Annotated in this window: 47 protein-coding genes and 1 tRNA gene (2 of these 48 running past the window's edge); 30 read left to right on the top strand and 18 right to left on the bottom strand. The window is 65.5% G+C overall.

The genetic code is table 11. The annotated features are described in order from the left end of the window. The 5 genes from ACZLZQ_RS14785 to ACZLZQ_RS14805 form a co-directional block, all read left to right on the top strand. Positions 1-156 carry the 3' portion of a PopZ family protein gene (locus ACZLZQ_RS14785; RefSeq protein WP_472950033.1) on the top strand. 972 nt of this gene lie to the left of the window's left edge, so only the last 156 of its 1128 coding nucleotides appear in the window; its start codon lies beyond the left edge, outside the window; its stop codon occupies positions 154-156. Positions 157-242: 86 nt separating this feature from the next. Beyond that, a complete protein-coding gene (locus ACZLZQ_RS14790) occupies positions 243-3029 on the top strand; it encodes a valine--tRNA ligase (protein ID WP_472950034.1) in 2787 nt (928 codons plus the stop codon). A 305-nt stretch (positions 3030-3334) separates the two neighbouring features. Then, positions 3335-4699: a long-chain fatty acid transporter gene (locus ACZLZQ_RS14795; RefSeq protein ID WP_472950035.1), complete on the top strand. Its 1365-nt coding sequence runs from the start codon at positions 3335-3337 to the stop codon at positions 4697-4699. 386 nt (positions 4700-5085) lie between these two features. Beyond that, on the top strand, positions 5086-6807 hold the full coding sequence (gene ilvD, locus ACZLZQ_RS14800) for a dihydroxy-acid dehydratase (protein WP_472950036.1): 1722 nt from the start codon (positions 5086-5088) through the stop codon (positions 6805-6807). After that, positions 6794-7666, top strand: coding sequence for a tetratricopeptide repeat protein (locus tag ACZLZQ_RS14805; RefSeq protein WP_472950037.1), 873 nt, complete (start codon positions 6794-6796; stop codon positions 7664-7666). The genes ilvD and ACZLZQ_RS14805 overlap by 14 nt, the downstream gene beginning before the upstream one ends. 249 nt (positions 7667-7915) lie before the next feature. Here ACZLZQ_RS14805 and xth read toward each other — a convergent pair whose 3' ends face one another. Then, entirely contained in the window at positions 7916-8698 is a 783-nt protein-coding gene (gene xth / locus ACZLZQ_RS14810) for an exodeoxyribonuclease III (protein ID WP_472950038.1), read from the bottom strand. A 10-nt stretch (positions 8699-8708) separates the two neighbouring features. Further along, the gene (locus ACZLZQ_RS14815) at positions 8709-9044 is read right to left on the bottom strand and encodes a HesB/IscA family protein (protein WP_472931859.1); all 336 of its coding nucleotides are present in this window, start codon (positions 9042-9044) and stop codon (positions 8709-8711) included. Positions 9045-9206: 162 nt separating this feature from the next. On the opposite strand from ACZLZQ_RS14815, the gene ACZLZQ_RS14820 reads away from it, so the two are divergent. The 14 genes from ACZLZQ_RS14820 to ACZLZQ_RS14885 all read left to right on the top strand — a co-directional run bounded on the left by ACZLZQ_RS14820 (position 9207) and on the right by ACZLZQ_RS14885 (position 24216). Next, a complete protein-coding gene (locus ACZLZQ_RS14820; protein ID WP_472950039.1) occupies positions 9207-10418 on the top strand; it encodes a deoxyguanosinetriphosphate triphosphohydrolase in 1212 nt (403 codons plus the stop codon). A gap of 102 nt (positions 10419-10520) precedes the next feature. Beyond that, a complete protein-coding gene (gene argS / locus ACZLZQ_RS14825; RefSeq protein ID WP_472950040.1) occupies positions 10521-12281 on the top strand; it encodes an arginine--tRNA ligase in 1761 nt (586 codons plus the stop codon). Between the two features lie 98 nt (positions 12282-12379). Beyond that, entirely contained in the window at positions 12380-14170 is a 1791-nt protein-coding gene (locus tag ACZLZQ_RS14830; RefSeq protein WP_472950041.1) for an SPOR domain-containing protein, read from the top strand. Between the two features lie 103 nt (positions 14171-14273). After that, positions 14274-15296, top strand: coding sequence for a beta-N-acetylhexosaminidase (gene nagZ / locus ACZLZQ_RS14835; RefSeq protein WP_472950042.1), 1023 nt, complete (start codon positions 14274-14276; stop codon positions 15294-15296). A 417-nt stretch (positions 15297-15713) separates the two neighbouring features. Then, complete coding sequence (locus ACZLZQ_RS14840) at positions 15714-15947, top strand: twin-arginine translocase TatA/TatE family subunit (protein WP_472931864.1); 234 nt, start codon at positions 15714-15716, stop codon at positions 15945-15947. Positions 15948-16100: 153 nt separating this feature from the next. Further along, on the top strand, positions 16101-16769 hold the full coding sequence (tatB, locus tag ACZLZQ_RS14845; RefSeq protein ID WP_472950043.1) for a Sec-independent protein translocase protein TatB: 669 nt from the start codon (positions 16101-16103) through the stop codon (positions 16767-16769). Continuing rightward, the gene (tatC, locus tag ACZLZQ_RS14850) at positions 16766-17587 is read left to right on the top strand and encodes a twin-arginine translocase subunit TatC (protein ID WP_472931866.1); all 822 of its coding nucleotides are present in this window, start codon (positions 16766-16768) and stop codon (positions 17585-17587) included. The genes tatB and tatC overlap by 4 nt, the downstream gene beginning before the upstream one ends. A 44-nt stretch (positions 17588-17631) precedes the next feature. Then, the gene (gene serS / locus ACZLZQ_RS14855; RefSeq protein WP_472950044.1) at positions 17632-18915 is read left to right on the top strand and encodes a serine--tRNA ligase; all 1284 of its coding nucleotides are present in this window, start codon (positions 17632-17634) and stop codon (positions 18913-18915) included. Next, the gene (gene surE, locus ACZLZQ_RS14860) at positions 18915-19664 is read left to right on the top strand and encodes a 5'/3'-nucleotidase SurE (protein ID WP_472950045.1); all 750 of its coding nucleotides are present in this window, start codon (positions 18915-18917) and stop codon (positions 19662-19664) included. The genes serS and surE overlap by 1 nt, the downstream gene beginning before the upstream one ends. Positions 19665-19707: 43 nt before the next feature. Then, positions 19708-20364, top strand: coding sequence for a protein-L-isoaspartate(D-aspartate) O-methyltransferase (locus ACZLZQ_RS14865; protein WP_472950046.1), 657 nt, complete (start codon positions 19708-19710; stop codon positions 20362-20364). 155 nt (positions 20365-20519) lie between these two features. After that, positions 20520-21329, top strand: a complete 810-nt coding sequence (gene blaOXA, locus ACZLZQ_RS14870) for a class D beta-lactamase (RefSeq protein WP_472950047.1) — start codon at positions 20520-20522, stop codon at positions 21327-21329. A gap of 146 nt (positions 21330-21475) precedes the next feature. After that, positions 21476-23038 carry a peptidoglycan DD-metalloendopeptidase family protein gene (locus ACZLZQ_RS14875; RefSeq protein WP_472950048.1) on the top strand — a complete coding sequence of 521 codons (1563 nt, stop codon included), beginning with the start codon at positions 21476-21478 and terminating at the stop codon, positions 23036-23038. Between the two features lie 377 nt (positions 23039-23415). Continuing rightward, positions 23416-23733: a hypothetical protein gene (locus ACZLZQ_RS14880; protein ID WP_472931872.1), complete on the top strand. Its 318-nt coding sequence runs from the start codon at positions 23416-23418 to the stop codon at positions 23731-23733. Positions 23734-23790: 57 nt separating this feature from the next. After that, on the top strand, positions 23791-24216 hold the full coding sequence (locus ACZLZQ_RS14885) for a hypothetical protein (RefSeq protein WP_472950049.1): 426 nt from the start codon (positions 23791-23793) through the stop codon (positions 24214-24216). A gap of 3 nt (positions 24217-24219) precedes the next feature. Here ACZLZQ_RS14885 and ACZLZQ_RS14890 read toward each other — a convergent pair whose 3' ends face one another. Both ACZLZQ_RS14890 and ACZLZQ_RS14895 read right to left on the bottom strand, forming a co-directional pair. Further along, positions 24220-24432 carry a hypothetical protein gene (locus tag ACZLZQ_RS14890; protein WP_472931874.1) on the bottom strand — a complete coding sequence of 71 codons (213 nt, stop codon included), beginning with the start codon at positions 24430-24432 and terminating at the stop codon, positions 24220-24222. Between the two features lie 296 nt (positions 24433-24728). Beyond that, entirely contained in the window at positions 24729-25601 is an 873-nt protein-coding gene (locus ACZLZQ_RS14895) for an ATP-binding protein (RefSeq protein ID WP_472950050.1), read from the bottom strand. 144 nt (positions 25602-25745) lie between these two features. Between ACZLZQ_RS14895 and yajC the strand changes: the two genes are divergently transcribed. The 4 genes from yajC to ACZLZQ_RS14915 all read left to right on the top strand — a co-directional run bounded on the left by yajC (position 25746) and on the right by ACZLZQ_RS14915 (position 29464). Continuing rightward, positions 25746-26093, top strand: coding sequence for a preprotein translocase subunit YajC (gene yajC, locus ACZLZQ_RS14900; protein WP_472931876.1), 348 nt, complete (start codon positions 25746-25748; stop codon positions 26091-26093). A gap of 88 nt (positions 26094-26181) precedes the next feature. Beyond that, on the top strand, positions 26182-26571 hold the full coding sequence (locus tag ACZLZQ_RS14905; protein WP_472931877.1) for an Mth938-like domain-containing protein: 390 nt from the start codon (positions 26182-26184) through the stop codon (positions 26569-26571). Between the two features lie 27 nt (positions 26572-26598). Further along, on the top strand, positions 26599-27450 hold the full coding sequence (locus ACZLZQ_RS14910) for a phytoene/squalene synthase family protein (RefSeq protein WP_472950051.1): 852 nt from the start codon (positions 26599-26601) through the stop codon (positions 27448-27450). A gap of 220 nt (positions 27451-27670) precedes the next feature. Further along, positions 27671-29464: a DUF4153 domain-containing protein gene (locus ACZLZQ_RS14915; protein ID WP_472950053.1), complete on the top strand. Its 1794-nt coding sequence runs from the start codon at positions 27671-27673 to the stop codon at positions 29462-29464. On the opposite strand, the gene trmFO is transcribed toward ACZLZQ_RS14915, so the two are convergent. Both trmFO and ACZLZQ_RS14925 read right to left on the bottom strand, forming a co-directional pair. Beyond that, positions 29447-30907, bottom strand: coding sequence for a methylenetetrahydrofolate--tRNA-(uracil(54)-C(5))-methyltransferase (FADH(2)-oxidizing) TrmFO (gene trmFO, locus ACZLZQ_RS14920; protein WP_472950054.1), 1461 nt, complete (start codon positions 30905-30907; stop codon positions 29447-29449). The genes ACZLZQ_RS14915 and trmFO overlap by 18 nt on opposite strands. 196 nt (positions 30908-31103) lie before the next feature. Continuing rightward, positions 31104-31250: a DUF1127 domain-containing protein gene (locus ACZLZQ_RS14925; RefSeq protein WP_472931881.1), complete on the bottom strand. Its 147-nt coding sequence runs from the start codon at positions 31248-31250 to the stop codon at positions 31104-31106. A 480-nt stretch (positions 31251-31730) separates the two neighbouring features. Between ACZLZQ_RS14925 and ACZLZQ_RS14930 the strand changes: the two genes are divergently transcribed. Continuing rightward, positions 31731-31814: transfer RNA gene (locus tag ACZLZQ_RS14930), tRNA-Leu, on the top strand. A gap of 209 nt (positions 31815-32023) precedes the next feature. On the opposite strand, the gene ACZLZQ_RS14935 is transcribed toward ACZLZQ_RS14930, so the two are convergent. From ACZLZQ_RS14935 to ACZLZQ_RS14945, 3 genes are all read right to left on the bottom strand, one after another. Beyond that, positions 32024-33523, bottom strand: a complete 1500-nt coding sequence (locus tag ACZLZQ_RS14935; RefSeq protein WP_472950398.1) for a lipopolysaccharide biosynthesis protein — start codon at positions 33521-33523, stop codon at positions 32024-32026. Positions 33524-34279: 756 nt separating this feature from the next. Beyond that, complete coding sequence (locus tag ACZLZQ_RS14940; RefSeq protein ID WP_472950056.1) at positions 34280-34420, bottom strand: lasso RiPP family leader peptide-containing protein; 141 nt, start codon at positions 34418-34420, stop codon at positions 34280-34282. A 957-nt stretch (positions 34421-35377) separates the two neighbouring features. Next, on the bottom strand, positions 35378-35845 hold the full coding sequence (locus tag ACZLZQ_RS14945; RefSeq protein WP_472950057.1) for a hypothetical protein: 468 nt from the start codon (positions 35843-35845) through the stop codon (positions 35378-35380). Positions 35846-36329: 484 nt separating this feature from the next. On the opposite strand from ACZLZQ_RS14945, the gene tig reads away from it, so the two are divergent. The 6 genes from tig to hbs all read left to right on the top strand — a co-directional run bounded on the left by tig (position 36330) and on the right by hbs (position 45853). Then, positions 36330-37688 (top strand): trigger factor, encoded by a 1359-nt coding sequence (gene tig, locus ACZLZQ_RS14950; protein WP_472950058.1) that lies wholly within the window; start codon positions 36330-36332, stop codon positions 37686-37688. 265 nt (positions 37689-37953) lie between these two features. Continuing rightward, entirely contained in the window at positions 37954-40260 is a 2307-nt protein-coding gene (locus ACZLZQ_RS14955; RefSeq protein WP_472950059.1) for a mechanosensitive ion channel domain-containing protein, read from the top strand. Between the two features lie 220 nt (positions 40261-40480). Beyond that, the gene (locus tag ACZLZQ_RS14960) at positions 40481-41113 is read left to right on the top strand and encodes an ATP-dependent Clp protease proteolytic subunit (protein ID WP_472931886.1); all 633 of its coding nucleotides are present in this window, start codon (positions 40481-40483) and stop codon (positions 41111-41113) included. A 341-nt stretch (positions 41114-41454) separates the two neighbouring features. After that, positions 41455-42723, top strand: a complete 1269-nt coding sequence (clpX, locus tag ACZLZQ_RS14965; protein WP_472931887.1) for an ATP-dependent Clp protease ATP-binding subunit ClpX — start codon at positions 41455-41457, stop codon at positions 42721-42723. Between the two features lie 269 nt (positions 42724-42992). Beyond that, positions 42993-45407, top strand: coding sequence for an endopeptidase La (gene lon / locus ACZLZQ_RS14970; protein ID WP_472950060.1), 2415 nt, complete (start codon positions 42993-42995; stop codon positions 45405-45407). 170 nt (positions 45408-45577) lie between these two features. Next, the gene (gene hbs / locus ACZLZQ_RS14975; protein ID WP_472931889.1) at positions 45578-45853 is read left to right on the top strand and encodes a non-specific DNA-binding protein Hbs; all 276 of its coding nucleotides are present in this window, start codon (positions 45578-45580) and stop codon (positions 45851-45853) included. Between the two features lie 200 nt (positions 45854-46053). On the opposite strand, the gene ACZLZQ_RS14980 is transcribed toward hbs, so the two are convergent. The 9 genes from ACZLZQ_RS14980 to ACZLZQ_RS15020 form a co-directional block, all read right to left on the bottom strand. Next, positions 46054-48753, bottom strand: a complete 2700-nt coding sequence (locus ACZLZQ_RS14980) for a carbohydrate-binding protein (protein WP_472950061.1) — start codon at positions 48751-48753, stop codon at positions 46054-46056. Beyond that, positions 48750-50981 carry an MGH1-like glycoside hydrolase domain-containing protein gene (locus ACZLZQ_RS14985; protein ID WP_472950062.1) on the bottom strand — a complete coding sequence of 744 codons (2232 nt, stop codon included), beginning with the start codon at positions 50979-50981 and terminating at the stop codon, positions 48750-48752. Before ACZLZQ_RS14985 ends, ACZLZQ_RS14980 begins: the two co-directional genes overlap by 4 nt. A gap of 242 nt (positions 50982-51223) precedes the next feature. Next, on the bottom strand, positions 51224-52657 hold the full coding sequence (locus ACZLZQ_RS14990; protein WP_472950063.1) for a M20 family metallopeptidase: 1434 nt from the start codon (positions 52655-52657) through the stop codon (positions 51224-51226). A 212-nt stretch (positions 52658-52869) separates the two neighbouring features. Further along, positions 52870-53253, bottom strand: a complete 384-nt coding sequence (gene mnhG / locus ACZLZQ_RS14995; RefSeq protein WP_472950064.1) for a monovalent cation/H(+) antiporter subunit G — start codon at positions 53251-53253, stop codon at positions 52870-52872. Beyond that, the gene (locus tag ACZLZQ_RS15000) at positions 53250-53531 is read right to left on the bottom strand and encodes a K+/H+ antiporter subunit F (RefSeq protein ID WP_472950065.1); all 282 of its coding nucleotides are present in this window, start codon (positions 53529-53531) and stop codon (positions 53250-53252) included. The genes mnhG and ACZLZQ_RS15000 overlap by 4 nt, the downstream gene beginning before the upstream one ends. Then, positions 53528-54013 (bottom strand): Na+/H+ antiporter subunit E, encoded by a 486-nt coding sequence (locus ACZLZQ_RS15005; RefSeq protein ID WP_472931894.1) that lies wholly within the window; start codon positions 54011-54013, stop codon positions 53528-53530. Before ACZLZQ_RS15005 ends, ACZLZQ_RS15000 begins: the two co-directional genes overlap by 4 nt. Then, positions 54010-55647, bottom strand: coding sequence for a monovalent cation/H+ antiporter subunit D (locus ACZLZQ_RS15010; protein WP_472950066.1), 1638 nt, complete (start codon positions 55645-55647; stop codon positions 54010-54012). The genes ACZLZQ_RS15005 and ACZLZQ_RS15010 overlap by 4 nt, the downstream gene beginning before the upstream one ends. Then, entirely contained in the window at positions 55644-55985 is a 342-nt protein-coding gene (locus ACZLZQ_RS15015; RefSeq protein WP_472931896.1) for a Na+/H+ antiporter subunit C, read from the bottom strand. The genes ACZLZQ_RS15010 and ACZLZQ_RS15015 overlap by 4 nt, the downstream gene beginning before the upstream one ends. Further along, a protein-coding gene (locus ACZLZQ_RS15020; protein WP_472950067.1) for a monovalent cation/H+ antiporter subunit A crosses the window boundary here: on the bottom strand, positions 55985-57671 show its 3' portion. It continues 1226 nt past the right edge of the window; 1687 of the gene's 2913 nt are visible here — the last part of the coding sequence; the start codon falls outside the window, past its right edge — the gene reads right to left on this strand; its stop codon occupies positions 55985-55987. The genes ACZLZQ_RS15015 and ACZLZQ_RS15020 overlap by 1 nt, the downstream gene beginning before the upstream one ends.

The following is a 57671-nucleotide window of genomic DNA, read 5'->3' on the forward strand; positions in this document are numbered from 1 at the left end:
GCCATCCGCGACGGGCAGATGAAGTCGATGGAGGAAATGGCGCGCGAAATGCTCCGGCCGATGCTGCAAGAATGGCTGGACGACAACCTGCCGCGCATCGTCGAGCGCATGGTGCGCGAAGAGATCGAACGCGTATCGCGCGGACCCCGCCGCTGAGGCTCGGCGCCGGGATTCGTTGACACGGCGGAAAGCTTAGGCGTAACCGGGGCGATACGCCTTCCTGCTTTCCATCGGACGCCATCATGATCGAGAAGACCTACGACGCCGCCAGCCTCGAGCCCCGCATCGCCGAGCGTTGGGAGGAGGCGGACGCCTTCCGCGCCGGCGCGGGCGCCAAGCCCGGTGCCGAGCCCTATTCGATCGTCATCCCGCCGCCGAACGTCACTGGCTCGCTGCACATCGGCCACGCGCTGAACAACACGCTGCAGGACGTGCTGGTCCGTTTCGAGCGCATGCGCGGCAAGAACGTCCTCTGGCAGCCGGGCATGGACCATGCTGGCATCGCGACTCAGATGGTCGTCGAGCGCCAGCTGCGCGAGCGCAAGGAGCCGGGCCGCCGCGACATGGGCCGTGAGGCTTTCGTCGAGCGGATCTGGCAGTGGAAGCAGGAGTCCGGCGGCACCATCCTCGGCCAGCTGCGCCGGCTTGGCGCCTCCTGCGACTGGTCGCGCGAGCGCTTCACCATGGACGAAGGCCTGTCCGAGGCCGTCCGCACCGTGTTCGTCGATCTCTACGACAAGGGGCTGATCTACAAGGACAAGCGGCTCGTCAACTGGGACCCCAAGCTGCTGACGGCGATCTCCGACCTCGAGGTCGAGCAGCAGGACGTGAAGGGCCATCTCTGGCACTTCCGCTATCCCATTGAAGGCGAAGTCTTCGATCCGGAGAACCCGGCCAGCTTCATCACTGTTGCCACCACGCGTCCCGAGACCATGCTCGGCGATACCGGCGTCGCGGTGAATGGAGCGGACGAGCGCTACCAGGCGCTGGTCGGCAAGCACGTGCGCCTGCCGCTGGTCGGCCGCCTGATCCCGATCGTCGCCGACGACTATGCCGATCCCGAGGCCGGCTCGGGCGCGGTGAAGATCACCCCGGCGCACGACTTCAACGATTTCGAGGTCGGCAAGCGGCACGATCTGGCCAAGATCAACCTGATGACGATCGAGGCGGCGATCACGCTCGCCGAGAACGAGGACTTCCTCGCCGGCCTCGAGCACACGGCCGAGCTCGACGCGACCATCGCCGCGATCCACGGCCTCGACCGCTTTGCCGCGCGGGCGAAGATCGTCGAGATGATGGAGGCGGGCGGATATCTCGCGGAGATCGAGGATCACCCGCACACCGTCCCGCACGGTGATCGCAGCGGCGTGCCGATCGAGCCCTACCTCACCGACCAGTGGTACGTGGATGCGGCGACCATGGCGAAACCCGCCATCGCCAGCGTGCGCGAGGGCCGCACCAACTTCGTCCCGAAGAACTGGGACAAGACCTATTTCGAGTGGATGGAGAACATCCAGCCCTGGTGCATCTCGCGCCAGCTCTGGTGGGGACATCAGATCCCCGCCTGGTATGGCCAGGACGGCAAGATTTTCGTCGCCAAGACTGAGGAGGAGGCGGTCGCCGCCGCCCTCGCGCACTACGTGACCAATGGCACGATCTCCGATGAGGAGGCCCGCGCCATGGCCGAGGACCCGGCGCTGCGCGCCAACCTCATCACCCGCGACGAGGATGTGCTCGATACCTGGTTCTCCTCCGCCCTCTGGCCGTTTTCGACCATGGGCTGGCCGGAGAAGACGCCGGAGCTCGCCACCTACTACCCGACCTCGGCGCTGGTCACCGGCTTCGACATCATCTTCTTCTGGGTCGCCCGGATGATGATGATGGGCCTGCACGTGATGGGCGAGGAGCCGTTCCAGACCGTCTACGTGCATGCGCTCGTCCGCGACAAGAACGGCGCCAAGATGTCGAAGTCGAAAGGCAACGTCATCGACCCGATCGAGCTGTTCGACGAGTTCGGTGCCGACGCGGTGCGGTTCACGCTCGCGATCATGGCGGCGCAGGGCCGCGACGTGAAGCTCGATACCCAGCGCATCGCCGGCTACCGCAACTTCGGCACCAAGCTCTGGAATGCCACGCGCTTTGCCGGGATGAACGGCGCAGAGCATGGCGTTGCGGTCGACGGGTCGACGCTGACGCTGCAGCTGAACCGCTGGCTGATGACGGAGTTGTCGCGGACGGTCGCCGAGACCGAGAAGGCGATAGAGGCCTATCGCTTCAACGAGGCCGCGGGCGCGCTCTACCGCTTCGTCTGGAATAATTTCTGCGACTGGTATCTCGAGCTGTCGAAGCCGATCTTCCTCGGCGAGGACGAGGCGGCGAAAGAGGAGACGCGGCGCGTCACCGGCTATGTGCTCGATCGCGTCTTTGCGCTGCTGCATCCATTCATGCCCTTCCTGACGGAGGAGCTTTGGACGCTGACGGCGCCGGAGGCCGCGCCGCGCGCGACGCTGCTCTGCCATGCCGACTGGCCGTCGGTGGATTTCGTCGATGCCGATGCGGCGGGCGACATCAACTGGCTGATCGAGATGGTCAACGAGATCAGGTCGGTGCGCAGCGAGATGAATGTCCCGCCGGGCGCCGAAGCGGCCTTCGTCGCGGTTCAGCCGGATGACCTGCTGGCCGGACGGCTGGCGCGCCACGATGCCTCGCTGAAGCGGCTGGCCCGGCTGTCCTCGATCGCCACGGCGGACGTCGCGCCGCGGCAGTCGGCGCAGATCCTCGTCGGGGGCGCCACCTTCGCGCTGCCGCTGGAGGGAATGATCGACATCTCGGCGGAGAGGACACGCCTCACGAAGGCACACGGCAAGGCGCTCGACGAAATGGGGCGGATCGATAAGAAGCTCGGCAACGAGCGTTTCGTCGCCAACGCGCCCGACGACATCGTCGAGGAGGAGCGCCGCAAGCGCGAGGCCTATCGTCTGGAGGCCGAGAAGCTCTCGCAGGCGCTCCTGCTGCTTCAGGACGACTGAAGGCGCCGCTCACTACTGTCGCATTTTCGCCACGCTTCGTTGGCGATTGGACGGCCCTTCGGCGGAGAACCCCGCCGGAGGGCCGTCGGCATTTCTAGCCGAACGAATTTTCACAGCATCGCCAGCCGCTTAACAGTGCTTTCGGACTCAATGCCGGAAGCGGCGAGACTGTGGCGAAACTGTCGTCGGCAACCGTCGGACCCATTTCGTTCCGTTGCAAACCCGATCTTTTCATTTACGTTTGCGTCAACGGGATGTGAAAGCCCGGCTCCTCGGGGGAGGACGAACATGGATGGGGGCAGGCGATGCGGACTCTGAAGCTGATCACGGCAGGAAGCGCCCTGGCGTTGGTGTTTTCCGCGTCGATGGCCATGGCGGGCGGCTTCCAGCGGGGCGCTGCCGATACCGACATCCTGTATGAGCAAGGCGCGGTGTCGTCGCGTTTCGGCTTCACCTACGTCAACCCCAACCGCGGTTTTGATTCGATCAACGGCCAGAGGGGCGAATTCGGCGACTATACCGGGACGTACAAGATCCCGTCGCTCGCCGTCGCTTTCGGCAATGAAGGCTTCGCCTGCGCCGGAACCTACACCATCCCGTTCGCGGCCGAGGCCGATTACAGCGGTGCGCCGAACGGCGCCCTTCCGCGGCAGGTATCCTCTGCCACTTCCACCTCGCAGACGATCAGCACGGACTTCACCACGAACGAATTCGGCGCGACGTGCCGTGTCAGCTATTCCACCGAGGCCGCGCGGTTCAGCTTCATCGGCGGCCTGTTCGTCGAGGATTTCAGCTTCGACGGCAGCAGCATCGGCGAGCGCAATCTGAACCCGCTGTTCCGGTCGACCGGCGCCCAAGGGGCAGGGCTCGTCGCAGCCCTGCGCGGCGCGCAGATCACCCTGCCGACGCTCGTCGACGTCGACAGCGACGGCGATTTTGAACTCGGGTACCGCATCGGTGCGGCCTACGAGCGCCCGGAGATCGCGCTTCGCGCACAAATTCTCTACCGCTCCGAGGTTCGGCACGACGATATCCGCGGCTCCGGCACGGTCGAAATTTCCGACACCGCCTTCCTGACCTTGCCGAACGGCCAGCAGGCGAGCATTCCGACCGCCTTCGGCGGCGCCGTCTCGGCAGCGCTGGCGCAGCGCGGCCTCGGCGTCGGCAGCGTCCTCAACGTCGACTCGGTCCTCAGCGATGCTGTCAGCCCGCAGACGCTGACCATCAACGCCCAGACCGGCATTGCGCCGGGCACGCTGCTGCTGGGTTCCTTCCGCTGGACGGACTGGAGCACCAATAACGAGGTCGTCAGCACGATCTCGAGCCCGACCCTTGGTTCCTCCTCCAGCTTCTCGCCCTATCACTGGAAGGACGGCTACACCGGCAGCATCGGCATCGGCCGCGCCTTCAACGACGAGATTTCCGGCGTCCTGACGCTCGGCTACGACAAGGGCGTTTCGACCGGCGCGGAGACGACCTACACCGATCTATACACCGTTTCCGGCGGTGTCTCGTTCAAGCAGAACAAGTGGAGCGAGCTTCGCTTCGGCGGTCTCGTCGGCTACTGGACGTCCGGCGAGCAGAAGATTTCCGAGGGCGCCTTCTTCAACGGCAGCGTGGACGGGACCTTCGTCTACGCCGGCAACGCCTCGTTGAAGCTCAGCTTCTGAGAGTACGCTGCGGCGGCGCAGCAGCACCGGATGAAGGGGTCAAGCCTTTCAATCGGCAGCGAGCTGCGGAGCCAACGCGGAGGGCGCGATTCCCGTCGTTTGATGCGGCGTTGAGTGTTCACTGCACAAAATTAATGGGCGCGCCGGGAGGTGCGCCTTTTTTGGTTTCAGTTCAGCGCCTTACCGCGTGTTCCTGCCATACGATCCCATAGCCTTGTGGGCTTCTGGCAACACTATTGCAATCTTGCATCGGCTATACACGCCCAACGGGACATTGCCGCCTTGCCGCCATAAACGACGCTCACCTCAGGGTCGTCATTCGGGGGGAATGGCTGCAGGCATGGCGCGGGGGCGCTGGTCCTGATGGGTATGTGAGGGATGTGGCGTTGGTAACAACATTCGACAAGTCGAGACTGCCGAGCCGTCATGTGACGGAAGGCCCGTCCCGCGCGCCGCATCGCTCCTATCTCTACGCCATGGGCCTTACCACCGAAGAGATCCACCAGCCGCTGGTGGGGGTCGCCAGCTGCTGGAACGAGGCGGCGCCGTGCAACATCTCGCTGATGCACCAGGCGCAGTTCGTGAAGAAGGGTGTCGCTGCCGCCAAGGGCACGCCGCGCGAGTTCGTCACCATCACCGTCACCGACGGCATCGCCATGGGCCACCAGGGCATGAAGGCCTCGCTGGTCTCGCGCGAGGTGATCGCCGACTCGGTCGAGCTGACCATGCGCGGCCACGGCTATGACGCGATCGTTGGCCTCGCCGGCTGCGACAAGTCGCTTCCGGGCATGATGATGGCGATGGTCCGGCTGAACGTGCCCTCTGTCTTCATCTATGGCGGCTCGATCCTGCCGGGCACTTTCCGCGGGCGGGAAGTGACGGTTCAGGACGTGTTCGAGGCAGTGGGGCAGTACTCGGTCGGCGCGATCGACGATGCCGGCCTCTCGGAGATCGAGCAGGCCGCCTGTCCGGGCGCCGGCTCCTGCGGCGCGCAGTTCACCGCCAACACCATGGCGACCGTCGCCGAAGCGATCGGCCTGGCGCTGCCCTATTCCTGCGGTGCGCCAGCCCCCTATTCGATCCGCGAGCAGCTGAACTACACCGCCGGCGAAAAGGTGATGGAGCTCCTCGCCAAGAACATCCGGCCGCGCGACATCGTCACGCGGAAGTCGCTTGAAAATGCCGCTGCCGTCGTCGCTGCTTCGGGCGGCTCGACCAATGCCGCGCTGCACCTGCCGGCCATCGCACACGAGGCCGGCATCGCGTTCGACCTCTTCGACGTCGCCGAGATCTTCAAGCGCACGCCCTATATCGCCGACCTGAAGCCGGGTGGCCGCTACGTCGCCAAGGACATGTTCGAGGCCGGCGGCATTCCGCTGTTGATGAAGACGCTGTTCGACAACGGCTATTTGCATGGCGACTGCATGACGGTCACCGGGATGACGCTCGCCGAGAACATGGCGAAGATCGCCTGGAACGAAGAGCAGGACGTCGTGCGCCCGGCCGACAAGCCGATCACCGTCACCGGTGGCGTCGTCGGCCTCAGCGGCAACCTCGCGCCGGACGGCGCGATCGTGAAGGTCGCCGGCATGGGCAACCTGATCTTCTCCGGCCCCGCGCGCTGCTTCGACTCGGAAGAAGAGTGCTTCGCGGCGGTCTCGAGCAAGGCCTATGCCGAAGGCGACGTGCTGGTCATCCGCTACGAGGGCCCGCGCGGCGGACCGGGCATGCGCGAGATGCTGTCCACCACCGCCGCGCTCTACGGGCAAGGCATGGGCGACAAGGTGGCGCTGATCACCGACGGGCGCTTCTCCGGCGCCACCCGCGGCTTCTGCGTCGGCCATGTCGGGCCGGAGGCGGCGACCGGCGGCCCGATCGCGCATGTGCGGGACGGCGACATCATCGATCTCGACGCCATCGCCGGCACGCTGTCCGTGCGCGTCAGCGTCGAAGAGCTGGCCGCGCGCGCCGCCACCTGGCGCCCGCGGGAGACCAACTACGCCTCGGGCTCGATCTGGAAATACGCACAGCAGGTCGGCTCCGCCCGCCAGGGCGCCGTCACCCATCCCGGCGGCGCTGCCGAGAAGCACACCTATGCAGACCTCTAGGGCAGCCCTCGTCTCCCTGACGACTTGTTCCCGCGCCGGCCGCAGCCTGCCGCGCGCGCTAATCCTTGCGGCGTTGTCGCTTGCCGCGGTCGTCGGCGTCGGCGTCCGGCCTAGCCTTGCGCTCGACCCGAACACCCTCGTCACCCCCGATGCCGGCCCGATGGAGCTCTTCTCCTTCGGCTTCAAAGCCTACAAGCGCGGCGAGAAGACCGAGGCGGTGGAAGCCCTGCGCTATGCCGCCGACAAGGGCCATCCCGGCGCGCGCTGGAAGCTCGGGCAGATGTATGCCGAGGGCGACGGCGTGCCGAAGAACGACTTCGAGGCGTTCAAGATCTTCGAGGAGATCATCAATGCCGAGCAGGACGACACGTCATCCTCGCCGAACGCCGCCTATGTCGCGAGCTCGGTAACGGCGCTTGCCGACTACATGCGCAAGGGCATTCCGGACTCGCCGGTCTCGGTCGACCTGTCGCAGGCCCGGCAGCTCTACTTCCACGCCGCCTCGGTGTTCGGCGATCCGCGCGCACAGTACCAGCTCGGCCGCATGCTGTTGAACGGCGAGGGTGGTCGCCCGAACCCGCGCCAGGCCGCCCGCTGGCTGAAGCTCGCCTCCGAAAAAGGCAATGTCAGCGCCCAGGCCTTGCTCGGCTATCTCCTGTTCGACGGCGAGAAGATCAAGCTGCGCGCCGAACCGGTCCGCGGTCTTGCCATGCTCACCGCGGCGCTGAAGCAAGCCGAGCCGACCGACCAGGCCTGGATCCGCCCCTTGCAGGAAGAGGCCTTCTCGCTCGCCACCGAAGCCGACCGCCGCACGGCGCTCGCCTACGCCGAGGGCGGCAGAGGGTTTGCAGGGAATTGAGGGTCGCAGGGTTGGCCGTCGTGCGGGCGTCCTGCACTGGTTCGGCCAAAAGACGGTCAGGGGCGGTCACAAGAGGTCAGGGGCCTCGCAAATAGCATGAGGACGGCTGTCGCTGGCCTATGGTTGCTGATCGCGCCGGAGAGACGGCCAGCATCTTTGCATGCGCAAGACGTCCTGCCCCTTTTCACGCGACGCTCGTCATCCCGGATCAAGTCCGGGATGACGAGCGCTTGAGGGTTCGCCCCCGTCTCACACCGCCAGTTCAATCACCACCGGCACGTGGTCCGACGGCTTTTCCCAACCGCGGACATGGCTGTCGATACCGACGGAGGCGAGGCGGGTGGCGGCTTCCGGGGAGAGCAGCAGGTGGTCAATGCGGATGCCGTTGTTCTTTTGCCAGGCGCCGGCCTGGTAGTCCCAGAACGTGTAGATGCCGGCCTCGGACGTCGTCGCCCGCAGTGCGTCGACGAGGCCGAGGTTCTGCAGACGGCGCCAGGCAGCGCGGCTTTCCGGCTGGTAGAGGGCGTCTCCGAGCCAGGCTTGCGGGAACTTGACGTCCTCGGGCTGAGGAATGACGTTGTAGTCGCCGGCCAGCACGAGGTCGCTCTCCTCCTGCAGCCGCAACCGCGCATGGGTCTCCAGTCGCGCCATCCAGCGCAGCTTGTAGTCGAACTTATCCGTGCCCATCGGATTGCCGTTGGGCAGGTAGATCGAGGCGACGCGAATCGTGCGCTCTCCCACCCGCCAGACGCCCTCGATGAACCGTGACTGCTCGTCGCTGTCGTCGCCCGGCAATCCACGTGAGACATCCTTTGGCGGCACCTTCGACAACAGGCCGACGCCGTTGAAGCCCTTCTGGCCGTGCGTCTCGACGTGATAGCCGAGCGCCTCGATCGCCTCCCGCGGAAAGCCCTCGTCGACGCTCTTGATCTCCTGCAGGCAGACGATGTCAGGCGAGCGCTCGGTCAGCCAGGCCAGCAGCGTGTCGATGCGGGCCTTGATGCCGTTGATGTTCCAGGTGGCGATGAGCATAAGCGGGGAATCAGACCGAGAAGCTGGTGCCGCAGCCGCAGGACGCGACGGCGTTGGGATTGCGGATCTGGAAGGACTGGCCCATCAGGTCATCGACGAAATCGACGACCGAGCCGTCGAGATAGGGCAGCGAGACCTGGTCGATCAAGACTGTGGCGCCGTCCTTGGTGAGAACGAGGTCGTCGGCCGTTGCATCGTCGGCAAGGTCATACTTGTACGAGAAGCCGGAGCAGCCGCCCCCCTCGACCGAGATGCGCAGCGCGCGGCCTGCATCGCTCTTGGCGACGATCGCGGCGATCCGCTTGAAGGCGGCGTCGGAGACGGTGACGGGGATCGTTTCGCTCATGATCTCATCCGGCATCCGCCATGGCGGGCATCCGGCCTCTGCTTGTTGAAACGCTGCGCCTTAAGTATGCACGCCGGAGGGGACGGTCAATCCGCGTCCCCGTTTCCCATCGCCGCCCGCGGGCTTTGCCGCCGCGCCCAGCCAGAGTGGACCGATCCGGACATGACCGATGCTGAGATGCCCGCCATCGGCATGGGACAGAACGGCCGTGCGCCCTTCGCCGTCGATCCCGCGACAAGCCGCGGCCGTTACGTCGCGGAGGCGGCGAGCCTGACCCGCACGCCCTACCAGCGCGACCGCGACCGCATCGTCCACTCCACCGCCTTCCGCCGGCTGAAGCACAAGACGCAGGTTTTTGTCGCCTATGAAGGCGATCATTTTCGCACGCGGCTGACCCACACGATCGAGGTCTCGCAGATCGCCCGCGCCTTCGCCCGCGCCTTCCGGCTCGACGAGGACCTGACCGAGGCGGTGGCGCTGGTGCACGATTTCGGCCACACGCCTTTCGGACATGCCGGCGAGCGGGTGCTGGCGGCGAAGATGGCCGCTTTCGGCGGCTTCGACCACAATGCCCAGTCGCTGCGCATCGTCACCGCGCTGGAGCGGCGCTATGCCGAGTTCGACGGGCTGAACCTCGCCTGGGAGACGCTGGAGGGGCTGGTCAAGCACAACGGGCCGCTGACAGGACCCGCCGCGACCGGCGAGCCGGTACCGCAGCCGATCCTCGACGTCGACGCGCTCTATCCGCTCGACCTCTCCCGCCATGCCAGCCTCGAGGCGCAGGCGGCGGCTATCTCCGACGACATCGCCTACGACACGCACGACCTCGACGACGGCCTGCGGGCGGGCCTCATCGACATCGAGGATCTCGCCGAACTCGAACTCGCCGGCAGCATCCTTCGCGAGGTCCGCGCCGCCTATCCCGGCCTCGAGCGGCCGCGGCTGATCAACGAGATCATGCGCCGGCACATCACCCGCATGGTCGAGGACGTGATCCGCACGACCTTCGCGGCGCTCTCAGCGCTCCAGCCGGTGGATGCCGACGGCGTGCGCGATGCCGGTCGCACGCTGGTGACCTTCTCGCCGGCGATGCAGGCGGCGGAGGCCGAGACCAAGCGCTTCCTGTTCAGCCGCGTCTACCGCAACCCGGCGATCATGCGGGTGATGGACCAGGCCGAGACCGTCGTCGCCGATCTGTTCGACCGCTACCTCGCCGATCCCGCCGAAATGCACGGCGATGGCGGGACGATGCCGGCGGCGTCCGATCCGGCGCGCCAGGCCCGCCGCGTCGCCGACTACCTCGCCGGCATGACCGACAGCTATGCCCTGGCCGAGCACCGCCGGCTGTTTGACGCCACCCCGGATTTGCGTTAGGCGCGCCGATCCTCGCCTGATGGCGGGCCTTCCTCTATGGTCCGTCCACCGCCCGCCCTTTCGACGGGGCAGGCCGCCTGCGATCCCTTCTGGAACCTCTACATGAACATTTTCGCCGACTTCGAGACTCGCATCAAAGCCGCGGTGCAAGCGACTCTGGCCGCTCAGGGAATCGCCGAGGCCGACCTGTCGCGGATCACCGTCGAGCCGCCGCGCGACGCCAGCCATGGCGACCTCGCCAGCAATGCCGCGATGGTGCTGGCCAAGCCCCTGCAGTTGAAGCCGCGCGATCTTGCGGAGGCGATCGCCGTGCGGCTGCGGGAGGACGGCGACGTCGCCGCGGTCGAGATCGCCGGCCCCGGCTTTATTAACCTGCGGCTCCAGCCCGCCTTCTGGACCAAGCACCTCGCCGTCCTCCTGACGGATGCCGCGCACTACGGCTGCGGGACGGCGACCGGCCGCAAGATCAACGTCGAATACGTCTCGGCCAATCCGACCGGGCCGATGCATGTCGGCCATTGCCGCGGCGCAGTGGTCGGCGACGCGATCGCCAACCTCCTCGCCTTCGCCGGCAATACGGTGGTGAAGGAGTATTACGTCAACGATGCCGGCGAACAGGTGAACGTCCTCGCCCGCTCGGCCTACCTGCGCTACCGCGAAGCGATGGGCGAGACGATCGGGGAGATCCCGGCCGGGCTCTATCCCGGCGACTACCTGAAGCCGGTCGGTCACGCGCTGGCGATCCGCTATGGCGACCGGTTCCTTGGCCAGGACGAGGCCGAATGGCTGCCGGTCATCCGCGACTACGCCATCGACGCGATGATGATGATGATCCGCGACGACCTGAAGCTCCTCGGCATCACGCACGAGGTGTTCTTCTCCGAGCGGACGCTGCATGCCGTGCCGGAAGGCGCCAATGCCAGTCGCATCGCGATGGCGATCGACGATCTCCGGGACAAGGGCTTCGTCTACCAGGGCGCGCTGCCGCCGCCGAAGGGCCAGCTGCCGGAGGACTACGAGGACCGCGAGCAGACGCTGCTGCGCTCGACCGATGTCGGCGACGACATGGACCGTCCGCTGGTCAAGTCGAACGGCAGCTACACCTACTTCGCCGCCGACGTCGCCTACTTTCAGGACAAGTTCGCCCGTGGTTTCCAGGAGATGGTCTTCGTCCTCGGCGCCGACCACGGCGGCTACGTCAAGCGGCTGGAAGCGGTGGCGAAGGCGGTGTCCGGCTGCACCGCCGAGGTCGACGTCGTCCTCTGCCAGCTGGTCAAGCTCTACCGCAACGGCGAGCCGGTGAAGATGTCGAAGCGCTCGGGCGACTTCGTGACTCTCGCCGACGTCGTCGAGGAGGTCGGGCGCGATCCCGTCCGCTTCATGATGTTGTTCCGCAAAAGCGACGCGCCGCTCGACTTCGACTTCCAGAAGGTCACCGAGCAGTCGAAGGATAACCCGGTCTTCTACGTCCAGTACGCCCATGCGCGCGCCAAGGCGGTCGAGCGACAGGCGGCGGGCGAGGGGATCGCCGTCACCGACGCCGAGAGCGATTCTGCACTTCTGGCGCTGCTGGCGGACGAGGGCGAAATCGGGCTGATCCGCAAGCTCGCCGAATATCCGCGCCTGGTACAGTCGGCCGCCGAGGCGAAGGAACCGCACCGGATCGCCTTCTACCTCTATGATCTCGCCCAGACTTTCCACGCCCAGTATAATCGCGGCCGGGACGTGCCCGGCTTACGCTTTGTTAACCCTGAAGAGCGAAGGTTGACCTTGGCGAGACTGGCCCTGGTTCGCGCGGTTGCGGCCGTCATTGCCTCAGGTCTGGCGCTGATCGGCGTCCATGCACCGGAGGAAATGCGGTGATGGATCACGCTTTGGTCAATATCGTCTCATAGCGGTGAAGTCCTTCCGGCGAGCCTTTTCGAGGCCGGCCTGGGACGGAAAAAGTGGAGTTTGGCGGCATGGGAGACATGAAGAATCCGGGTCGCGGCGTCCCCCTCTCGAGGGCTGAGGACAGCGATCCCTTCGCCGAGCTCGCCGACATGTTCGAGGCCGAACTGGCGATGGACACCCATGCCAGCCGCGCTCCCGCCGTCCGCCCCGTTTCAGATCATGAGCGCTACGTCCAGGCTTCCGCCAGTACGCGCAGCCGGGTCGATTCGGCCGGACGCCATGCGCCGCTGGCGCCCCATGATCGCGATTTCGATGCCGCGTTCGAAGCCGCCCTCGGCGACGAGTTTCCGGCGGCGACCTCGACCCGCCGGCCCGAGCGTCAGGCTGCCGCGCCGTCGAAGGCCGATTCTGCCGATGCCTATCAGAGCTGGATCGTCCCGCGGGGCAGCCGCCCGGCGGCCGCGGATCCGATGCGCCCGGCCACAGCGACGACTGCCACCGTCACGCATGGCCGCTCTGGCTATACCGGCGGCCGCTCGCTCGGCGCCGATCTCGAGACCGCGATCCACGGCCTCAGCGCGCCCGCCAATCCGCGCGACGTCATCGTCGTGGAAACCCAGTCCTTTGCTCCCGAGCGGGTGGTAGACGACTACCGGCATGAGCCCGCCCAGCCGGAGCTCGACGAGTTCGACGAGCTGATCGCCAGCGAGCTGGCCGTGATGAAAGAGCCGGTGCATGGCGGTGCACAGGCGTATCCCGGCTATTACCAGCAGGATGATGCGGCAGCGCACGGCCAGGGTGCTGGCGATGCGGCTCAGTATGAAGACGACGGATACTATGCCGACGATGCCGTGCCGGCGCCGATCGCCCGCTCTTCCCGTCGCCGGACGGCGGTGACGGTTGGCGGCGGCGTGCTGTCGCTCGCCTTGATTGGCGCCGTTGGCCTGTTCGTCTGGAATGGGAAGTCCGCCGATGCGGGCCTTCAGGCCTCGAACGAGCCCTTGCTGATTAAGGCCGACAACGAGCCCTTCAAGATGGTGCCGAAGGATCCGGGCGGTCGCACCGTCCCGAACCAGAACAAGGCGGTCTACAACCGCGTCAACGGCGAAGCCGGTGCCTCGACCACGCAGCAGGCGCTGCTGACCGATGCCGAAGAGCCGATCGATCTTCCTGTGGAGGAAGAGCCCGCCGCCTATCAGGATCTGCCGGGCGTCGACCCCATCGGGGCGCAGTCGGCGGAAGCGGATCCGAGCCAGGAGCGGATCGAGGTCGCCGCCGCCGATGGCGCCGCCGAGTCTCCGGTTCCCGTCCTGCAGCCGCGCAAGGTGCGGACCATGGTTGTGCGGCCGGATGGCACGATCGCGCCCGCCGAAGCTGCCCCGGCGGAGCCAGCGCCGGCCGTCGCCGCCATCCCTGCTGCCCCGCCGCCGCCGGTGCGGACGGTTGAGGCTGCCCCTGCGCCGGAGGCCGCTGCGCCGGTCGAGCCGGCCGCCGGTTCCGTGCAGCAGGTCGCTGATGTCACGCCCGCGCCGCGTCAGCCGGACGAGGCCGCCGACCCGATGCAGGTCGCGGCCATCGCGCCGAAGCCGGCCCCGGTCGCCGCCACGTCGGCCGCAGGTGGTTACTACGTGCAGATCTCGTCGCAGCCCTCCGAGGCCGCCGCGCAGCAGTCGATGCGCAGCCTCGGGGCGAAGTTCTCCGGCGTGATCTCGGGCCGCGCCGTCGGCATCCAGCCCGCCGAGATCCCCGGCAAGGGCACGTTCTACCGCGTCCGCGTCGCGGCAGCCTCGAAGGACGATGCCTCCGACATCTGCGGCCAGCTGAAGGCCGCCGGCGGCAACTGCTTCGTCGCCCGCTAACATGATCACGGCCGGGCTCGGTCTCGGCCGCGTGCCCATCATCTGATTCTTGGGGCGGCCGCCGACGTGAAGGCCGCCCCTTTCTGTTTGCGAGGGAGATTTCATGACCGGATCGAAAGCCTGGATCGCTGGTGTCGCGGGGCTAAGCCTGTCGGCCGACGAGCGCGCCTTCTTCGCCGACGAGCACCCTTGGGGTTTCATCCTGTTCGGGCGCAACATCGAATCGGCGACCCAGGTCAGCGACCTCGTCGCCAGCCTGAAAGAGGCCGGGGGCCGGATCTCGACACCGGTCTTCGTCGACCAGGAGGGCGGGCGGGTGCAGCGGCTGCGTCCGCCGCTGGCCCCGCGCTACCCGCCGGCGGCGACGCTCGGGGCGATCTTCGATGCCGACCCGGCCGCTGGCGAGCGCGCCGCTTGGCTGCACGGCCGCCTCATCGCCTGGGACCTCGCCGGTTTCGGCTTCAACGCCGATTGCCTGCCTTGCCTCGACATGCCCGTCGAGGGCGCGAACTCGGTGATCGGCGACCGCGCCTTCTCGATGGACGCTGCGACCATCGCGACGCTCGGCCGTGCGGCCGCCGACGGCCTGACCGCTGGCGGGGTGATGCCGGTGATGAAGCATCTGCCGGGGCACGGCCGGGGCAATGCGGACAGCCATCTGTCGCTGCCGGTGGTCCCGACCCACCGCGCCGAACTGTCGCGCACTGACTTCCTGCCGTTCAAGGCGATGCGCCATTTGCCGGCGGCGATGACCGCCCATCTGCTTTACACCGACATCGACCCGACCTTCCCGGCGACCCTGTCGCCGATCGTCATCGAACAGGTGATCCGCAACGAGATCGGATTCGACGGCCTGCTGATGACCGACGATATGTCGATGAAGGCGCTGCAGGGCGACATCGGCGAGCTCAGCGCCAAGGCGATCACCGCGGGCTGCGATGTCGTTCTCCACTGCAACGGCGACATGGGCGAGATGCGCAAGGTCTCGAGCGCCGTGCAGCCGCTGCGCGGGGAGGCGGAGCGCCGGGCGAAGGCGGCCGAGGCGGTGATCTCGGCCGTTCCGCATCCAGCCGACGAGGCGGAGCTGCGCGCGGAATACGCTGCTTTGGTCGAACGGGTGGCCTGATCGGACGGCGGCGCGTTCCAGCGCCATTCCTGCGGCGGCGCGCCGACCCGTGCCTGCGCCGGTAGCAGAACTTTCATGCCAGTCCCTGCCGCTTCCTGCATCGTTTCCTCTACTTGGTCACAACCGTATCGTCTCCGTTGATCTTGCCGCGGTTATCGTGCTTGAAAGAGCCGGGCTGACGCCCGATCTCCTGTGAAGGGGGTGCCGGTGCGTCACAGAAACGACAAGTCGCGCCTGCACCGTCGACGCCTGCCGCCTCGCAATGAGAGGTTGGAAGGTCGAAACGACGGAATTTCGCGGGGCCAAGCGCCTTGCGGCATACTTCGCGGGGCATGTGCCTTGCGGCACAACTCGCGGGGCACGTGCCTTGCGGCACAACTCGCGGGGCACGTGCCTTGCGGCACAAGGAGAATGACAGTGGGTAGCTTCAGCATCTGGCATTGGCTGATCGTTCTGGCAGTCGTGCTGCTGCTCTTCGGGCGCGGCAAGATCCCCGAACTGATGGGCGATGTCGCCAAGGGCATCAAGAACTTCAAGAAGGGCATGAGCGACGACGAGACGACGACCACCACGACCACGCAGGAGCGCCGCACCATCGACAACAATGACGGTGAGATCGTGACCCGCGAGACCGAGAAGTCGCGCCTCTAGCATCGATCATCCGGCAGGGACGGCGCTCCGCGTTCTTTCCTGTCGGATTGTCTCAGGGCGAGATCACCGCTGCAGGGCGCGGTGACCGTCGCTTGGTGATCTGCCGGTGCGTCCGGCTAGCCTTGCTCCAGCGCCCATCGGAATGTCACCGAAATGTTCGAAATTGGTTGGTCCGAGCTTCTGGTCATCGGCGTCGTGCTGATTGTCGTCGTCGGTCCAAAAGACCTGCCGCGCATGCTGCGCACTTTCGGCAAGACCACGACCCAGCTGAAGCGAATGGCGGGCGACTTTCGCAAGCAGTTCGACGAGGCTCTGCGCGAGGCCGAGCTCGACGAAGTCCGCGACAACATCAAGTCGATGAACCCGACCGCGGACATCCGCAAGGCGATGAACCCGATCCGCGCGGTCGGCGACGAGATTCGCTCCAGCCTGATGACGGCGACGAAGGCGCCCGAGCCGAAAGTGCCCTCGGCCGACGCGCCCGCGAGACCTGCCGAACCGAGCGTAATCGGCAATGCCGACATGCAGCCGCTTGCAAGCCCCGCATCGCCGTCGACCAACCCGCTGCCGTCGTCGGCGAGCGTCCAGCCCACGGCGTCCCCTTTGCAGGAAGTCGTCGCGTCCCAGAAGCCGGTCGCAGAACTTCCGAAGTCGGTACCGGGGCCGCTGGCCGCCGATCTCGCCAACCCCGAAGCACCCGACAGCCTGCCGGTGCCGCCGGCCGACATCACCCGCCCGGCCGTTCCGCTAGACCGTGCAGCCGCGAGACCCAATGGCGGCGCCCCCCTGAATGGCAAGGATGCCAGCGGAGACAGTCATTGAGCCGCGATACCGCTGAAATCGAAGCCTCCTCGGCCCCGTTGATCGAGCATCTGGTCGAGCTTCGCACCCGTCTGATCTGGGCGCTCGCCGGGTTCTTCGTCGCTTTCCTCATCTGTTTCTTCTTCGCGCGCGAGTTGTTCAACCTTCTGGTTATCCCGTACCAGACGGCCGTCCACTGGGCGGGCATTAATGACGACAAGGTCGAGCTGATCTACACCGCGCCGCAGGAGTTCTTCTTCACCCAGGTGAAGATCGCGGCTTTCGGCGGCTTCTTCCTCGCCTTCCCGATCATCGCCATCCAGATCTACAAGTTCGTGGCGCCCGGCCTTTATAAGAAGGAGCGCGCCGCTTTCGTGCCGTTCCTCGTCGCCACGCCGCTGCTCTTCCTGCTCGGCGCCTCGCTCGTCTACTTCTTCTTCACCCCGATGGTGATGTGGTTCTTCCTCTCGATGCAGCAGTCTGGCGACGTGCCGGGGCAGGCGGCGATTCAGCTGTTGCCGCGCGTCTCGGAGTATCTGTCGCTGATCATGGGGCTGATCTTCGCCTTCGGCATGGTGTTCCAGCTGCCGGTGGTGACCTCGCTCCTGGTGCGGGCCGGCATGGTCACCGCCGAGGGCCTGATCTCCAAGCGCAAATGGGCGATCGTGCTCGCCTTCATCGCGGCTGCGATCCTTACGCCGCCGGACCCGATGTCGCAGATCGGCCTTGCGATCCCTACCATCCTTCTCTACGAGATTTCGATCATCGCGGCGCGGATGATCGAACGCAAACGGGCCGAAGAGGTCAGCGAGAGCGACGCGACGAGCGACCCGGTCTAGGCCGGTCCGGCCCCGTCTTCCGCTGATTGGAGACGAGGGGAAAAATGCTCGATATCAAATGGATACGCGAGAATCCGGAATCGCTTGACGAGGCCCTGAAGGCGCGTTCGGCGTCCCCGGTCGCCGCCGAGATCCTGCGCCTCGACGAGGAGCGGCGGGGTCATGTGACCCGGCTGCAGGAGCTGCAGACCCGCCGCAACGACGCCTCGAAGGAAATCGGCAAGGCGAAGGGTTCCGGCGACCATGCCCGGGCCGAGGCTGTCATCGCCGAAGTCGCCGAGATCAAGGCCGCGATCCAGGAGGGCGAGGAGACCGAGCGCCGGATCGACGCGACGCTCGGCGACATGCTCGCCCGCTTGCCGAACATTCCCCATGCCGACGTGCCCTTCGGCACCGACGAAAGCGGCAATGTCGAGGTGCGCCGCCATGGCACGCCGCCGGAACTCGGCTTCGCACCGAGGGAGCATTTCGAGCTCGGCGAGGCGTTGGGCCTGATGGACTTCGACCAGGCGGCGAAGATCTCCGGCTCGCGTTTTACCATCCTCAAGGGCGGTCTCGCCCGGCTGGAGCGGGCCCTCGGCCAGTTCATGCTCGACCTCCACACTTCCGAGCATGGCTATCAGGAGGTCGTGGCGCCGATCCTCGTGAAGGCCGACGCCCTGTTCGGGACGAACCAGTTGCCGAAGTTCGAGGAAGACCTCTTCAAGACCACCGGCGACCACTACCTCATTCCGACGTCCGAGGTGCCGCTCACCAACCTCGTGCGCGAGATGATCGTCGACGCCGCCGTCCTGCCGCTGCGCTATACCGCGCTGACGCCTTGCTTCCGCTCGGAAGCGGGATCGGCCGGGCGCGACACGCGCGGCATGCTGCGCCAGCACCAGTTCTACAAAGTTGAGATGGTGTCGATCACCGCCGAAGAGACCTCGCTCGACGAGCATGAGCGGATGACCGCCTGCGCCGAGGAGGTGCTGACGCGTCTTGGTCTGCCGTTCCGGACCGTGGTGCTCTGCACCGGCGACATGGGCTTTGGTGCCCGCAAGACCTACGACATTGAGGTCTGGCTGCCCGGCCAGAACGCCTACCGCGAGATCTCATCCTGCTCGGTTTGCGGCGACTTCCAGGGGCGGCGCATGAACGCGCGTTACAAGGCCGCCGGCGAGAAGCAGACGCGCTTCGTCCATACGCTGAACGGCTCGGGTGTTGCCGTCGGCCGCTGCCTGATCGCCATTCTTGAAAACTACCAGAACGCCGATGGCAGCATCACCGTGCCCGAGGCGCTGAAGCCGTATATGGGCGGGCTGGAGAAAATCGAGAAGGCCGCCTGATGCGCATCCTCATCACCAATGACGACGGCATCCATGCCGAGGGCCTGGTCGTGCTCGAGCGGATCGCCGCGACGATCTCGGACGACGTCTGGGTGGTGGCGCCCGAGACCGACCAGAGCGGCCTCGCGCACTCGCTGACGCTTTCTTCGCCGCTGCGGCTGCGCAAGATTGCCGAGAAACGCTTCGCGCTGTCGGGAACGCCCACCGATTGCGTCATCATGGGCGTCAAGCACGTGCTGCCGGGGCCGCCGGACCTCGTGCTCTCCGGCGTCAATGCAGGGCAGAACGTCTGCGACGACGTCACCTATTCCGGCACGGTCGCCGGCGCCATCGAGGGCACTATGCTCGGCTTCCGGTCGATCGCGCTCAGCCAGGCGCATGGCCCCGACCGGGCGACGCCCTGGGAGACAGCCGAGACGCATGCCCCGGCCGTGCTCGCCAAGCTTGCTGGCATCGATTTCCCGAAAGGCGTCCTGTTCAACATCAACTTCCCTGCCGTTGCGGCCGACGCGGTGACGGGCACCGAGATGACCCGTCAGGGCAAGCTCGACTACAATCTCGGCTTCGAGGAGCGCCGCGATGGCCGCGGTTTTCCCTATTTCTGGCTAAAGTTCGGGCGACAGGCCGGTGCGGAAATGGCGCAGTCCGATATAGCTGCGCTTTCGGCTGGCCGGATTTCGGTGACGCCGCTGATGCTCGACCTCACCGATCACGCTCTTCGCGAGAAGCTGCAATCGCTGTTCGCATGACGCGGGACCGCCAAGCGCCCCAGACCCGAACGGATTTTCTCCCATGAGCATGAGCGTGACCGGCCCAGACCGCGAGGAACTCGCGGCCTTCCTGTTGAAGCTGCGCTCGGCGCACATGGCGGGCACGCGCCTGACCGAGGCGGTGGAGGCGGTGCCGCGGCGGCTGTTCCTGCGCAACGGCATCGCGGAGGCCTATGGCGATTCGGCGCTGCCAATCGACTGCGGCGAGACGATGCCCGGCGCCTCGTCGGCGGTGGCGCTGGTGCATGCGCTGGGCGTCGAGCCGAGCAACCGCGTCCTCGAGATCGGTACCGGCAGCGGTTACGTCACGGCGCTGCTCGCCCGGCTCGGGGCCCGCGTCGTCTCGCTCGACCGCTACCGCTCCCTTTTGAAGACGGCGGACGAGCGGCTGAAAGCCTGCGGCATCACCAATGTCTCGCTGATCCACGAGGACGGGCGCGAGGGCTACCCCGATGCCGCGCCCTACGACCGAATCATCGTCCACGCCGCCTTCGAGACGCTGCCGCGCACCTTCCTCGAGCAGTTGGCCCAGCACGGCCAGATCGTCTGTGCCATCGGTCCTGGGCTCGGCGCGCAGACCCTTGTCCGCCTGCAGAAGGTCGGCAGCCGGCTGGAGCGCGAGGACCTGCGCCAGGTATACTACCAGCCGCTCGCCGCCGGCACGGCGAAGATGCTGTAGCGAGCGCCGGCGCGCCGTCCATTTTGCCGACGGCGACGGCTGCGTTGCCGCCTGGAGAGACGTGAGCCTCGGAAGGGGGCGACCGGCCATCTTTATGAGCTGTTAACGCTTGGGGGTCCTATCGAGGGCGTATCGTCCACCCAGGAGCCGCCGACATGATCCCGATTCGCTTTGCCGCGACGTGTCTCTTCCTCGCCGCGCCGATGGCCGCCGAGGCCCGCACGATCTGCACGATTCTTGCCGATACTGCCGACGACAAGGTCCTGTCGGAGGAGGGCGACTGCAAGACGCAGGTCACGCCCGCCTCGACCTTCAAGATTCCGCTGGCGCTGATGGGATCGGACGCCGGGTTCCTGAAAGATGCCCATGCGCCGAGCCTGCCTTTCAAGAAGGGCTATCCCGACTGGGGCGGTGCCAACTGGACTGCGGACACCGACCCGGCCCGCTGGATGAAATACTCCGTGGTCTGGTATTCCCAGCAGATCACCAAGGCGCTGGGCGCGGAAACGCTGACCCGCTACGCCAAGGATTTCGGCTACGGCAATGCCGACTTCTCCGGCGATCCCGGCAAGGACAATGGCCTGGAGCGGGCTTGGATCATCTCCTCGCTGAAGATCTCGCCGCGGGAGCAAGTGGCGTTTCTCTCGAAGCTCATGCGGCGGCAGCTGAAGGTCGCACCCGCGGCCTTCGATCTCGTCGACGCCGTGGTCGAGCAGCGCCCCATCGGCGATGGCTGGCAGGCGCATGGCAAGACCGGAATGGCCTACCCCCGCAATGCCGATGGCAGCTTCAACGAGGCGCGCGCCTATGGCTGGTTCGTCGGCTGGGCGGTGAAGGGAGAGCGGACCCTGGTCTTCGCCCGTCTGATCCAGGACGACAGGAAGGAAGAGGGTCCCGCGGGCAACCGGGCGCGAGAGGCATTCCTCGCTGAACTTCCCGGGCTGATCGAAGCGACGGCAAAGTGACAGCGTCTTGCGCCGTCCTCTCCGGACTGTGAAAATCCGCAGATATGAATAACAAGAAATGTCGACGATACCCCGCTGTTTAACGGGGCAGTAAGATTAACAGTGTTGAATGATCCCAATGAGATTGCGTGGGCATGGGGTCATCGATGCGTGTTGGTGTGCTGAATTTTGATCGACTGCGGCTTGCCGGCTCCGTCGCGGTGTTGGCTTTGGCGACGCTGGTGGCGGGGTGCAGTTCCGATGTCGCCCGCTTCGACGACGGCTTCTACACCGGCGCCGTGCCGCAGAAGCCGGTACCGCGCGGCAATGTCGGCGGCCAAGCCTATCCCGGCGACCTCGATGGGGTGAACACCGGATCGGTCCGGCAGGGCGGGTACGCCAGCAATGCCGGCGGCAACCGCCAGCAGGTCGCGCCGCTCTACTCCGCCCAGACACCCGGCAGCGGGCAGTACGGCGCAACCACCCGGACCGCTGCCGTCGAGCGCAGCACCCTCGCGCCGCCCTCCGGCTCGCCCGCCATGAACGACGCGCCACGCTACGACCCGCCGGCGTCCGAGCCCATGCGCCAGCAGCCGACCTACCAGCCCGCCGCAGCTCCTGCACCGGCACGCGCCGCAGCAACCGGCAAGGCAGGCTGGCAGAACACCGGCAACACCGTGACCGTCGGCAGCACCGACACCGTCGATACGCTGTCCAACCGCTACGGCGTGCCCGCCAAGGCGATCATGGCGGCCAATGGCCTGAAAAGCGCCAGCGACGTGCGTCCGGGCCAGCAGATCGCCATCCCGACCTATTCTTACGGCCAGACCGGCATGCGCACCGCCGCGGCCTCGTCGAACCCGGAGAGGCCGGCGCTCGGCTCGGCGCCGCAGCCGCTGCGCGTTCCCGAAAAGAGCGCGTCTCGCGGGTCCGGCATCGTCGTTGAGTCCGGCGACTCGCTGATGGGCATCTCGCGCCGCACCGGCGTCCCTGTGGCCGAACTGCGTGCCGCCAACGGCCTGTCCGACGACAATATCCGCATCGGCCAGACCTTAAAGCTGCCCGCTGGAACGACTGTCCCGAAGCGTGTCGCCAGTGCCGAGCTGAAGACTGCCCCGGCCTTGGCGCCGGTGCAGCCGGCCCAGCCGGTGGCGGCTGCCCAGCCGAAGCCCTACGAGGCGCCGAAGCTCGTCGCCGCCGCGAAGGTCGAGAAGCCCGCCGCCGCGGCCCCTGTCGCCGAAACGGTGAAGGCCGAGCCGATCAAGGCCGAGCCCGTCGTCAAGTCGGCGCCGACCAGCACCGTCTCCGACGAGACCGAGAACGAGGTCGCGACCGCCGCGCCTGCCGGGACCGGCATCGACCAGTTCCGCTGGCCCGTCCAGGGCCGCGTCGTCAAGCGCTACGGCGAGAAGTCGGGCGCCAAGCGGAGCGACGGCCTCGACATCTCGGTGCCGCGTGGCACGCCGGTGAAGGCCGCCGAGAACGGCGTTGTGATCTATGCCGGTGACGGCCTGAAGGAGTTCGGCAACACCGTCCTCGTCAAGCACGACAACGGCCTCGTCACCGTCTACGGCCATGCCGACGAGCTGAAGGTGAAGCGCGGCGCCACCGTCCGCCGCGGCCAGGAGATCGCCACCGCCGGCGTCAGCGGCGATACCGATACGCCGATGGTCCACTTCGAGGTCCGCAAGGACTCCGCCCCGGTCGACCCGTCGAAGTACCTGCAGTAGGATCAACCTCGACGCCTATCAAAAGCCCGGCACCGCAAGGTCGCCGGGCTTTTTGTGTTCATGAAACAAGTGAGGGTCTCGGCGTCCCGCCGTTGGATTTGCCGAACCGCTGCCGGCCTGCTCGTCCGCTCCCGCAACGGTTTGCTCGCCTCTGACCTTGCCCATCGCCGATACGACCGTCCGGTAAGCTGGACACTAAGTCACTGCATTTAGCGTTAGCTTACTGACGGATTTCATTAAGTCTAACGTGCATATTTACGAATACAATATAGATGCACAGTCTGACGTATAGGAGCTTTTCTATTTACAATGTAAGTCGATCTCCCGATATATAAAGGACCATTCGCTCACTGAATGGATGTTGAGGGAGAGTGGAAATGAAAGTCAGGGTGATTGTTATCGGCCTTATGATCTCAGCGGTCTTTTCGACGTCCGCCTTGGCCGAATTCAGGAAGTACACGGAAGTACCGAATCGAGACAGCTGCTGGTCGGTCGAGTACGTTCCGCGGACGGTCGAAGTCAACACAAGGGGACGTCTTATCCGGGGCGAACGCCGTTCCTGGACGGGTGAGATGGTCAACGGCGGTATTGTGCGGAACGAGCGCCATGCAGCTGTTTACGAAAAGGTGCGCCGCGTCGTCGAGGAAGAACACTACAGCCTTGACCCGCAAACCTGCAGTGCACGCGTGCGCTAAGCCGAAAGAGAGGAGGGAGGCTTCCTCCTTCCTCTCGTCACCTTGGGGGAGGCCGAGATGTTGCTGGAACTGTACCTTGCTGCCCAGGCCGCGATCGCCGTACCCTGCGATCCCGCTAGAAGCCTCTCCGAGCTGTCGCGCAAGGCGAACTGCGTCGAGCGGCCGGTCGAAAAGAGCGGAAGCGCGACGGTTCGTCTGGAGTATTCCTTCTCCAGGGCGAAAAACAGCGCGAGCGTCGTCATCACCGGTTCCGACGGCGTCACGTCCGTCGACAGGTTCGCGGAATGCCGCGATCTCAGTATCGACCCGCAGGAGTACCAGAGCCTCACCGACATCGTCATCTGCGACGGCCAGCGGCTCTCGGTCGAGGCGACGGCGGAGGGTGTCGAGATCTTCGATACCAGCACCCAGCGCGCGGTTTTCGGCGTGGAACTCGAAAAGTCCATCACGATGATCAACGGCTTCCCGAGGCCGATCGAGTAGCCGTTACATTCGCTCGGCGCGGCGGACATACTCCACCGAGCGTGCCACCTGCGTTTCCTGGCTGCGGCCGCGCGGCCGGGTGATCTCTTCGACGTGGTATCGGCTTCCATCGGCACAGACGCGGTGCACCGTTCCCGAACGCGGGTAAACGGCATCGGCGCACTTCTGCGCGGGGGCAAGGCACCCCGCCGGGATCGACAGCAGAAACGCAGCCACGGGGAGGGAGACTGCTTTTCGCATGAAGACGACCATCTGGCGGGAGGGAAGGGTAGGTCGGAGCGAACGGCTTGGAAACCGGATGCCCGCTTTCATGCGGCTTGGCTGAACGTATCCGGCGGATCCACCGGACGGGCGATCGCCGCACGCTGGGGGTGTTTCCAGGGCTGGACAAGCACCATGGCGCGAAAGCCAGGCCTTCGCCAGAGCCCTCGTGACCGGACCCGCGCGCGATGGTCGCGTCCGCGGGCACGGAGCAGGCCCTTCGCCGGCTGAGAGGGATTGCGGAGACCGCGCTAGGACGCCAGCGGCTGGCCGAGGCGTCCGGCGAGGTCCTGAATGAACTGGAAAGCGACGCGGCCCGAGCGGGCGCCGCGGGTCGTCGCCCATTCCAGCGCGGCATGCCGCGTCTCGGCGGGGTCGGCGATGATGCCGTAGGCGCTGACATAGCCGTCGACCATCGCGAGATAATCGTCCTGGCTGCATTTGTGGAAGCCGAGCCACAGCCCGAAACGGTCGGACAGGGAGACCTTCTCCTCCACCGCCTCGCCGGGATTGATCGCCGTCGCGCTCTCGTTCTCGATCATGTCACGCGGCAGGAGATGCCGGCGGTTCGACGTCGCATAGAACAACACGTTGTCCGGCCGTCCCTCGACGCCGCCGTCGAGCGCCGCCTTCAGCGACTTGTAGGAGGCGTCGCCTTGGTCGAACGAGAGGTCGTCGCAGAACAGGAGGAAGGAGAACGACGCGGCGCGCAGGAAGCCCATGAGATGCGGCAGGTGCTCGATGTCCTCGCGGTGGATCTCGATCAGCTTCAGCGGCGGCCGGGTGCCGCCCATCTCGGCATTGACGGCGGCATGCGCCGCCTTGACGAGCGAGGACTTGCCCATGCCGCGGGCGCCCCAGAGGAGGGCGTTGTTGGCCGGCAGGCCCTTGGCGAAGCGCAGCGTGTTCTCGGTGAGGATATCCTTCGAGCGGTCGATGCCCCGGAGGAGGTCGATGGCGACGCGGTTGACCCGCGCTACGGGCAGCAGCGCTGCCGGCGGTTCGTAGACGAAGCAGTCGCTGATGGTAAAATCGGGCGCTTCGGGTTTCATCGGGGCCAGCCGCTCGAGGCTTGCCGCGATCCGCTGCAGCACGGACATCAGATCGTCCGGGTTCATGTCCATGCGCCGTTCCCTCATCAAACCGGTGTGCGGCCGCGCCTTGCGGGCCGGCAGCGGTTGCATTCGGGGGGACCGATCGTATATTCCGCGCGGGACGTAAAGGATGACGCGGTCGTTTTCCTCGCCATGTATCTCCAGGAGTAGTCGATGTTCGTGACCGAAGCCTTCGCCCAGGGCGTTGTTCCTTCCACTGGCGGAGGCACCAGCGAACTGCTGATCAGCATCCTGCCCTTCGTCGCGGTCTTCGCGATCATGTACTTCCTGATCATCCGCCCGCAGCGCACGCAGCTGAAGCGCCGCGAGGAAATGCTGAAGAACATCCGCCGCGGCGATACCATCGTCACCGGCGGCGGCATCATCGGCAAGGTCATCAAGGTGCTCGACAATGGCGAGCTCGAAGTGCAGATCGCCGAACAGGTGAAGATCCGCGTCCTGCAGGGCACGGTCACCGAAGTGCGCGTCAAGGGCGAGCCGACGGCCGCCAACGCGAAGTAAGACAGCCTCCCAAGGGAGCGATACCATCGCCGGCCGGACGGATCCGGTCGGCACGCGATGCCTGAGGGCAGCGCCAAGGGACAGGCGAATGGCTGAGGGCATTGAGTTTCGCAAGGCGCATTTTCCAGGGCGGGCGCCGATCGAGGCCTATGGCAATGGCGGCTTTCGCTTTGCCGCCATGTCCCACCGCGGCTCGATCCTCTGCTTGCCTTCCGGCATCTACGGCTGGGAAGCGACGATCGAGCAGCCGTTCACCGGCGAGCGCCTCTTGAAGGTCTTCGAAGAGTCGGACGAGATCCGCTTCGTGCTGTTTGGCACCGGGCCGGACATCCGGCGCCTGCCGCCAGCGCTGGCCGAGCGCTTTCGCAAGGCCGGCATCTCCTGCGACCCGATGTCGACGGGAGCAGCCGTGCGCACCTTCAACGTCATGCTCGCCGAAGGCCGCCCCGTCGCCGCTGCCCTCGTGGCGGTGGACTGACGTGGTGGATCGTCCGGACGCCCGCCGATGACCCCGGCAGCGCTTGCCGATACCTATGCCGAGTGCGCACGGCTGGTAGAGGCGCAGGATCCCGACCGCGCGGTCTCGGTCCTTTTCGCGCCCCTCGACAGACGCCAGCATCTTCTCGCCCTCTACGCCTTCAACATCGAGACCGCACGGGTGCGCGAGCAGATCAGCCAGCCGCTGCCCGGCGAAATCCGGTTGCAGTGGTGGCGCGACCGGATCGAAGCGGGTCCGGACGGCGAGGGCGGGCAAGGCAACCCGGTGGCGGAGGCGCTGCTCGATACCATCAAGCGCTTCGAGCTGCCGATCGATGCTTTTGAGCGTTATCTCGAGGCGCGCATCTTCGACCTCTACGATGACGCGATGCCGGACCGGCAAGCCTTCGAAGGCTATGCCGGGGAAACCGCCTCCGCCATCATCGTCCTCGCCGCCATGATTCTGGCTGGCAGGGAAGCCGCAGAAGTCACTGATGCGGCTGGCCATGCCGGCGTCGCGCAGGCTGCCGTCGGCGCCGTGCGGCTGCTGCCGATCCACCGGGCACGTCGCCAGGTGTTCTTCCCCGCCGACTTGCTGGCAGCGGCTGGAACGTCGGCTGACGACCTGCTGTCGGGGGCGGCCGAGCCGACGCTGCGGGCCGTCACCGCCATGCTGGCGCTCGGCCGCGACCATTTCGGACGATACCACCAGCAGCGCGGCCGGTTGCCGGCCAGCGTGCGAGCGGCTTTCCTGCCGGCCGAGATGACCGCTATCTATCTCGACCGCATCGCCGCCCGCGGCTCCGCCGAGATCGAGACGCCGTCCCGTATCGGTCCCCTCCGCCGGTCCTTCCTCTACTGGCGCGCCATGCGGCGCTAGCGAGCGCGTCTGACGCCGCGAGCTCTCTTCGTCCCGCTGTGATGGTGTCGTTTATTGTTGGCTGACTACTCGCTGACGACCCAGCGATGGTGCGGTCCGCTGGACTCCCGGAGACGAAGCGTCCGTTGTGGGGCGATCGGACGCCGGGCCCTCCGGTGAGCCCTCCGTTGCCGACCCCTGCGGCAGCCCGGCCTGTCGTTCGCCGACCATGGAGAAAGCGATGGCCCCGACACGCATGAGCAGCATCACGCGGTTTGCGCGCCAGCTGGCGCGGGGCGCGGGACTGGCGACCGGACGGTTTCCGGTCGCCGCACTGGCGATCCTCATCGTGTCGGTGCTGGCCAACGCGTCCCTGGCCGGGATCGATCTTCTCCCGGAGGAGCAGATGATCCGGCTGGTGCTGGCGCTGCATGCGGCGGCGGCGATCGCCGTCGGCACCCGCCTGTTCACCGAAGCGCGGGCGATGGGCCACCGCGCTCAAACGCTGCTGCCACTGGTGGCCGCAGCCGCAGCGGGCCTTAGCATCGCCGCAACCGGCCAGCTCTGGCTGCTCGCGCCGCCGGTGCTGACCGCCCTGACACTCGCCATTCCGCTGGCGCCCTATCTCGGTCGGCCCGACGACGCGAAATTCTGGACATTCACGCTCTGGACCGTCGTCGGCGTGACGCTCGCCTTCCTGTCGGTGCTGCTCTTCGTGCTCGGCGTCTCCGCCATCCTCGAAATGGTCCGCTATCTCTTCGAGATCGGGCTCAGCGGTGACGCCTACGGCCATATCTATGCGACCGCGCTGACGCTGGTCGGCCCGCTGTTTGCGCTCGGCCGCATCCCGACCGAGTTCGAGGAGACGACCTCGGCGGCCGACGACCGTCTGGCGCAAGGCGTGCGCTTCCTGTTCGACTGGGTTGCGACGCCCCTCGCCCTCGTGACAGCCGTCGTGCTGCATCTTTATGCCGCCAAGGTCCTCCTCGGCGCCGTGCCGAAGAACGAGATCGGCTGGATCGTCAGCTTCTATGCGCTGCTGGTGCTGTCGATCCGGGTGGTGGTGGATCCCTTCGCCGAGACCGGCGGGCCGAGTACCCGGCTGTTCGGCCGGATCTGGGCTTGGATGCTCGTCGTGCCGCTGGGTCTTCTCACCTACGCCGCCGGCGTGCGCATCGCAGCCGAGGGTATCACGCTCGAACGCTACTATCTCAGCCTGGCGACCCTTGCGGCGGTTCTGATCGTCGCCTTGCAGGCGGTGCCGCGCCTGCGCGGCGATATACGCCTGATGTGCGGGCTGCCGCTGCTTCTGCTGGTGCTCTCGGCCGCGGGGCCTTGGGGTGCCGGGGCGACGGTCGGGCGAAGCCAGGCCGGGCTTATCGCCGCTTCGCTGCTGGGGCCGGGTGCGCCGGAGTCGCTTGGCCCATCGCAATCGGAGGCGTTGCGCTCGCGCCTCTACGCCCTCGGCGAAGTCGGAGAGATCCCCCGCATCCTACCGCTGTTGCCCGAACCGTTGCGCACGGAAATGGCAGCGCTGGAAAGCGAAGCGCCGGATACGCTCGCGCAGGTGCTGATGACACGGCTTGGCATCGGCTACGGGCAGGTGGCGGGCGAGGCGGCCGATGCGCCGGTCCCCCGGACCTTCTCCGCCCTGCGTCCCGCCGCCTTTGCGCTGGACGGCTTCGATACGGCGCTCCCCGAGCAGATCATCTATCCCGTCAGCGGAACGGCGCCAAGCCTGACGCCGGATCCGCTGCTCGCGACGCTCGATGGCGGCAACCTCGTGCTGAGCACGCCGCGGGAAACCGACAGGTTCTCGCTCGCTCCGGCCCTTGGGGCGATGGACGGAGATCGATCGCCGACGCCCGCGGCAAACCTTGCCCCGGTCGTCGCCGATCTGACCTCTGAGACCGGCCGGAAAATTCGCGCCCGGATCAGCTACGCCATGCTCGACGGGACGACGGGCCTGCCGACGCAGCTGACGGTGACGCTTCTCTTGCGCCGTGCCGACTGGCCCTCACTCCGCCGCGACTGAGACCGCGTCCGGGGCCACCTCTGCCGCCGGCTGAACGGGCGCCAAGGCTGGCAGACCCAGCCAGGCGCGGCAGTCGGCCAGCGCGCGGACGGACATCGCCCGGCGGCGGTGGTTGGTCTTCTCCTTGCCGCGAACGCGCTTGCCGTCGACGCGTGGCAGCTTCGACACTTCCACCGGTGGGAACAGGCCGAAATTGACGTTCATCGGCTGGAAGGAGCGCTTGCCGCTCTCCTCGACGGCCGAGAGATGTCCGCCGGTGATGTGCGACAGGATCGCGCCCATGGCCGTCGTCGCCGGCGGCGGCGCAAGATCCCGTCCGAGCGCTTCGGCCGCGGCAAAGCGCCCGGCGAGGAGGCCGATGGAGGCCGATTCGACATAGCCCTCGCAGCCGGTAATCTGGCCGGCAAACCGCAGGTCCGGCCGCGACTTCAGCCGCAGGGCCGTGTCGAGCAAGCGCGGCGAATCGAGATAGGTGTTGCGGTGGAGACCACCGAGCCGCGCGAACTCGGCGTTTTCGAGGCCGGGAATGCTGCGGAAGAGACCGGCCTGGTCGCCGTAGCGCAGCTTGGTCTGGAAACCGACCATGTTGTAGAGCGTGCCCAGCGCATTGTCCTGCCGCAGCTGGACGACGGCATAGGCCTTGATGTCGGGCTGGTGGGCGTTGGTGAGGCCCATCGGCTTCATCGGCCCGTGCCGCAGCGTTTCCGCGCCGCGCTCGGCCATCACTTCAATCGGCAGGCAGCCGTCGAAATAGGGCGTGCCTTCCCAGTCCTTGTACAGCGTCTTGTCGGCCGCACACAGCGCGTCGATGAAGGCGAGGTACTGCTCCTTATCGAGGGGACAGTTGATGTAGTCCTTGCCGTTGCCGCCCGGCCCGACCTTGTCGTAGCGCGACTGGAACCAGGCCTTGTCCATGTCGATCGATTCGAAATGCACGATCGGCGCGATGGCATCGAAGAAGGCGAGGGCATCTTCTCCGGTCTCGGCGCGGATTGCCTCGGCTAGCGCGGGCGCCGTCAGCGGCCCGGTGGCAATGATCGTCGAGCCCCACTCGGCAGGCGGCAGGCCCGACACTTCCTCGCGCTGCAGAGTGATCAGCGGATGCTCGGCGATCGCCGCCGACACCGCTTCGGCGAATCCATCGCGGTCGACCGCCAGCGCGCCGCCGGCAGGCACCTGGTTGGCATCGGCGCAGCGCATGATCAGCGATCCCGCCAGCCGCATCTCGGCGTGCAGGATGCCGACCGCATTGGTCTCGGCGTCATCTGACCGGAAGGAATTGGAACAGACAAGTTCGGCCAGCTGCTCCGTCTTGTGCGCCTCGGTGCCGCGCACCGGCCGCATCTCGTGGAGGATGACGGGAACACCGCTTTCGGCGATCTGCCAAGCGGCTTCCGAGCCGGCAAGCCCGCCACCGACGACATGGAGAAGTTTGTTTTGCATGAGAAGACTTTAGCACCGGGCCGGCGGCGGGGAAAGCGGCGGGCAGCGGCGGGGAAAGCGGACCCCTTAAACGACAACACCCACCGGGGGAGGAACCGGTGGGTGTCGTTTTCAAACCTGCGACGGGAGGAGGATTCGCAGGCTTCAATCCGCTCGGGCGCTGGGAGGAGGAGTGCGCCCTCGCGAAACTCTGGGTTTAGCGGACCGCCTGGCGGGCGATCGAAGGAATGTCGGCGCGGGAGATGCCGAGGTCGGAAAGCTCGCGCTGCGACAGACGGTTCAGCTCACCGCAGGTCTCGCGGTAACGGCGCCAGTTGTTGTAGCTGCGGACGATGTTGTTCATGGCTCTCACTTCGGGTTCTAATCGATTGAAACGGCGGTTATCAGTCCGTCCGTTTCGATGGGCTAGATGTAGCTGCATGGCTGGCCGCGTACCAGATCGCAGTTTGCATAGCTGATCTGCGGGTTGTGCAATGCAGCAAATCCCGCGGAATGCCCGGAAAAGCGGGTCTTCGCCCGTCTGCTTCCTTTGGTCCGACCAAAGACTAGGGCCCCACGTTAATGCAATCTCAACGTGTCTTCGTTGGAGCGAGGGCGGTATGGTTGGAAGGTATCGAACTAATTCAAGCACGGGCGTGGGCCGAGGCCCGAGACTGGTAGAAGATGACCCTAGAGACGCTCGTCGCTGAGCAGCGTGTGCCCAGCAGGACGATTTTGGTCGGCTCGACGTCCTCGCCTTGCACGTCTGCGCATTTGCCCTTTGACGCCTGCCGGACTGGTGTTATGCAGCCGTGCCTGCCGAGCGATCGGCCTGGCGCACCGTGCGGGTGTGGCGGAATTGGTAGACGCACTAGATTTAGGTTCTAGCGCCAAAAGCGTGGGGGTTCGAGTCCCTCCACCCGCACCAGCTATATCCAAGCCGTTGATCTAGTGTCTTAATCCGCGTCGGGCGAGAGCCTTGCGACGATCGGGGAATGCAGCGATCCCACAAAGATCTCGACGCCAGCAAGGGTTCTTCGACGCGTAGTGCGTTGCGGTCTGAACATCTGGCAATACCAGTTCACGGTCTCAGCGTAATCCGTTCCCAGCGTGTCCGGCATCCTGCCACCTCGCAGTTCAGGCCCGCCTCAAGCGGAGCACCCGTAACTTGCGAAAAAGGCCCATTATTTCCTGCTCGGGTCCTCGCGGATAGGACTCCAGTCGCCAGGCCAGAAGCAAGGTTGCGAGGTAGACGACGCCCGATATAGCCACGGTTCCGATGATCGTCAGGGGCAGGCCGATGACCTGTCCCTCCGATCCGACCAGCATCTGGAAGGTGACCCCGGTCACGACCATGCAGGCGGTGGCGATGAAGTTCCTTCGGTTTGCCGTCAACTGGTCCGCGATCTTGAGATCCAGAAGCCTGCTGACCAGGGCCATCTCGATCAGAGTGCCGATCGTCGTGGTTACCGCCCGCGCGATCAGTATGCCGGGCAGACCGCCGAGGATGAGGCCCAGGAAGGATATCGGAACGCGGGCGCACAGGATGATGGCATCGCGCTTGAACAAGGCTTTGGTTTTTCCCAAGGCCATTGCCGTCGGTTGGATGGGGCTGCCGATCGTCTGAAGGGCCACCGTCGCCGACACCACCTGGATGACCAGCTCAGCCCCCAGCCACTTCTCGCCAACGGCCAGCAGGATGAAAGGATGGGCAATGATCGCGAACCCGATCCCAATCGGGAACGCCACCATGGACAGGCTCGATTGGGCGAGCTGATAGGAGGATCGGAGTCGTTGGTGATCACTGTTCATCCGCGCGAAGGACGGGAACAGCATTTGTGAGATCGGCGTCGTCAGCTCTCGCGTCGGCAGGTTCGCCAGATTGTCGCCGAACGAATAAATGCCGAGCTTCTCGCTGCCGAGATAAAAGCCGATCAGGAGCTGGTCGATCTTCGTGCTGACGGTGTTCACGATCTGCGAGTAGGACAGCCAGATTGAGAATGACAACAGCTCTCTCGAGCGCCTGAAGGTCATGGCGGGAAGATAGGGAAGCTGAATGTAGCTGATCACGACAAATGAGACTTGGGCGGCAAGTGAACCGACGACGAGCGCCCAGTAATTTTTGTAGATGAGGGCGAACACGATCCCGACGACGAACCCGGTCAGCTTCATCGCTATGCCTTGGACGAAGTCGGCGTGGAAGTTGAGTTCGCGCGTGAACAAGACCCGCTTCGGATTGCTCAGGCACATGATGAAGCTGCTGAGCGACAAGGCCATGATCAGCTCGAACAGGCGCGCATCGCCGTACCAGATGGAAATAGGATAGGCCGCAGCGGCGACACCGACGGTGACCACCGCCGATCGAATAAAGTTGAGGGTGAAGACGGTGTTGAAATGCGTTTCATCAGGTTTGTCGTGCTGGATGAGCGCCGTCCCCAAAGGAAGTTCGGTAAACGATGAAACAACGGCAAGTATTGTCGTGCCGATGGCGACAAGGCCGAAATCATCCGGCGTGAGCAACCGGGCCAGAAATAGTGTGCTGACGAGTCCCAGTAAATTTATCGCGATCCTGGCCGCGGCAACCCAGGCCGCTCCACGCAGCGCCAGCGACCTGATATCAATAGACGTCCCTCGAATTCAATAACGCGACCGCCTTATACCAACCGTTTGCCAGCAAATGTCTGTAGCTCACAAGCCACATTGGCATGGTGACGCTTGGTAAGGCGAGGGTTTGCGAAAAGTGTCGCGCTTGCAGCGTATTTCTGCACCGCGCGTCACACGTAAACTGAAAGGTCTGCCAATCCGCGGTGCGCCGAATGACGCAGCCGTTGCTCCGAGCCATCGAATCGACAAGGCTAGCCTTTGGCGGCCTCAGGGCTTGGGATCTGGCAGCAAGCCAACGGCTAAGACTTCGGCTGCTACCGTTGCGGAGTGAGTGGTATCATCCGTCCATCGGAAGCAACGATAAACCATACGTCGCACCACCTAGACGATAACGATCGGACCGCTTGGTGCAGTTCGTCAGACGAAGAACCAGCGGAAGCGCGTGTCGAAGCTGTGCAGGGATATCCAGCCCCAGCGTCTGCTTGGCTTAACCCTTATGGTCGGCTGGTAAGCGCCGGCTGTTCTGACGGTGCTGAGAGGAAATCTGGCCGCGTGCTCTACGGATCAATGCCGCTGCACAATCAACTCGCTTGCCTCGACGGTAGTCGTGCGAATGAAGGCCGAGCGGTGCAATGTTGGCGGGGCCTCCGCAAGCTGACGGGGCGTGACAAGCGTGCTGCAGCGCGAGCGCCTAGTCAAGGTTTAGAGCAGAACCGTCCCGCATTGGCTTTGTACATGCATCGGGCTGTCGTACGGGCGGCAGGTAAACCTGCCGCCCGCCGCGTAGAATTAGGAGAAAGTAACCTGGCTGAAGGGGGTGCCGGTCGGGAACGTCGCATCGAGCGAGTTGCCGGTGGAGCCGCCCTGGGTCAGCTTCTCGATCGAGCCGTGAGCGCGAAGGGTCGGGGCCTGGTAGATTTTCTTTGCCATTTTAGTCCTTCCGTCGCCATCACAAGGCGACTTTTGTTCGGGAGGTTAAGTTACGCTGCACAGTAAGCCGTGCATCTGGTGTTATAAGCCTCAGTGAGCGTTTGGCAATGAATGCTGACCCGTGACCGTGGAAAGGCCTGCGGCAGGGGCGATCTACCGGTAAGCGGCTTGTCTGAGCCGGAAGCACTCCAAAGTTGTCGGCGGCGAAATTAAGTATACCTTACCTTTACGCGGTTTTATGTAGCGCGCTGTTCATGAGTTTAGAGACATTCAGCTCGGCCTTGCAAGCTGAGCGCCCACGCAGCTCAAGACCCAGCTACGGTGCAGTTTGAGGCCGAGCTTAAGCGTATACGAGAAGGGTTGCGCTGGCCCAATCCGAGTCCTGAAATAGGTAGCGCGCAATGTTCGTTGTCAATAAGAACGGCCGATTGCCTTAAATAGAAATCAAAGTAACCTAAAAAATATAAAGATACAGGATAAGTAAGCGCAAAGTGGTAAGAGCTTTAATTTGTCCGAAATGGTCGGGCGCTCTTACGCAAAGGAAGCAGTCGGTATCGCTTGCCAGCTCTGTTCGGTTTTGGCTTGCCCCTTTGCCCGGCTGATGGTGCGCATGCGGACGTCGAGGGCGGGGGTAGATCGCGCACCGTCTCGGCAGGTCCATAAGGGTTTGGCGGAAGTGCAGAAACGGAGAACGGACCGCCGAGGGGAAACCTTGTATTTGTACGCCGTCTCTCTCTCCGCACGCATGCGGGCATGCTGGTTTCCAGCCTTTGCCCTGACAATCTATAACGGTCTCGGCACCCGTCTGCCCGTCGCCCGATGAGGTTCTTCGAGCCGGAGCGGCCTTTACAGGGGGGGGGGGGGGGGGCTAAGGACGTCCGGTGCTGCTAGAACGACGTGCACGTCCAGAGCCATTTTCTATCGCTTGGCGGCGATGCCCGCGGTCCGATGCCGAAGTTAGGACGCCAGAGGCGGCGATCCTGTTCGCCGGGCCGCGAACTTGCGCGATCGGTTTTCCTCGCCGTGCTGGCCGAAAGCCGAGCGCAGCGCGTCCTCCATTCGCCTTAGCCAGGATTCGGCCTCGGCGGCGCGGTTGTTGGCGCGGGCGGCATCCTCATAGGCCAGCTGGGTTTCCTCTTTCGCCAGCTTCAGAAGCGACTGCAGGGCGTGGAATTCCTTCATCGAGACGCCGCGCTGCAGCTGGATCTGCAACCGGAGCGCCGCAATCTCCATGTCCTTGTTGCGCAGTGCCTCGTTACAGGACTCCGTTGCCCGACGCTCCGCCGCGACACCGTTGACCGGAACAACAGCTGGCAAGGCGGTGATGCGATAGCCGAGGTCACGCCAGGAGGCGGCCTGCTCGTCCTCGGCGATCGGCGGCATCCAAGTAGTGTCCAGCAGGGCTGCGTCGCCGGGTTGGTCCATCTCATGTCCTTGAAGAAATATTCGGGACAAAATGCGCCGTTCCCTTTCATATACAATATTTCGGTTGCCGCCGACTGCTTTCGACGGTCACAGCTAAATATCAGGGGGTCAGAAAGATTGCTCAATATTAGGTGTCTAGCTTTCCTTTGGGCGCCACTGAGCGTTCCATTGCAGTTCAGCGGATCGGGATCCGGTTTCAAAGCGGGGAGGGCAAGCCGCACGCGGCGGCACCTTCGCGGGTCGGGTGCCGGGCCTTCTACGCCCGGCAGCGCGTCGCGGGACGCACGCCGCGCGCGCCCCCTTGCGACACAGGGACCCCTGCGATAAAAGCCGCCTCAGGTCTCGGAATTGGATATAGGGCCTGGTGCCTGACTGCGTGGAGACAGCGCACTCCACCCGCAATTACCGACGGGACAGAATTTCTCCATTATCGCACGGCGGACGTTCGAGAGCCCGCCGCTCGCAAAGGTCAAGGGTTGAGACAATGCAGGTTACCGAAACCAAGGCCGAAGGCCTGAAGCGCGAAATCCAGGTCGTGGTCCCGGCCTCCGACCTGCAGACTCGCCTGCAGACCAAGCTGCACGAGGCGAAGGGCCAGGCGAAGCTCAAGGGTTTCCGCCCGGGCAAGGTGCCGATGGAGCACCTTCGCAAGATGTACGGCCGCTCGATGATGGCCGAGATCGTCAACCAGATCATCAACGAGTCCCCGCGCTCGATCATCGCCGACCGCAAGGAGCGCTCGGCCATGCAGCCCGAGGTCGCGATGACCGAGGACGAGGCCGAGGCCGAGAAGGTGCTGAAGGGCGGCTCCGACTTCACCTTCACGGTGACCTACGAGACCTTGCCGACCTTCGAGCTGCAGGAGACCAAGGGCATCAAGATCGAGCGTCCGATCGTCGAGATCGCCGACGAGGAGGTCGAGGACCAGGTCAAGCGCATCGCCGAGAACGCCCGCAGCTTCGAGCCGAAGGACGGCGCGGCTGAAAGCGGCGACAAGGTCACCATGAGCTTCCTCGGCAAGATCGACGACGTCCCGTTCGACGGCGGCCAGTCCGATGAGTCGAGCCTGGTGCTCGGCTCCGGCCAGTTCATCCCGGGCTTCGAGGACCAGCTGATCGGTGCTTCGGTCGGTGAAGCGAAGGAGGTGAAGGTCAACTTCCCCGACGACTACAGCGCCCCGCACCTCGCCGGTAAGGCCGCCGTGTTCGACGTTGTGGTCAAGTCGGTGTCGAAGCCGAACGAGCTGGAGCTGAACGACGATCTCGCCAAGCAGCTCGGCCTCGAATCGATCGAGCGCCTGCGCACCGTCGTCCGCGAGCAGATCGAGAGCCAGTACGGCTCGGCCACCCGCCAGAAGGTCAAGCGCCAGCTGCTCGACGCGCTGGACAAGGACTACACCTTCGAGCTGCCGGAGAAGCTGGTCGAGGCTGAGTTCAACAACATCTGGCTCCAGGTCACCAGCGAGCTGACCAAGAGCGGCAAGTCGTTCGAGGACGAAGAGACGACCGAGGAGAAGGCCCGCGCCGAATACCAGCGCCTTGCCGAGCGCCGCGTCCGTCTCGGCCTCGTCCTGTCGGAGATCGGCGAGAAGGCCAACATCCAGATTACCGACGAGGAGATGCAGCGCGCTGTGTTCGAGCAGGTCCGCCAGTATCCCGGCCAGGAGCAGCAGATCTACGAGTACTTCCGCAGCAATCCTGAGGCCGTCGCCAGCCTGCGCGCGCCGATCTACGAGGAGAAGGTCGTCGATCACCTGCTCGCGACCGTCGACGTCACCGACATCGTGGTCTCCAAGGAGGACCTGATGAAGGAAGACGAGGAAGAGACCGCCGCCGTCGCCTGAGACGCTTGGTAAAAAGTTGAAGCGGAAGGCCGGCATTTGCCGGCCTTTTGCGTTCAGGCGTGATTTTCTGCAGCCTCGCGGGATGGGCGGCGAGTGAAGCCTCAGTCTCGCCCAACCGAGCGTTTTCATAGCCAATGAGCCCATACGCCGGACGCCGGCGATGCGCATAGGGAATGCTGCGCCGGGGCGCCGGTGGCGACAATTACACCAGAAGCGAAGTCATGGTTTCCTGATGCAGAAACTCGTCTCAGCCGGAGCCGCCCTGATGTTGTTCGGGCTGGCGCTGTTCTTCTCCGTCGGCGCCAGCGCCCAGGTGCCGGGCCTCTCCGCCCTGACCAAGCCCGCCGCAACGTCGGAGGCGGCCGCCAGCGATCCGACGCTCGACGACCTCGTCAAGATTCTCGAGAACGACACGACGCGCGCGAAGCTCGTGGAAGCGCTGAAGTCGGCGGCTGGAACCAGGGCTGTAGAGCCGGAATCCGAGCCGCTGGCGGTATCCGTGCCCGACGAGGTGGCGCGCGCGAGCCAGGTGCTCTTCGTCAATGCTTTCGCGCTCGCCGAAGAGGTGGCGGAGTCCGCGGGGAGGGCGCAGAAGCTTCTGGCAGGCGCCGGCTCGCTCGATCTGCCCCGCATCTACGAGGCGATCCTGCCCGTCGTGCTGGTCGCCTTTGCGGTTTTCGCCGCCTATGCCGCCCTGCAGTTCGTCAAGCGACCGATTTTCGCCCGGCTGGAGGCGCGGGCGGCTTTCGCAGGGCCGTTGGGAAAGCTCCTCCTGCTCGCGATCGTCGCCGCCGTCGACGTGCTGGCGATCGTCGCATGCCTTGCGGCAGGCTATGTCACAGCGATCCTGTTCTTCGGCGGGCCGCCCAACATCAACCAAGCGCTGTTCCTCAACGCCTTCCTGTTCATCGAACTGGTCAAGGCGGCCTTCCACGTGTTCGTCGTGCCCGGGCACCCGAAGCTGCGGCTGACGCCTTTTGGCGATCGTCACGCGCTCTACTGGTCGTTCTGGATTTCCCGGCTGATCTCGATCCTCGGCTACACCTTTCTCTTCGTGGCGCCGGTGGTGGAGAAGAACTCGAGCGTGGCAGCCGGCGATGCTGTCCGGTTCATCGTCGCCTTCATCTCGCTCTGCCTCATCATCTTCCTGATCCTGCGCAACCGGGCGACCGTCCGCGAAAGGCTCAGCCGCCAGCGGGCGCGGGGAGACCGCAGCTACAGCGCGCGCTTCCATGCCTTCCTCGGCAAGATCTGGTGGGTGCTGGCGATCATCTTCGTGCTGTCGCTGTTCTCCGTCTGGCTGAGCAGCCCGGACGAGGGCCTGCGCTTCATGACCTTCGCGACCCTGAAGTCGGTCGGCGCGATGGCGCTGGGCGGCCTGATCGTCTCGACGCTGACCAAGATCATCGTCAAGGGCATCCCGGTGCCCGACCGGGTGAGGGAGCGCCTGCCGCTGCTGGAGCGCCGGGTGAACTCCTTCATTCCCAACGCCCTCACCATCCTGCGCGTCCTGGTGGTGATCGTCGTCATCGGCTTCATCCTGGAGGCCTGGCGGCTCTTCGATCTCGGCGGCTGGGCGACGACCGAGGTCGGCCAGCGCGTGGTCAGCGGCACCATAGGCGCCGGCACCGTGATCCTCCTCGGCTTTGCCGTGTTCCTCGGCGTCTCCTCCTGGATCGAGTATCGGCTGAACCCGAATTTCGGCTCCGTCCCGACCTCGCGCGAGCGGACGTTGCTGTCGCTGCTGCGCAATGCCTTCACGATCACCCTCGTCGCGATGATCATCATGCTGGTGCTCTCGCAGATCGGCCTCAACATCGGGCCGCTGCTGGCGGGCGCCGGCGTCATCGGCCTTGCCGTCGGCTTCGGCGCGCAGAAGCTGGTGCAGGACATCATCACCGGCGCCTTCATCCAGTTCGAGAACGCCATGAACGAGGGCGATGTCGTTCTCGTCTCGGGCGTCTCCGGCGTCGTCGAGCGGCTGACCATCCGCTCGGTCGGCCTGCGCTCCATCGACGGGACCTATCACCTCATTCCCTTCTCCTCGGTCGACCAGGTCGCCAACATGACCAAGGATTTTTCCCAGTTCCTCATCGATCTCGGCGTCGCCTATCGCGAAAACATTGTGGAGGTGAAGGCGCTGATGCAGGAAGCCTTCGACGAGGTGAGGGCGATGCCCGTCGGCGCCGACATCATCGCGGACTTCGAGATGTTCGGGGTCAACGAACTCGGCGACTCCGCCGTGGTGGTGCGCGGACGGATCAAGACGCGGCCCGGCAAGCAATGGGGCATCGGCCGAGCTTACAACGAGATCGTCAAGCGCCTTTGCGACGAGCGCAGCGTGGAGATCCCGTTCCCGCACATGACGGTCTGGTTCGGCGAAGACAAGCGGGGCCAAGCGCCGCCGATGCATCTTGCCGCAGCCCCGATCACGGCGGCCGTGGTGGCGCGGGCGCTGGCGCCGGACCAGCCGGACGCGACGCACTACGGCTCCGTCAACCGCGATGGCTCGCGGATCCCGCCGTCGGTGGGCGATATCGATGCCCTCGATAATCCGCAGGATGAGCGCTGAATCGCCGAGAGCGGTGAAGGCGGCGGGATCGCCCGGAGCGCAAATCGCGCGACGGACGCACCGCGCCGCAGCTGCCCGGATTAAGCCTTCGCGCGGCTTCCCGGAGAGCCATCTTGCACAGATGGGGCGTCACGCCCTATCTGTGCTTTGGGCCAAGGCCGACTGATTCCCGGGGTGCGGTTCCGCCGCGCCCGAAACACCAGCACCGAAAGCACCCCCCATGATGCACCCCGTGGAAAGAGCGATGAACCTCGTGCCGATGGTGGTCGAACAGACCAACCGCGGCGAGCGCGCCTACGACATCTTCTCCCGGCTCCTCAAGGAACGCGTGATCTTCATCACCGGGCCGATCGAGGACGGCATCGCGACGCTCGTCTGCGCGCAGCTGCTGTTCCTCGAGGCGGAAAACCCGAAGAAGGAGATCGCCCTCTACATCAACTCGCCGGGTGGTGTCGTCACCTCGGGCATGGCGATCTACGACACCATGCAGTTCATCCGTCCGCCCGTGTCGACGCTCTGCATCGGCCAGGCCGCCTCGATGGGCTCTCTGCTGCTCTGCGCCGGCGAGAAGGGCATGCGCTTCGCCACGCCGAACGCCCGCATCATGGTGCACCAGCCGTCCGGCGGTTTCTCGGGCCAGGCGTCCGACATCGAGCGCCACGCGCTGGACATCATCAAGCTGAAGCGCCGGCTGAACGAGGTCTATGTCACGCACACCGGCCAGGACCTCGAGACGATCGAGCGCACCCTCGACCGCGACCATTTCATGACCGCCGACGAGTCGCGCGAGTTCGGTCTGATCGATAAGGTTTACTCGTCGCGTGACGAGCTCGAGGCGCATGTGCCCGGCTGATACCCGCCGAACCGGCCTTTCCGCCGGCTGAGCATCTTGCCCGGATGCGCTTTATCAGCGCATTTGGGCATGGCGGCCTCACCGTTTCGTGCGGTGCTGCCGACCTGCAGGACAGTGCGATGCGCCTCGGCCTTGATCTGGTGGACGCCCGCTTCTACCTTGCCGCAAACGCCGGACAGCATCGCTCAAGGTTGCTCCTGCATCATCGACAACGAGCTAAAGTGTCATAAACCGAGAAAACCGACTGCAAAATGCTGCAGTTGCAATCGGCTCGGGCTGGCATAAATTAGGGTCCGATACGACCGGCTTGACGACGGACACCGGACCGGAAGGAAGAACCAATGAGCAAAGTGAGCGGCGGCGATTCGAAGAACACGCTCTACTGCTCTTTCTGCGGAAAGAGCCAGCATGAAGTCCGCAAGCTGATCGCCGGCCCGACGGTCTTCATCTGCGACGAGTGCGTCGAGCTGTGCATGGACATCATCCGCGAGGAAAACAAATCCTCGATGGTGAAGTCGCGCGAGGGCGTACCCACGCCGCAGGAGATCATCGCGGTTCTCGATGACTACGTGATTGGCCAGGCCTTCGCCAAGAAGGTGCTCTCGGTCGCCGTGCACAATCACTACAAGCGGTTGGCGCACGCCTCCAAGCACAACGACGTCGAACTGGCGAAGTCGAACATCCTGCTGATGGGTCCGACCGGCTGCGGCAAGACGCTGCTGGCCCAGACGCTCGCCCGCATCCTCGACGTGCCCTTCACCATGGCCGACGCTACCACGCTGACCGAGGCCGGCTATGTCGGCGAGGACGTCGAGAACATCATCCTGAAGCTCCTTCAGTCGGCTGACTACAACGTCGAGCGGGCGCAGCGCGGCATCGTCTACATCGACGAAATCGACAAGATTTCGCGCAAGTCCGACAACCCGTCGATCACCCGCGACGTGTCGGGAGAGGGCGTGCAGCAGGCGCTTCTGAAGATCATGGAAGGCACCGTCGCTTCCGTGCCGCCGCAAGGTGGCCGCAAGCATCCTCAGCAGGAATTCCTGCAGGTCGACACCGCCAACATCCTGTTCATCTGCGGCGGCGCCTTCTCGGGCCTCGACAAGATCATCTCCGACCGTGGCCGCAAGACCTCGATCGGCTTTGCCGCCAACGTCTCTTCGCCGGAAGACCGCCGCACCGGCGATCTGTTCCGTCAGGTCGAGCCTGCCGATCTCCTGAAGTTCGGCCTCATCCCGGAATTCGTCGGCCGTTTGCCGGTGCTGGCGACGCTCGAGGATCTCGACGAGCCGGCGCTGGTCCAGATCCTGGTTGAGCCGAAGAACGCGCTGGTCAAGCAGTACCAGCGTCTGTTTGAGATGGAGAACGTCGAGCTGTCCTTCCACGAGGACGCGCTGAAGGCGATCGCCCGCAAGGCGATCGAGCGCAAGACCGGTGCGCGTGGCCTTCGCTCCATCATGGAAGCGATGCTGCTCGACACGATGTTCGACCTGCCGACACTTGAAGGCGTGCAGGAAGTCGTGATCTCCGAGGAGGTCATCGATGGCAAGGCGCGTCCGCTCTACATCTATGCCGAGCGCAAGGACGAGAAGGAAAACGTCAGCGCCTAGTGCGGCGGCGGCGTTGCAGCCGACGAGAATTGGGGTCCGACGGACAGAGTTCAGCCCGTCCCGGCTCCGCCGGGACGGGCTTTTTCATGCGCCCTCTCATTGTTCGACGTTTGTGAACAGTGATTTGGTGAGACGCGACGGGCCTGCGAATCATTGAAGCAGAGACGGCATCTGCCCACATGCACGGGGCAAGAGGCGTTTCTCCAGATGCTCACGTGAGGTCTGCGAAGAACGGCCGCGATCGGCGAAAGCCGAAGAAAGGAATTCCCATGTCCAATACCATCGAGGGCGACGGCGGGGCAGTGCTCTATCCGGTTCTTCCGCTTCGCGACATCGTTGTCTTCCCGCACATGATCGTGCCGCTGTTTGTCGGCCGCGAAAAGTCGATCAAGGCGCTGGAAGAGGTGATGGGCGCCGACAAGCAGATCCTGCTGGTCACGCAGAAGAATGCGGGCGACGAGGATCCGTCGCCGGATGCCATCTACGACCTCGGCACGCTGGCCAATGTCCTGCAGCTCCTCAAGCTTCCCGACGGTACCGTCAAGGTGCTCGTGGAAGGCATGAAGCGCGCGCGGATTGATTCATTCTCGTCCCGGACCGAATGGCACGAGGCCTCCGCTCACATCGTCCCGGCGGTGGAAGAGGATGAGGTCGAGATCGAGGCTCTCGCGCGTTCGGTCGTCTCCGAGTTCGAGAACTACGTTAAGCTGAACAAGAAGATCTCGCCGGAAGTCGTTGGCGCTGCTGGCCAGATCGATGATTACTCGAAGCTCGCCGACACCGTCGCCTCGCATCTCGCGATCAAGATCGCCGAGAAGCAGGAGATGCTGGGCCTTACCAGCGTTCGCGACCGCCTGGAAAAGGCACTGTCCTTCATGGAAGCCGAGATCTCGGTCCTACAGGTCGAGAAGCGCATCCGCTCGCGCGTCAAGCGCCAGATGGAGAAGACCCAGCGCGAGTACTATCTGAACGAGCAGATGAAGGCGATCCAGAAGGAGCTCGGCGACGGCGAGGAAGGCCGCGACGAGGCGGCCGAGCTGGAAGACCGCATCAAGAAGACCAAGCTCTCGAAGGAAGCGCTCGAGAAGGCCAATGCCGAGCTGAAGAAGCTGAAGCAGATGAGCCCGATGTCGGCGGAAGCTACCGTCGTCCGGAACTATCTCGACTGGCTGCTCGGTCTGCCCTGGGGCACGCGCTCGAAGGTGAAGATCGACCTGAAGAAGGCCGAGGCGATCCTCGACGAGGAGCATTTCGGCCTCGATAAGGTCAAGGAGCGGATCATCGAGTATTTGGCGGTGCAGAGCCGTCAGGCGAAGATGAAGGGCCCGATCCTCTGCCTCGTCGGGCCTCCCGGCGTCGGCAAGACCTCGCTCGCGCGTTCGATCGCCCGTGCGACGGGGCGCGAGTATGTTCGCATGGCGCTCGGCGGCGTGCGGGACGAGGCCGAGATCCGCGGTCACCGCCGCACCTATATCGGCTCGATGCCCGGCAAGGTCATCCAGTCGATGAAGAAGGCTAAGAAGACTAACCCTCTCTTCCTGCTCGATGAAATCGACAAGATGGGCCAGGACTTCCGCGGCGATCCGTCTTCGGCTCTGCTCGAGGTGCTCGATCCCGAGCAGAACGCAACGTTCATGGACCACTATCTCGAGGTGGAGTACGACCTCTCCTCGACCATGTTCGTGACGACGGCGAACACGATGAACATTCCGGGTCCCTTGCTGGACCGCATGGAGGTCATCCGCATCGCCGGCTACACCGAGGACGAGAAGGTCCAGATCGCCCGACGGCATCTCCTGCCCAAGGCTATCCGCGACCACGCCCTGAAGCCGGAGGAGTTCTCCGTCAGTGAGGACGCGCTGCAGGAGATCGCGCGTCGCTACACCCGCGAGGCCGGCGTTCGAAACTTCGAGCGCGAACTGATGACGCTCGCCCGTAAGGCGGTGACGCAGATCCTCAAGGGCGAGCGCACGTCGGTAGAGATCACGGCGGAGAACCTGCCGGACTATCTCGGCGTCTGGCGTTACCGCTACGGCGAGGCGGAGTTGGAGGACCAGATCGGCATCGTTACGGGTCTCGCCTGGACCGAGGTCGGCGGCGAGCTGCTGACGATCGAGGGCGTCATGATGCCGGGCAAGGGCAAGATGACGGTCACGGGCAACCTGAAGGACGTGATGAAGGAGTCGATCTCCGCGGCTGCATCCTATGTCCGCTCGCGGGCCATCGACTTCGGCATAAAGCCGCCGCTGTTCGATAAGCGCGATATCCACGTGCACGTGCCGGAAGGCGCGACGCCGAAGGATGGACCGTCTGCGGGTGTCGCGATGGCAACGGCGATCATCTCGGTGATGACCGGCATTCCGGTACGCCGCGACATCGCGATGACCGGCGAGATCACACTGCGGGGCAGGGTACTGCCGATCGGTGGCCTCAAGGAGAAGCTGCTCGCCGCGCTCCGCGGCGGCATCAAGACGGTGCTGATCCCGGAAGACAACGCCAAGGATCTGGCGGATATTCCGGACAACGTGAAGAACGGGATGGAGATCATCCCGGTCGCGCGGATCGGCGACGTGCTGAAGCATGCGCTGGTTCGGGAGCCGGTGCCGATCGAATGGACGGAAGCCGAGGAGCCTTTGGCGGCAAATGCCCCGGCCGCCGACGGCACGACGGCCGTCGCTCACTGAGCCGATCGGGCGTCGTTGAGTCTAAAAATGCCGTCCTTCGGGGCGGCATTTTTCGTTCAAAGCCTTATTTTGCACCGTTTGGAGGCTATGTCCGCTTGAATGATGCGGCGGACTCGCCCATCGTCCGACGCGAGTCGTGAACGACTTCCAGAAAATCAGGAGAATGTCCGATGAACAAGAACGAGTTGGTTTCCGCCGTTGCGGACAAGGCTGAACTCTCCAAGCAGCAGGCCGGCCAGGCCGTCGATGCCCTGTTCGAAGTGATCGAAGGCGCGCTCGCCAGCGGCGACGACATTCGTCTCGTTGGCTTCGGTACTTTCTCCGTGTCGCACCGCGCCGCTTCCAAGGGCCGCAACCCTTCGACCGGCGCCGAGGTCGACATTCCGGCCCGCAACGTGCCGAAGTTTGCGGCCGGCAAGGGCCTCAAGGAATCGGTCAACAAGTAAGCCGCAAGGCTTTGTTGAAAACGGCCGGGATCGCGATCCCGGCCGTTTCCGTTTGGGCGGGTCTTTTCAGTCGACCTGCTCATCCATCACGCCGCGCGGTTCTGTTATCTGCTGCATAGAGTGATCCGAAGCATTGTATCCGGCGGTTGTGTACAATCGTCGTCGACAGGGATCGCGCCCTACGCCGGCGCATACCAGGGTCAGGTCTCCAGGAGCCGCAGATCGGAACTTCCGACCGGCCGGACCTCCAGCAGGGGCGGTGAGACGAGGCCCGAGGGCTGATGAGCCGCCGCTTCGAATTCCGTCCTGGCATAGTAGCGGTTGGCGGCGGTGTTGCGGATCGTAAGCCCGACGACGACCGTGCCCTCTTCCAGCGCAAACGCGGCTTCTCCCGCAACCGAGCGGCCGACGACCACGCCGTCGACATCACAGACGACGGTGTCGCCGAGCCCGGGGAGGACGAGATGCCAGGCATGGCCCGCAGGGCAAAACGGTACGCCGATCGTCCGGCGGTAATGGCCCGTGCCGGCGAAGCGTTCATGGCCTTGCGCCTCCCAGCCGCGCCGCGTGTCGATCGCCTGGAAGGGTCTCTCGTCCGTCCGGAACTGCCATCCGTCCGCCAGCTCCAGTACGCCAGGAAGTTCGACAGCGACGAGCCCTCCACCGGGAGGCAGCGCATCGGTCTCGCGAGCGGCCGGGCAAGGTGAGATCTCAAGGCACAGAAGAGCACCCGGTGCGAGCGACAGGCGCAGCACGCTGTTCGTCTCCGCCAGGACAAGCCGAGTGCCCGTCGTGGCGCCCCAGCGGACGATGCGGGAAGCCTTGCTGAGTGGGATGGCGAGGTCGCGCCATTTGTCGCTGTCGTTGACCGTCGCCAGCCGGATTGTCTCACCGCAACGGGCAGCGGCAGTCCAGTGCGGACCATCCCCCTCGAAACGGAGCGAGCCAAGCGGCAAGGTGCCGACCATCGCGACGACGTCCGCTTCTGTCGCCCCCGGCAGATGGTCACCTTTTTCGACGGAGGCGCGCAACAGTGTCGAAAGTTCCGGATCCTCGCCGGCGGACTTGCTCTGATGCGGTAGCGGGCCCGAGGCGAGGATCCTTCCGCCGGCGGAAGCGAAGCGGGCCAGCGTACCCGCAGTGCCGGGGCCCGCGAGCGTGGTGACGGCGGGAAGGATGAGAGTGGTGTAGCGCCCCGCGGGCAAGCGGAGTTCGCCGTCCTCGACCGCTGCCGCCGCGACCGCATCCTCGCTGACGATGTCGAAGCCGATGCCGGCCTCCGACAGGGCCTTTGCCCACCAGCCGAAATGCCGTCCGCAATCCGGCGCCATCGCCTCGGCGCGGATCGTCTCCAGCGGATAGAGGAGCGCCACCGGTCGGATCGGTTCGCCCTCTTCCAGAAACGCCGAGAGACGGGCGATCTCCTCGAACACCAAGGGTACGTCCTGCCACCAAGGCTGGAAGTTGAAGCCCGGCGCGAAGTCGAAGCGCGGGTTGGGCCCGGAGGCCGTGCCGGGCGCAAAACCGTCATCGAGATAGAGCGCATGCAGAAGGATGCGCCGGGCGCCGAACAGCGTGTGCCGGATCGCCTGTGCCCGCAGGCGGCCAAGGGTCAGCCCCCATTGGCCCGCGGCACCCGGCATGCCGGTCTCGCGCCCGGTGGAATACTGCTCGACGGTGCAACGGCTGCGGCCATGCGCGCGTGCCACGGAGTCGCCGAAGCGTGCCGAGATCTGCGGCGCATAGTCGGCAGCATCGACCGAGGTCTCGCTGCGAAAAGCGTCGACGCCGAAATAGTCGGTGCCGGGCATGGCGCGCGGATCGATGCCGCCAAGGCCGTCATGCAGCGTCCAGCCGCCGACATGGGTCAGGAGTTCGTGGCCGGAGAAGGCGAGGCCATGCCGGTCGCACCAGCGGCGCAGCGTGCCGAAGAAGGCCTCGTGCAGCTGCGCCGAATAGGCCTCGAGGAAGCGCACGCGCAAGCTTGACGTCCGCGGCCCGACGTCCTTGGTCAGTGCCAGCAATTGCAGGCCGAGCGGTTCGGATGGAAGAAGATCCGGCAGCTCCGCATCCCAGAGGAGGCTGTTGCCGAAATCACCCTCCAAGCCCTTCCAGACGTAGAACCCGGCATAGGGGTGGTCGAAGAAGATGCCGTCCGCCGATCCGCCCGACGCCGCCAGCAAGGGCGCATAGGCGACTTCGGCGAAGCGCTCAGCGGCTTCCGGCAGAAGGTAGTTGATCATCCGCGATGTCCGGCAACGGGCGGAGACGAACACCGTCACCCGCTGTCCTCCGCCGCCAGCGGCATCGACGCCGATCCGGCAGCCGGTGCCCTCCGACGACAGCAGCCGCGTCGTCGCCCCGAGATTCTGCGTCCCGCCGTCCGTCTCCGCGACCGCGGCGACGATCTGCCATTCGTCGAACAGCGGCACGCCGCCCTCGTAGCACCAGTCGAGGCCGTCCTTGCCGAGGAACTCCAGGAAGGGGGAGCGGATCTCGGCGATATCGAGCGTCGCGTGCCCGTCGGCGTCGAGACTGGCGCTGGTCCAGAACAGAGGGCGTTCGCGCAGGTGGTCGGCGTCCTTCACCGTGCGGCCACCGCCGTGACCGGACATCCACTGGTACTCGTCGTAGATCTCGACCCCGATCCCCAGCCGTCTCGCCTCCGCGCTGGCGAAGCGGACGGCCGAGAGGTAATCCGGCGAGAGGTAGAGCGGCAGCGGCAAAGCGAGCCGCGCCTGGATCATGATCGTGCCGAGCCCAGAGACGGCGATCTCCGCCAGCCGCTCGGCAATATCCGTCTCGCTCGGCAGATGGTGCCAGAACCAGAAGGCGGCCGGACGAAAGCGGTGGTCCGGCGAGCGGAACCATAGCGGCGAGTCGAGCACCTCCGTCGTCACCGGGTGGCCGCCGGCGTGAAGTGAACGTCGAGTCGGTTGGCGCGGCCAAGGACTATTCGGATGCCATCGACCTTGCCGGTCGCCTCGGCCTCGACGCCGTCGAGCCGGACCGCGACCACGCTGTCGATCCCGATGCCGGGCAGCTCGAGCACCGCTTCCGCAGTTGTTTCTGCGGGGTCGAAGCGGCAGGAGAAGAGACCCGGACCCATGACAATCTGAGAGAGGCGGCCGATGAAGTCGGTGGCGAAGACGATGCCGCCGGGGCGTCGAAGCGTCAGCCAGCCGCCCTCCGCCACCACCGTGACCGGCCCGATCGGCGTCTCGACCGGGCCCAGCACGACAGGCGCGCCGGTGTGGCAGATCTCCCATCCACCCCAGGGATTGACGTCCATCACCTCGGCCATGCCAAGCATCGGCAGCAAGGCGGCCCAGGAATAGAAGGGGTCGGTGTCCGGCTGGTCCATCGGCTCGCCGGTCTCGGCGCTGTAGTTCTCCGCCGCGATCCGTCGCCCCCTCCAGGACTGGTCGAACAGCGCCAGGCTTTTTTCGGCGAAGGCAGAGGCCTCGGCGTCGAAGCCGTAGCGGCGCAGGCCGTGCCAGACGAAGAAGTTGACGTTCGGCCAGATCCGTCCGCGCCAGTAGACGTTGTCGGCATAGGCCGGGTCGTCGCGCGACGCGTTCGGGATGACGTAGGCGCCGCCGAAGGTCGCGGGATCGCTGAGATGGCGGAGAAGGCTCGCCGCCTGCTCGGGTGTCGCCGCTCCGGCGATCAGCGGGTAGAAGCTCGTCGGCCCGAGGCTGCGCACGAAGCCGCCGGTCCGCTGGCGGTTGGCGAAGATGCCGCGCGTCCCGTCGTAGAGTTCGTCGCGGATCTTCTGCCGGCTGGACGCGGCAAGGCCGCTGAACTCCGCTGCGTCCGACGAAAGCCCGAGCTCGGCTGCGATCAGCGACAGCATTTCGGCGTCGAGCGCGAGCGAGCAGTTCAGACCGACGTCGAGGGTCGAAAGCGTCCGGCTCGCCTTGTCGTAGACGGCCTCGTCGTGCGTCGCCGAGTTGTCCATGCCGGTCTCGTTGCGGGCGCCGAAATGCATGCCCTTATAGAGGCCTTCGCCGACGTCCGATGTGCCGCAGGAGACGAGACCCATTCCCCCGGGATCGCGCATCGCACGCCACCAGCGCTGGTTCCGGGCGAGCGGCGCATAGACGAGATCGAGCAAAGCGCGGTCGCGGCTGCGCAAGAACATCATCCAGGCGATGAAGGCGCCGTTCGGCGCCTGGCTGCGGTCGACCCAGCTGTCGCTCTCGTTGACGATGCAGGCGAAATTGCCTTGCGGGGTCGCGTTCGACATCGCGACCGCCATGTTGCAGATGCCGGCATGGCGCGAAAACAGCCCGGACATCAGCGCCGCATAGGTCTGGTCGTTGAACCAGACGGCGGAGCCGCCGAGGTCCCACATCCGGCTGGTGGCGGTGAACTGGCGGTGGTTGGCACCATCATGCAGCGTGTTCCAGGCGATGACATCGCGCACGGCGTCCAGCGCGCCGGCGTGGCGGCCGGTCTGCTTCGCGAGGGCCGGCAGCGCAGCCGTATCGTCCAGCGCCGCCCGGGCCCCGGCAATGGCCAGCGCACGGCTGTCGGCGACGGCGGCCGCGAACCGGCCGCTCAGCGACATTTCCAACTCGAACCTTAGCGCCAGCACGGGCGCGCGGTCGCCGCGGCTGCCAAGATGGAAATAGCCGTTGGCGTCGAAGTCCTCGACCACGGCCTCGATGCTGGGATGCGCCGTCACCTGAACCGGCTCGCCTTCCGTCACCAGGGCAACGTAGCGCGTGCCAACATTGATGACGGCGGCACACGAAGCCGCGTCATACTCGGCCACCGCGCCGTTCTCGGCGGAGAGGCAGATCGAGACCCAGTAGCGCAGGCCCCACTCCTGGAGCTCCAGCGCCGTCCAGCCGCCGCGCACCGCGTAGGAGCCGGTCTTGTCGTACTGGAAGGCAAGGCGGCTTCCCCCATGGCGGGTCTCGAACTCCACCAGCTCGCCCAACGGCGCATGGCGCCCGAAGAGGAGATCGGGGCCGGGCCGGATCATCGTCGCCTTGCCCAGGCGGTTCGAGAACAGCACCGGCGTCAGCCGCACGCCGAGCGGCAGGAAGACCATTTCCGCCGGACGGCTCGACCAGGTGTTCCAGGCCTCGGCGTGGGGGACGGTCGGGTCGACGAGCATCGGCTTCATCCTCATGGCCTCGAACCGCCGGCATTGGCACCGGGGATCGTGCAGCAGGCACGGCGATGGTGATCTCCTGCCAACTGCCGGTGGTCAAGAGCGCGGGTGTTCAGCACCGCGGTTCCGCGGACGGGCCGCCGCGGCCAGCGGAAGGATGCAGCTCCCCACCCCGCAAAAAAGGCCGCCTGGAGTTCCGGGAAGAGGTGGCGGCATCTGCCAAGGGCTGAACGCCGCCCCGCGGGTCAGAGCGTCGACGGCCGTGGCTGGATCGGCGGCTTGACGTCGGCCGGGATCGGCGAGGCATAGGGCTTCTTCGCCAGCCGGGCCTGGTGATCGGCCTTGGCGCGGGCGAGGAGCGCCGGATCGTTCAGGAGGTCGACGGCGGTGCCGGCCATGGCTTTTGCGGCGTAGACGAGGCCCTTCTTGGCGGCGGGGGCCTTGCCTTGCGCGGTGATCTGCCAGGAATGGCCGGGCGAGCCGATCGCGTGCGTAGCCACCAGCGCCTGCACCGTCGGCACCGCCCAGGACACATCGCCGACATCGGTCGAGCCGAGCATCGACTCTCCGACCGAGTTCAGCGGCACGATAAAGTCGCAGAGCGGCGTGTTCGCCCGCTCCTCGATACCGCAGCGCAGGTAGTCGTTGGCGATGTCCTCCTCGCTCAGCGTCGCCTGGATTCGCTCGGCATAGGCGCGGTCCTCGGCGTCGAAGGCGACGGGCCCGAGGCGCTCGAGATTGGCGTGCATGGTCTCCTCCATCGGCGTGTTGGCGAGGAGGTTGGAGACGGCGCTGAGGATCCGGACCTCGACCGCGGTACCGGTCATCAGCGCCGCACCGCGCGCGACATCGATCACCCGCTCGTTCAGCGCCTTCATGCCGTGGATGTCACGCGAGCGGACGGCGTAGCGGACCTTCGCATGCGCCTGGACGACGTTCGGCGCGATGCCGCCGCCGTCGATCATGGCGTAGTGGATGCGGGAGTCTGCGGGCACGTGCTCGCGCAGATAGTTGACGCCGACATTCATCAGCTCGACCGCATCGAGCGCCGAGCGGCCGAGATGGGGCGCCGCCGCCGCGTGCGAGGCGCGGCCCTTGAACGAGAAGTCGATGCGGGTGTTGGCGAGCGACTTGGCGTCGTCGACGCGGGTCAGCGAGGCCGGATGCCAGGTGATGGCGGCATCGACGTCGTCGAAGAGGCCGTCGCGCACCATGAAGGCCTTGGCCGCGCCGCCCTCTTCGGCCGGGCAGCCGTAATAGCGCACGGTGCCCGGCAGTCTGTTCTCGGCGAGGTAGTTCTTGAAGGCCGTGGCGGCGAGGAGGGCGGCCGAGCCCAGCATGTTGTGGCCGCAACCATGGCCGTGCCCGTTACCATCGAGCGGTTTCGGCTCGGCGATGCCGGCTTCCTGGCCAAGGCCCGGCAGCGCATCGTATTCGCCGAGGAAGGCGATGACCGGGCCGCCGGAACCGGCCTCGCCGATCACCGCCGTCGGGATGCCGGCGGGCGCTTCGGTCACCGTGTAACCCTCGCCCTGCAGCATGGCCGTGTGCTCGGCGCAGGAGCGGAACTCGGTATAGGCGATCTCCGGCATGCCCCAAATACGGTCGCTCAGCGCTTCATAGTCGGCGCGCCGGGCGTCGACGAGGTTCCAGATGGTTTCGGCGTTGGACGGGGACATAAATCTTCCTCTGGTCTTTCCGGAGCGCCGCCTGGGCACGGGCAATGCGGCGACGCTCCCCTTCCTCAACCTCAATACGGGATCGAGTTGGACGCGAGGGATAGATCATCCACCGGTCTTTGTCCCAAGCGGTCCCACCGCTATCCCGCGCCGATGCGATGCGTTGCGAAGCGCCGCCTCACTTTCCTTGTTCTGTCGCGTTGCTCCCGTGTTCAGCGCTGAGGCTCGGGCGAGGCCGCGTCATCCACCCGCTCGGTCGACCGGGGCACGCCATCGACCTCCTCGGTCCTGTCGCGGTAAAGCGCGGCGCGTCCGAGGAGCATCAGGCTGATCGGCGTGGTGACCACGAGGAACACGGCGAGCAGCACCTCGTGCAGCACGGGCTTGGTGCCGAGGACGCTGAAGCAGATCGCCGAGGCGATGAGGATGCAGAGGGCGCCTCCGGTATTGCCAAGCGTCGGTGCGTGGATGCGCTCGTAGAAGCTGCCGAACCTCAGGAGCCCGATCGTTCCGAGCAACGTGACGGCGGCCCCCACGACGATCAGGATCCCGACAACCAGTGCCGCCCAGACGGGGAGGTTTGCGAGATGGTTCATTCGATGACCTCGCCGCGCATGAGGAATTTGGCAAGCGCCGCCGTCGAGACGAAGCCGAGCAGCCCGATCACCAATGCCGCCTCGAAGTAGATCACCGATCCGGTCCGCACGCCGAAAGTGACGACGAGCAGCATGGTGCTGACATAGAGCGCGTCGAGCGCCATCACCCGGTCCTGCGCCCGCGGCCCCAGCATCATCCGCGCGGCGCAGCAGGCGATCGCCAGGAAAAGGAGAAGCTGCGCGACGGTGATCGCGGCCAGGAGGGCGGTCTCGGTCATTCGAACAGCTCCAGCAGCAGGGGCTCGTAGCGCTTCTTGATCAGGTCGATCCAGTCCTGTTCGTCGACGAGGTCGAGAACGTGCAGGAGGAGATGGCCGTTCGACGAGCGGTATTCGAGCCAGGCGGTTCCCGGCGTGCAGGTGAGGATGCAGGCGAGGATCGCCAGCGCTGTCGGATGGCGCAGCGTCAGCGGAATATCGACGAAACCAGACTTTTGGGCCCCCCGCGATGGGACGACGATCAGATGGGCGACCGCGAAGTTCGAGCGGACGACGTCGAGGCTGACGGTGCCGACGAGCTTCGGGATCGCCGACCAGCGGCGAATTTTCGCCTTCTCCGGCTGCAGCGGCACGACCAGAAGCGAGGTGATCACGGCGATCACCGTCCCCAGCAGAAACTGTCCAGCCGAGAAGCCGCTAAGCAACAGCCACATCAGGAGAAGGGACAGCGTCAGCAGCGGGTAGGGAAGGACGCGGCTCATGGGTGCGCCTCCGCAGCCGGTGGGACCCGCGGGGCGGATAAAACGTCGGAGATATAGCCGGAGGGCGCGTGGAGCGCGGCCGCCGCCGCATCGGTGAAGCGCAGGATCGGGCCGCCGAACACGGTCATCGCCACACCGATGGCGAGGAGGAAGCCGATGGGGGCGATCTCTAGCAGCCGGACCGCCGGTACCGTCCCGGCGATCGGCGCCCAGAAAGTGCGGATGCCCGCGCGCATCATCGCGATCATCGAGGCGAGGCCGGAAAGGATCAGCATCGCCGCCAGCACCAGCGCAGCGTTGGACATCGCAGCAGGCGCGCTCGAATTGCCCGCGGGAATGAGCGCGGCCAACATCGCGAATTTCGCAACGAAGCCGGACAAGGGCGGAAGGCCTGCCAGCAGCAGGCCGCAGACGGCGAACGAGATGCCGAGCACCGCCAGCGTTCCCGGAATCAACGTGCCGACCTCCTCCGCCTGCTCCGTCTCGTCGTCGGTCTCGCCATAGGCCTCGAGCGTCACCGCGAGGACCGAGGCCGCCGGGTCCTGGATGCGTTCCACAAGTTCGATGAGCAGGAAGAAGGCGCCGATCGTTAGCGTCGAGCTCACCATGTAGAAGAGGGCGCCCGAGGTGACCCCGACATCCCGCATGCCGATGGCGGCGAGAAGCGTGCCGGAGGAAACGAGAATGCTGTAGCTGGCCAGCCGGCCGAGCGCTTGGGAGGCGAGCACGCCGGCGGCGCCGAAGGCGATCGTCGCGATGCCGCCGATGACGAGGAACGTGCTGCCAAAACCGGCGGAGCCGCCGGCCTCGGCGCCGAAGACCAGCAGCGAGAGGCGCAGTAAGGCGTAGGCACCGACCTTGCTGAGGATGGCGAAGATTGCCGCGACCGGCGCTGCGGCCGCCGAATAGGCGGTCGGCAGCCAGAAACTCAGCGGCCACATGGCGGCCTTCGCCAGGAACGCCATCCCGAGGATGGCGGCGCCGGTCTGCAGCAGCGCTCGCTCCTGTCCGCCGAGCAGCGGCACCTGGCGCGCCAGATCGGCCATGTTGAGCGTCCCGGTGGTGCCGTAGATCATGCTGACGCCGATCAGGAAGAACAGCGAGGCGACGAGGTTTACGACGATGTAGTGGAGGCCCGCCCGCACCCGGGGGACGCCAATTCCGTGAAGCATCAGCCCGTAGGATGCGGCCAGCATCACCTCGAAGAAGACAAAGAGATTGAACAGGTCGCCGGTCAGGAAGGCGCCATTCAGTCCCATCAGCAGGAACTGGAACAGGCTGTGGAAATGCGGGCCGCTCCGGTCCCACCGGGCGAGGGCATAGAGGAGGGCGGCCACTGCGAGGATACTCGCCAGCAGCACCATCAAGGCGGACAGGCGGTCGAGGACGAGCACGATGCCGAAAGGCGCCGGCCAGTTGCCGAGGAGATAGGCATTGGTCAGCGTCCGGCCATCCGGTGCGCCGCCGGTATCGGCGATGCCGACGAGCATCACCGCGACGACGGCAAGCGCGAGCGTGCAGACTAGGCCGATGGCGGCCTTCATGCCGTGGCGCCGCTCGTCCAGCAGCAGCAGGAAAGCGCCGGCGACCATCGGCAGCAGGATGGGGACGATCATCAGGTGGTTGCGGATCATCCGGGATCCTTTCCGTCGACGTGGTCGCTGCCGGTCAAGCCGCGCGAGACCAGCAGCACCACGAGCAGGAGCGCCGTCGTCGCAAATCCGATGACGATGGCCGTGAGGACTAGCGCCTGCGGCACCGGGTCGGCGAAGTCAGCCGGGTTGATGGCGGCGGTATCGGCGAGGATCGGCGGCGCGTTCACGCGCAGCCGTCCCATGCCGAAGATGAAGAGATTAACGCCGTAGCCGATCAACGAAAGGCCGATCACCACCTGAAAGGTGCGGGGCCTGAGGATTAGCCAGACGCCGGAGCCGACGAAGGCGCCGATGAGGATGGCAAGCAGGAACTCCATCAGCCGTCCTCCCTTTCCGCTGCCGCTAGGCGGCTGGCGCGCAGGCTGCGCGTCGACTGATGCGCCAGAGCGATCAACATCAGGACCGTCGCGCCCATCACCAGCGAGAACACGCCGAGATCGAAGAACAGCGCGGTCGCCATCGGCACGTCGCCAATGATTGGCACGTGGAGATATTGCGAATGCGAGGTGAGGAACGGATAGCCGAACACCCAGGAGCCGCAACCGACGATGACGGCCAGCAGGAGGCCCGCTCCCATCCAGCGCACCGGCAGCACCCGAAGCCGGTCTTCCACCGCCCGTGTGCCCAAGGCCATGTACTGCAGCAGGAAGCCGCAGGCCATCGCGATGCCGGCCGCAAAGCCGCCGCCGGGCAGGTCGTGGCCCCGGATGAAGAGGTAGGCTGCAAACAGCATGATCACCGGGAACAGCCACTGCATGATGACCGATGGCACCAGCATGTAGTCGGTCAGCGTATCGCCGACGCTTCTATCGGAGCGGGCCGCATCGAAAGCGTTCTGCTCGATCTGCTGGGCAGGCGCCTCGATGCTGTCGGGTGCCGGCCGGAAACGCCGCAGCAGCGCGAAGATGGTGATCGCCACAATCGCCAGCACCGTGATCTCGCCGACGGTATCGAAGCCGCGGAAGTCGACCAGAATGACGTTGACGACGTTGCGCCCGCCGCCCTCGGAGTAGGCGCGCTCAAGGAAGTAGTCGCCAAGGCTCGCAGGCACCGGGCTCGCCATGACGGTATAGGCGAGAACGGCGATGCCGAAGCCGCAGGCGAGGGCGATGGCAAGGTCGAAACGCCGGAGGCTCGCGATCACGCGCTGGGTCGTCGAAGCGATCGCCTCCGAGCGTTTCGGCAGCCAGCGCATGCCGAGCAGGATCAGGACCGTCGTCACCACCTCGACCAGCAGCTGCGTGACCGCAAGGTCGGGTGCCGAGAACCAGACGAAGCTGATGCAGGTCACGAGGCCCGCCCCGCCCATCAGCATCAGGGCGAAAAGCCGGTGGAACTTCGCCTGGTAGGCCGCCCCGATGGCGCAGACGACGCCGACGGCGCAGAGCCCGGCATAGGCCGGATCCATTCCGGCGAGCCGCAACGTCGGCCAGCTGAAGCCACTCGCTTCCAGCGTCGCCAGGGCAGCGAGGAAGGCGATGACGACGAGCCAGCGAAGCTGCGTCTGCAGCCTGCGGGTCCCCAGCCGCTGCTCGATGAAACGGGCAAAGCGCCAGGAGACCGTCACGAGGATGCGCTCGAAGATTCGCTGGCCCTTTAGGCGGCGGAAATAGGGAGGGCCTTCCTCGCAATGCGCGAGATAGGATTTGAGCCAGGCGTAGAGCAGCATGCCGGCAGCAAGCGCGAAGATGCTCATCAGCAGCGGCACATTGATGCCATGCCAGACCGAGAGGCTGTATTCCGGCGTCGCCTCGCGCAGGACGGACCGCACAGCGACGTCGAGAAAGGGCCCGATCGTCACGCCCGGGATAATGCCGACGACGAGGCAGACGAGGACAAGAAGGCCGATCGGAAACCGCATCAGCATCGGCGGCTCGTGCGGGACGGTCGGCAGGTCAGAGGAGAGCGGACCGAAAAACACGCTGTGGATGAAGCGCAGCGAATAAGTGACCGCAAAGGCGCTGGCGAGGACGGCGGCATAGGGGGCCGCGGTGTCAAGCAGC

It is taken from the genome of Mesocryomonas lacus (assembly GCF_055730105.2).

Excerpts from the sequence above, each read along its gene's own strand:
- ACZLZQ_RS14790 (WP_472950034.1), top strand. The coding sequence starts at position 243 with ATGATCGAGAAGACCTACGACGCCGCCAGCCTCGAGCCCCGCATCGCC.
- ACZLZQ_RS14795 (WP_472950035.1), top strand. The coding sequence starts at position 3,335 with ATGCGGACTCTGAAGCTGATCACGGCAGGAAGCGCCCTGGCGTTGGTG.
- ACZLZQ_RS14805 (WP_472950037.1), top strand. The coding sequence starts at position 6,794 with ATGCAGACCTCTAGGGCAGCCCTCGTCTCCCTGACGACTTGTTCCCGC.
- xth (WP_472950038.1), bottom strand. The coding sequence starts at position 8,698 with ATGCTCATCGCCACCTGGAACATCAACGGCATCAAGGCCCGCATCGAC.
- ACZLZQ_RS14815 (WP_472931859.1), bottom strand. The coding sequence starts at position 9,044 with ATGAGCGAAACGATCCCCGTCACCGTCTCCGACGCCGCCTTCAAGCGG.
- ACZLZQ_RS14820 (WP_472950039.1), top strand. The coding sequence starts at position 9,207 with ATGACCGATGCTGAGATGCCCGCCATCGGCATGGGACAGAACGGCCGT.
- argS (WP_472950040.1), top strand. The coding sequence starts at position 10,521 with ATGAACATTTTCGCCGACTTCGAGACTCGCATCAAAGCCGCGGTGCAA.
- ACZLZQ_RS14830 (WP_472950041.1), top strand. The coding sequence starts at position 12,380 with ATGGGAGACATGAAGAATCCGGGTCGCGGCGTCCCCCTCTCGAGGGCT.
- nagZ (WP_472950042.1), top strand. The coding sequence starts at position 14,274 with ATGACCGGATCGAAAGCCTGGATCGCTGGTGTCGCGGGGCTAAGCCTG.
- tatB (WP_472950043.1), top strand. The coding sequence starts at position 16,101 with ATGTTCGAAATTGGTTGGTCCGAGCTTCTGGTCATCGGCGTCGTGCTG.
- serS (WP_472950044.1), top strand. The coding sequence starts at position 17,632 with ATGCTCGATATCAAATGGATACGCGAGAATCCGGAATCGCTTGACGAG.
- surE (WP_472950045.1), top strand. The coding sequence starts at position 18,915 with ATGCGCATCCTCATCACCAATGACGACGGCATCCATGCCGAGGGCCTG.
- ACZLZQ_RS14865 (WP_472950046.1), top strand. The coding sequence starts at position 19,708 with ATGAGCATGAGCGTGACCGGCCCAGACCGCGAGGAACTCGCGGCCTTC.
- blaOXA (WP_472950047.1), top strand. The coding sequence starts at position 20,520 with ATGATCCCGATTCGCTTTGCCGCGACGTGTCTCTTCCTCGCCGCGCCG.
- ACZLZQ_RS14875 (WP_472950048.1), top strand. The coding sequence starts at position 21,476 with ATGCGTGTTGGTGTGCTGAATTTTGATCGACTGCGGCTTGCCGGCTCC.
- ACZLZQ_RS14880 (WP_472931872.1), top strand. The coding sequence starts at position 23,416 with ATGAAAGTCAGGGTGATTGTTATCGGCCTTATGATCTCAGCGGTCTTT.
- ACZLZQ_RS14885 (WP_472950049.1), top strand. The coding sequence starts at position 23,791 with ATGTTGCTGGAACTGTACCTTGCTGCCCAGGCCGCGATCGCCGTACCC.
- ACZLZQ_RS14895 (WP_472950050.1), bottom strand. The coding sequence starts at position 25,601 with ATGGACATGAACCCGGACGATCTGATGTCCGTGCTGCAGCGGATCGCG.
- yajC (WP_472931876.1), top strand. The coding sequence starts at position 25,746 with ATGTTCGTGACCGAAGCCTTCGCCCAGGGCGTTGTTCCTTCCACTGGC.
- ACZLZQ_RS14905 (WP_472931877.1), top strand. The coding sequence starts at position 26,182 with ATGGCTGAGGGCATTGAGTTTCGCAAGGCGCATTTTCCAGGGCGGGCG.
- ACZLZQ_RS14910 (WP_472950051.1), top strand. The coding sequence starts at position 26,599 with ATGACCCCGGCAGCGCTTGCCGATACCTATGCCGAGTGCGCACGGCTG.
- ACZLZQ_RS14915 (WP_472950053.1), top strand. The coding sequence starts at position 27,671 with ATGGCCCCGACACGCATGAGCAGCATCACGCGGTTTGCGCGCCAGCTG.
- trmFO (WP_472950054.1), bottom strand. The coding sequence starts at position 30,907 with ATGCAAAACAAACTTCTCCATGTCGTCGGTGGCGGGCTTGCCGGCTCG.
- ACZLZQ_RS14925 (WP_472931881.1), bottom strand. The coding sequence starts at position 31,250 with ATGAACAACATCGTCCGCAGCTACAACAACTGGCGCCGTTACCGCGAG.
- ACZLZQ_RS14940 (WP_472950056.1), bottom strand. The coding sequence starts at position 34,420 with ATGGCAAAGAAAATCTACCAGGCCCCGACCCTTCGCGCTCACGGCTCG.
- ACZLZQ_RS14945 (WP_472950057.1), bottom strand. The coding sequence starts at position 35,845 with ATGGACCAACCCGGCGACGCAGCCCTGCTGGACACTACTTGGATGCCG.
- tig (WP_472950058.1), top strand. The coding sequence starts at position 36,330 with ATGCAGGTTACCGAAACCAAGGCCGAAGGCCTGAAGCGCGAAATCCAG.
- ACZLZQ_RS14955 (WP_472950059.1), top strand. The coding sequence starts at position 37,954 with ATGTTGTTCGGGCTGGCGCTGTTCTTCTCCGTCGGCGCCAGCGCCCAG.
- ACZLZQ_RS14960 (WP_472931886.1), top strand. The coding sequence starts at position 40,481 with ATGATGCACCCCGTGGAAAGAGCGATGAACCTCGTGCCGATGGTGGTC.
- clpX (WP_472931887.1), top strand. The coding sequence starts at position 41,455 with ATGAGCAAAGTGAGCGGCGGCGATTCGAAGAACACGCTCTACTGCTCT.
- lon (WP_472950060.1), top strand. The coding sequence starts at position 42,993 with ATGTCCAATACCATCGAGGGCGACGGCGGGGCAGTGCTCTATCCGGTT.
- hbs (WP_472931889.1), top strand. The coding sequence starts at position 45,578 with ATGAACAAGAACGAGTTGGTTTCCGCCGTTGCGGACAAGGCTGAACTC.
- ACZLZQ_RS14985 (WP_472950062.1), bottom strand. The coding sequence starts at position 50,981 with ATGCTCGTCGACCCGACCGTCCCCCACGCCGAGGCCTGGAACACCTGG.
- ACZLZQ_RS14990 (WP_472950063.1), bottom strand. The coding sequence starts at position 52,657 with ATGTCCCCGTCCAACGCCGAAACCATCTGGAACCTCGTCGACGCCCGG.
- mnhG (WP_472950064.1), bottom strand. The coding sequence starts at position 53,253 with ATGAACCATCTCGCAAACCTCCCCGTCTGGGCGGCACTGGTTGTCGGG.
- ACZLZQ_RS15000 (WP_472950065.1), bottom strand. The coding sequence starts at position 53,531 with ATGACCGAGACCGCCCTCCTGGCCGCGATCACCGTCGCGCAGCTTCTC.
- ACZLZQ_RS15005 (WP_472931894.1), bottom strand. The coding sequence starts at position 54,013 with ATGAGCCGCGTCCTTCCCTACCCGCTGCTGACGCTGTCCCTTCTCCTG.
- ACZLZQ_RS15010 (WP_472950066.1), bottom strand. The coding sequence starts at position 55,647 with ATGATCCGCAACCACCTGATGATCGTCCCCATCCTGCTGCCGATGGTC.
- ACZLZQ_RS15015 (WP_472931896.1), bottom strand. The coding sequence starts at position 55,985 with ATGGAGTTCCTGCTTGCCATCCTCATCGGCGCCTTCGTCGGCTCCGGC.